Annotated in this window: 43 protein-coding genes, 1 tRNA gene and 1 riboswitch; of the genes, 16 read left to right on the forward strand and 28 right to left on the reverse strand. The window is 68.8% G+C overall.

Features of this window, described 5'->3' with window-relative positions:
• Positions 1-207: 207 nt before the first annotated feature.
• Positions 208-1,782, forward strand: a complete 1,575-nt coding sequence (locus F8178_RS18875) for a hypothetical protein (protein ID WP_317496186.1) — start codon at positions 208-210, stop codon at positions 1,780-1,782.
• Here the strand turns inward: F8178_RS18875 and F8178_RS18880 are convergent.
• The 7 genes from F8178_RS18880 to F8178_RS18910 form a co-directional block, all read right to left on the reverse strand.
• Positions 1,766-4,009 carry a hypothetical protein gene (locus tag F8178_RS18880; protein WP_317496187.1) on the reverse strand — a complete coding sequence of 748 codons (2,244 nt, stop codon included), beginning with the start codon at positions 4,007-4,009 and terminating at the stop codon, positions 1,766-1,768. The genes F8178_RS18875 and F8178_RS18880 overlap by 17 nt on opposite strands.
• 91 nt (positions 4,010-4,100) lie before the next feature.
• Entirely contained in the window at positions 4,101-5,264 is a 1,164-nt protein-coding gene (locus F8178_RS18885; RefSeq protein WP_317496188.1) for an ATP-binding protein, read from the reverse strand.
• 35 nt (positions 5,265-5,299) lie between these two features.
• Positions 5,300-7,327 (reverse strand): NADPH-dependent 2,4-dienoyl-CoA reductase, encoded by a 2,028-nt coding sequence (locus F8178_RS18890; RefSeq protein ID WP_317496189.1) that lies wholly within the window; start codon positions 7,325-7,327, stop codon positions 5,300-5,302.
• Positions 7,324-7,881: a PadR family transcriptional regulator gene (locus tag F8178_RS18895; protein ID WP_317496190.1), complete on the reverse strand. Its 558-nt coding sequence runs from the start codon at positions 7,879-7,881 to the stop codon at positions 7,324-7,326. Before F8178_RS18895 ends, F8178_RS18890 begins: the two co-directional genes overlap by 4 nt.
• Before the next feature lie 36 nt (positions 7,882-7,917).
• Positions 7,918-11,304, reverse strand: coding sequence for a thiol reductant ABC exporter subunit CydD (cydD, locus tag F8178_RS18900; RefSeq protein WP_317496191.1), 3,387 nt, complete (start codon positions 11,302-11,304; stop codon positions 7,918-7,920).
• Positions 11,304-12,311 (reverse strand): cytochrome d ubiquinol oxidase subunit II, encoded by a 1,008-nt coding sequence (cydB, locus tag F8178_RS18905; protein ID WP_317496192.1) that lies wholly within the window; start codon positions 12,309-12,311, stop codon positions 11,304-11,306. Before cydB ends, cydD begins: the two co-directional genes overlap by 1 nt.
• A gap of 94 nt (positions 12,312-12,405) precedes the next feature.
• The gene (locus F8178_RS18910; protein WP_317496193.1) at positions 12,406-13,902 is read right to left on the reverse strand and encodes a cytochrome ubiquinol oxidase subunit I; all 1,497 of its coding nucleotides are present in this window, start codon (positions 13,900-13,902) and stop codon (positions 12,406-12,408) included.
• A gap of 257 nt (positions 13,903-14,159) precedes the next feature.
• Here F8178_RS18910 and F8178_RS18915 point away from each other — a divergent pair, with 257 nt between their 5' ends.
• Positions 14,160-14,762 carry a TMEM165/GDT1 family protein gene (locus F8178_RS18915; RefSeq protein WP_317496194.1) on the forward strand — a complete coding sequence of 201 codons (603 nt, stop codon included), beginning with the start codon at positions 14,160-14,162 and terminating at the stop codon, positions 14,760-14,762.
• 19 nt (positions 14,763-14,781) lie between these two features.
• Here the strand turns inward: F8178_RS18915 and F8178_RS18920 are convergent, their stop codons facing one another.
• The 3 genes from F8178_RS18920 to F8178_RS18930 all read right to left on the reverse strand — a co-directional run bounded on the left by F8178_RS18920 (position 14,782) and on the right by F8178_RS18930 (position 16,681).
• Positions 14,782-15,252, reverse strand: a complete 471-nt coding sequence (locus F8178_RS18920; protein WP_317496195.1) for an NUDIX domain-containing protein — start codon at positions 15,250-15,252, stop codon at positions 14,782-14,784.
• A 9-nt stretch (positions 15,253-15,261) separates the two neighbouring features.
• A complete protein-coding gene (locus F8178_RS18925) occupies positions 15,262-16,005 on the reverse strand; it encodes a DUF5919 domain-containing protein (RefSeq protein WP_317496196.1) in 744 nt (247 codons plus the stop codon).
• Positions 16,006-16,462: 457 nt separating this feature from the next.
• The gene (locus F8178_RS18930; RefSeq protein WP_317496197.1) at positions 16,463-16,681 is read right to left on the reverse strand and encodes a hypothetical protein; all 219 of its coding nucleotides are present in this window, start codon (positions 16,679-16,681) and stop codon (positions 16,463-16,465) included.
• Positions 16,682-16,734: 53 nt separating this feature from the next.
• On the opposite strand from F8178_RS18930, the gene F8178_RS18935 reads away from it, so the two are divergent.
• Positions 16,735-18,117: a cytochrome P450 gene (locus F8178_RS18935; protein ID WP_317496198.1), complete on the forward strand. Its 1,383-nt coding sequence runs from the start codon at positions 16,735-16,737 to the stop codon at positions 18,115-18,117.
• Positions 18,118-18,120: 3 nt separating this feature from the next.
• Here F8178_RS18935 and F8178_RS18940 read toward each other — a convergent pair whose 3' ends face one another.
• Positions 18,121-18,750 carry a helix-turn-helix domain-containing protein gene (locus tag F8178_RS18940; protein ID WP_317496199.1) on the reverse strand — a complete coding sequence of 210 codons (630 nt, stop codon included), beginning with the start codon at positions 18,748-18,750 and terminating at the stop codon, positions 18,121-18,123.
• A 7-nt stretch (positions 18,751-18,757) separates the two neighbouring features.
• Positions 18,758-19,612, reverse strand: coding sequence for a hypothetical protein (locus F8178_RS18945; RefSeq protein WP_317496226.1), 855 nt, complete (start codon positions 19,610-19,612; stop codon positions 18,758-18,760).
• Between the two features lie 113 nt (positions 19,613-19,725).
• On the opposite strand from F8178_RS18945, the gene F8178_RS18950 reads away from it, so the two are divergent.
• The gene (locus F8178_RS18950) at positions 19,726-20,901 is read left to right on the forward strand and encodes a homogentisate 1,2-dioxygenase domain-containing protein (RefSeq protein ID WP_317496200.1); all 1,176 of its coding nucleotides are present in this window, start codon (positions 19,726-19,728) and stop codon (positions 20,899-20,901) included.
• 60 nt (positions 20,902-20,961) lie between these two features.
• Entirely contained in the window at positions 20,962-21,414 is a 453-nt protein-coding gene (locus tag F8178_RS18955) for a hypothetical protein (RefSeq protein WP_317496201.1), read from the forward strand.
• Positions 21,415-21,532: 118 nt separating this feature from the next.
• Here the strand turns inward: F8178_RS18955 and F8178_RS18960 are convergent, their stop codons facing one another.
• The gene (locus tag F8178_RS18960) at positions 21,533-23,290 is read right to left on the reverse strand and encodes a BCCT family transporter (protein WP_317496202.1); all 1,758 of its coding nucleotides are present in this window, start codon (positions 23,288-23,290) and stop codon (positions 21,533-21,535) included.
• Between the two features lie 398 nt (positions 23,291-23,688).
• Here F8178_RS18960 and F8178_RS18965 point away from each other — a divergent pair, with 398 nt between their 5' ends.
• Positions 23,689-24,486: a CPBP family intramembrane glutamic endopeptidase gene (locus F8178_RS18965; protein WP_317496227.1), complete on the forward strand. Its 798-nt coding sequence runs from the start codon at positions 23,689-23,691 to the stop codon at positions 24,484-24,486.
• Positions 24,487-24,633: 147 nt separating this feature from the next.
• Positions 24,634-25,176 carry a ferritin gene (locus F8178_RS18970; RefSeq protein WP_317496203.1) on the forward strand — a complete coding sequence of 181 codons (543 nt, stop codon included), beginning with the start codon at positions 24,634-24,636 and terminating at the stop codon, positions 25,174-25,176.
• A gap of 79 nt (positions 25,177-25,255) precedes the next feature.
• Here F8178_RS18970 and F8178_RS18975 read toward each other — a convergent pair whose 3' ends face one another.
• The 12 genes from F8178_RS18975 to F8178_RS19030 form a co-directional block, all read right to left on the reverse strand.
• Complete coding sequence (locus F8178_RS18975; protein ID WP_317496204.1) at positions 25,256-26,098, reverse strand: hypothetical protein; 843 nt, start codon at positions 26,096-26,098, stop codon at positions 25,256-25,258.
• A 64-nt stretch (positions 26,099-26,162) separates the two neighbouring features.
• Complete coding sequence (locus F8178_RS18980) at positions 26,163-26,657, reverse strand: SigE family RNA polymerase sigma factor (RefSeq protein ID WP_317496205.1); 495 nt, start codon at positions 26,655-26,657, stop codon at positions 26,163-26,165.
• A gap of 35 nt (positions 26,658-26,692) precedes the next feature.
• Positions 26,693-27,604, reverse strand: a complete 912-nt coding sequence (locus tag F8178_RS18985; protein ID WP_317496206.1) for a DUF5926 family protein — start codon at positions 27,602-27,604, stop codon at positions 26,693-26,695.
• Positions 27,605-27,741: 137 nt separating this feature from the next.
• Positions 27,742-28,668 (reverse strand): DUF4328 domain-containing protein, encoded by a 927-nt coding sequence (locus tag F8178_RS18990; protein ID WP_317496207.1) that lies wholly within the window; start codon positions 28,666-28,668, stop codon positions 27,742-27,744.
• 4 nt (positions 28,669-28,672) lie between these two features.
• Positions 28,673-29,020, reverse strand: coding sequence for a rhodanese-like domain-containing protein (locus F8178_RS18995; RefSeq protein WP_317496208.1), 348 nt, complete (start codon positions 29,018-29,020; stop codon positions 28,673-28,675).
• Positions 29,021-29,116: 96 nt separating this feature from the next.
• Entirely contained in the window at positions 29,117-30,913 is a 1,797-nt protein-coding gene (locus tag F8178_RS19000; protein ID WP_317496209.1) for a cation acetate symporter, read from the reverse strand.
• A 70-nt stretch (positions 30,914-30,983) separates the two neighbouring features.
• Positions 30,984-31,451 carry a hypothetical protein gene (locus F8178_RS19005; RefSeq protein WP_317496210.1) on the reverse strand — a complete coding sequence of 156 codons (468 nt, stop codon included), beginning with the start codon at positions 31,449-31,451 and terminating at the stop codon, positions 30,984-30,986.
• A gap of 137 nt (positions 31,452-31,588) precedes the next feature.
• Positions 31,589-32,410: a LytTR family DNA-binding domain-containing protein gene (locus F8178_RS19010; protein ID WP_317496211.1), complete on the reverse strand. Its 822-nt coding sequence runs from the start codon at positions 32,408-32,410 to the stop codon at positions 31,589-31,591.
• Between the two features lie 62 nt (positions 32,411-32,472).
• Positions 32,473-33,324 carry a S49 family peptidase gene (locus F8178_RS19015; RefSeq protein WP_317496212.1) on the reverse strand — a complete coding sequence of 284 codons (852 nt, stop codon included), beginning with the start codon at positions 33,322-33,324 and terminating at the stop codon, positions 32,473-32,475.
• Positions 33,325-33,466: 142 nt separating this feature from the next.
• The gene (locus F8178_RS19020) at positions 33,467-34,879 is read right to left on the reverse strand and encodes a histidine kinase (RefSeq protein ID WP_317496228.1); all 1,413 of its coding nucleotides are present in this window, start codon (positions 34,877-34,879) and stop codon (positions 33,467-33,469) included.
• A gap of 153 nt (positions 34,880-35,032) precedes the next feature.
• Positions 35,033-35,599, reverse strand: a complete 567-nt coding sequence (locus tag F8178_RS19025) for a DUF983 domain-containing protein (RefSeq protein ID WP_317496213.1) — start codon at positions 35,597-35,599, stop codon at positions 35,033-35,035.
• 169 nt (positions 35,600-35,768) lie between these two features.
• A complete protein-coding gene (locus tag F8178_RS19030; protein ID WP_317496214.1) occupies positions 35,769-37,334 on the reverse strand; it encodes a sigma-70 family RNA polymerase sigma factor in 1,566 nt (521 codons plus the stop codon).
• 259 nt (positions 37,335-37,593) lie between these two features.
• On the opposite strand from F8178_RS19030, the gene F8178_RS19035 reads away from it, so the two are divergent.
• The 4 genes from F8178_RS19035 to mgtE all read left to right on the forward strand — a co-directional run bounded on the left by F8178_RS19035 (position 37,594) and on the right by mgtE (position 40,525).
• Positions 37,594-37,669 (forward strand) — tRNA-Gly (locus tag F8178_RS19035).
• Between the two features lie 136 nt (positions 37,670-37,805).
• Positions 37,806-38,177 (forward strand): hypothetical protein, encoded by a 372-nt coding sequence (locus F8178_RS19040; RefSeq protein WP_317496215.1) that lies wholly within the window; start codon positions 37,806-37,808, stop codon positions 38,175-38,177.
• Positions 38,167-38,625: a hypothetical protein gene (locus F8178_RS19045; protein WP_317496216.1), complete on the forward strand. Its 459-nt coding sequence runs from the start codon at positions 38,167-38,169 to the stop codon at positions 38,623-38,625. Before F8178_RS19040 ends, F8178_RS19045 begins: the two co-directional genes overlap by 11 nt.
• A 21-nt stretch (positions 38,626-38,646) precedes the next feature.
• A riboswitch (M-box (ykoK) riboswitch) is annotated at positions 38,647-38,814 on the forward strand.
• A 313-nt stretch (positions 38,815-39,127) separates the two neighbouring features.
• Entirely contained in the window at positions 39,128-40,525 is a 1,398-nt protein-coding gene (gene mgtE / locus F8178_RS19050) for a magnesium transporter (RefSeq protein ID WP_317496217.1), read from the forward strand.
• A gap of 54 nt (positions 40,526-40,579) precedes the next feature.
• Here mgtE and msrA read toward each other — a convergent pair whose 3' ends face one another.
• A complete protein-coding gene (gene msrA / locus F8178_RS19055; RefSeq protein WP_317496218.1) occupies positions 40,580-41,227 on the reverse strand; it encodes a peptide-methionine (S)-S-oxide reductase MsrA in 648 nt (215 codons plus the stop codon).
• Positions 41,228-41,864: 637 nt separating this feature from the next.
• Here msrA and F8178_RS19060 point away from each other — a divergent pair.
• Genes F8178_RS19060 through F8178_RS19080 form a run of 5 tightly spaced genes read left to right on the forward strand, consistent with a single transcriptional unit; the run spans position 41,865 to position 49,794 of the window.
• Entirely contained in the window at positions 41,865-43,043 is a 1,179-nt protein-coding gene (locus F8178_RS19060) for a hypothetical protein (protein WP_317496219.1), read from the forward strand.
• Positions 43,036-46,962, forward strand: coding sequence for an FkbM family methyltransferase (locus F8178_RS19065; RefSeq protein WP_317496220.1), 3,927 nt, complete (start codon positions 43,036-43,038; stop codon positions 46,960-46,962). Before F8178_RS19060 ends, F8178_RS19065 begins: the two co-directional genes overlap by 8 nt.
• A gap of 21 nt (positions 46,963-46,983) precedes the next feature.
• Entirely contained in the window at positions 46,984-47,619 is a 636-nt protein-coding gene (locus F8178_RS19070; protein ID WP_317496221.1) for a hypothetical protein, read from the forward strand.
• Entirely contained in the window at positions 47,612-48,685 is a 1,074-nt protein-coding gene (locus F8178_RS19075) for a hypothetical protein (RefSeq protein WP_317496222.1), read from the forward strand. The genes F8178_RS19070 and F8178_RS19075 overlap by 8 nt, the downstream gene beginning before the upstream one ends.
• Positions 48,682-49,794 (forward strand): acyltransferase, encoded by a 1,113-nt coding sequence (locus F8178_RS19080; RefSeq protein ID WP_317496223.1) that lies wholly within the window; start codon positions 48,682-48,684, stop codon positions 49,792-49,794. Before F8178_RS19075 ends, F8178_RS19080 begins: the two co-directional genes overlap by 4 nt.
• A 41-nt stretch (positions 49,795-49,835) precedes the next feature.
• Here F8178_RS19080 and F8178_RS19085 read toward each other — a convergent pair whose 3' ends face one another.
• Positions 49,836-50,699 carry a hypothetical protein gene (locus F8178_RS19085; protein WP_317496224.1) on the reverse strand — a complete coding sequence of 288 codons (864 nt, stop codon included), beginning with the start codon at positions 50,697-50,699 and terminating at the stop codon, positions 49,836-49,838.
• Between the two features lie 24 nt (positions 50,700-50,723).
• Positions 50,724-50,919, reverse strand: a 196-nt coding sequence (locus F8178_RS19090; protein WP_317496225.1) for a L,D-transpeptidase, incomplete at its 5' end; no start/stop codon positions are given.

Consider the following 50,919-nt stretch of genomic DNA (forward strand, 5'->3'; position numbering starts at 1 on the left):
TCGCCCGGCGCCGCTGCGACGTCCTGTTCGCCATGCTGCGCAACGGCACCTACTACCAACCCGCCCAGCCCGCACCGAAGGAAAAACTCCCGGCAGCCGCTTGACCAACCCCATAGGGACACCCCCCCAGCGTTTTCCCTGGTCACCGGAGATCGGGAGGGCGATGCGGAGTGGGTCACCGTCGCGACCGAGCGCACCGTGCTCGCGGTGGTGCGTACCGCAACGGCGCTGCCCCGGTTGCTCGATGTGCTGAGCCTGCTCGCCGACGATCGCCGAGTCCAGGTGACTTTCACCTATGATTCGGGCAACCCCGCCCGTTTCCACGCCGGGCTCCGGGAGCATCTGGAGGCCATCCAGGCCCGGGTGATCCCGTGGCGCGACGCTACGCAACGGCGTTTCGACCTCGCCATCGCCGCCAGCGAGAACGACCGGCTCGCTGAGCTCGACGCTCACGTGCTCCTACTGCCACACGGCCTCGGCTTCCAGAAGTACTACCCGCGTTCCCACACCATCGCGGGCATGGACGCAGCGCAGCTCCTCGACGGCGACCGGGTCGTACCAGCTGCCATCGGGCTGTCGCATCACGCGCAGCGACACGAACTGGATGCCGCCTGCCCACAGGCCCTGCCACACGCTACGGTCATCGGGGATCCTTGTTACGACCGGATGCTGGTCAGCAGGCACCGTACCCGCCGCTACCGGGCCGCACTCGACGCACAACGGACCACCCTGGTGCTGCTGACCTCCACCTGGGGGCCGGACTCGCTGTACGCCACGTGGCCCGAGTTGCCCGAGCGCCTCGTCGGTGAGCTCCCGCTCGACGCGTACACCGTGGCACTGAGCCTGCATCCCGGTGTGTGGTCCGCGCACGGTCCGTACCAGGTCCGAGCGTGGCTGGACCACGCTCGGCGATGCGGGCTGCGGATCCTGCCAGCCAGCGAAGGGTGGCGTGCCGCGCTGCTGTCCGCCGACGTGGTGATCGGCGATGAGGGCTCGTTGAGTTCCTACGCTGCGGCGCTGGACAAACCGGTGATGCTGGCGACCAGGGACAGCGCCACAACTGTACCCGGGTCGCTGGCGGACGCGCTTCGCTCGCGAGCCCCAGCCCTTGATCGCGCGCTACCGCTGCGGACGCAGCTGGACGACACGATCGCCACTTACGTCCCCGGCAGTTACCGGGATCTCGCCGCTGTGACCATCGAGTACCGGGGTGAGTCCGCCGGTGTCCTGCGCGACCTGTGCTACCGGCTCATGGAGCTCGACGAACCGGACCGCCCATCACGCTACCCACCGGTTCCCGATCCCGAAGCCGAGACTTCGCGGGTGGCATCCATTGTGGCCGGAGGACGGATCACGGGAACCAGGCTGGCGATCGAGCGCTATCCATCCAGGGTCGACCTTCCGGACGCCACGGCGATATCCCTTCCGAATCAGCACGTCACCGCGGATCTGGACGAGGCACACTGGCACGAGCTCGACAGCGCGACCGTCCTGCACACCGACCACCCTGTGGAAGCGCCCGGCACGGTCGCAGCCGAACAGCTGCGTCGTTGGCCAGCGGCACGCGCGGTGGCCTGCGGCGCGGGGGACGGAACGTGCACGGTGGCATTCCGGGACGGCACTTCCGTCCGCGTGCACACCGCAGCCACTCCCCCTCCAGACACCGCGCTACTGGCCACGGCAGCCTACCTGTGCCGCGTGGTGCACGGTGAGCTCCCTGACCGGCAGCGGATCGAGACAGGTCCGGCGGCCGCGGAGATCGAGTTCACGCACCTGCCGTGATGCGAGCGTACAACTCCGCGGCGCGTGGATGCCCGGCGTGATAGTACCGCTGCCAGATCGGCCCCCACAGCCGACGTGCTCCGTCCACATCGCCTTCGGCGACACACACATCTGCGAGAACGAGCGCCTGCTGTTCCTCGTACTGGGTGGTTCCCGCGCGCCACGCGAGCTCCCTGGCGTAGTGGATCGCGCTGCGTGCCGAATCAATCCGCCGCGCATGCAGCTCCGCTTTGGCCCGGACCGTCCAGATCGCTGACTGGTTCCGGAGGTCATGGCCCAGGACGGCTTGAGTCGCTTCCCGGAGATAGCGATCCGCCTCGTCGAGCTCGCCGCTCTGGAGCAGCATGTTGGCTAGCATCCTCGCGTGTATCGATATCGCCCGTGCCCCGTCGTGCCCGCCAACCGTGCGGTCGACCTCGACGCACCTCCGCAGGGCGCCGATAGCGTCGGTGAGGTAACCGCGCTGTTGCAGGTGCCGCCCCCAGTTCTCCATGGTGGATGACCATAGTTCGGGATCGCCGAGGTTCCCGACCAGATCCAGGGCCTGCCGCAGTTCGCCCTCGGCTCGACCGAAGTCACCGAGCAGGGACAAGATCCGCCCTTGCTGACCGCGGGCACGGGCCTGCAGATCGGCACGGCCCAGCCGCTCGGCGCTGGACACGCCGTAGGTGTTCATTCGCACGAATCGCAGGTGGTACTCGGTGTTCAGCACGAGCTGTTCCGCCGCGCCGCACAGCGAGACCACGTGTTCGTCCCACCCGATCCGGTGCGCGTGCGCTGCCAGCGCTTCGAGGGTGAACCGTTCACCGATCAGCCACCGGAGGGCATGCTGCCCGTTCTCGAAACCCGGCTCCGGTTCAGTGCCCGCGGCCGGGGACAGCGCCTCGTACGGGCGCAGGCGTACCGGCGAGATGAGGCGATCGGCGTGGGCGGCACGGTCTCGGTAATGATCGAGTAGCCGTGCGATTCCGGCGTCGACCTCGGGCCGCACCGCACGACCGTGCCGGTTACTCGCGTGGTCGCGTACCAGGTTGAACAGGCGCAACCGGCCGTCCGCCACCCGCGACACCAGCCCGGCGTCAGCGAGCTCGGTGAGGACACCGTCCGGGTCCGTGCCGAGCAGGACACCTGCGGATTCGGTGGTGACTTCCGTACCGGGGTGCTCGGCCAGCAGCGCGCACGCCCGCACCACGTGCTCCGGCAGCTCGCGGAAGGTCTCCTCCAACGAGCGCCCGATCACCTCGACGGCACCGCCCGCGCCCTGATCCCGCAGCCAAGCGAGCACGCGGCCCGCCGCGCGCGGACCGTGCAGCCGTGCCTGCCGATGGAGCTGCACGCCGACCGCGATGATCGCGTACGGCATGTCGTCGCAACGGTCGAGCAGCTCATCCACAGCCTGCGGATCGGCAGCGACCACCCCGTCCCCGGCGTACCGTGCGAGCAACCGCCGACCGCTCGCGCGATCGATCCCGCGGAGCGGCAGCTCGTGGGGATACTCCGCCAGCAACGCCTCGTCGCTGTGCACGGTCAGCACGAACGCGAGGCTTCCCGGCCGCGTCGGGGACAGCTCGCGCACCTCTTCCACCCCACGCGCGTTGTCCAGTGCCAGCAGGAACCGGCGACGGTTGACCACCGAGCGGTACTGCTCCCACAACCTCGGGGAATCGAAAGCGATCGCCTCCCGGTCGATCCCCAGACTTGCCAGGATGTCGGCGGCGACCTCGCTACGGGCGAGGTCGCTACCGTCACGGTAGCGGTCGAGATCGATGTACACCTGGCCATCGGGGAACCGGGACGCCTGGTCGTGCCCGCTCAGCAGGGCCAGCGTCGTCTTACCGGAGCCGCGCAGGCCGGTGATCCGCCACACCGGTTGCGGGATCGCGCGGGTCAGCTCGCCGCGCTCCCACTCCCTATCGGTGGCATGCGGCGGCGGATCGGGAAACTCCGGCACGTCACCGCCTGCTTCCCGCCTGGACTGGCGAAGAACCTCGTCGAACCGGTCGGCCAGCTCGGGATCCTCGGCGATCAACTCACCGAGCACCTCGGCCAACGCATCGGGATCGGACAGCAGCGATTCCAGCGTGCGCTTGTCGCGGCGGCGTCCCAGTGCCTCGGTGACCAGCCCAGGCAACTCGGTCAACTTCCCCCATGCCGCGCCTGCCACACTCGCGGCCACCGCGGAAGCCACGTTCAAGGCGAAGAGTTCGGGTGAGAGTTCACTCGACATACGGCTCCCCTCAGCAACACGCCGCGTGCCGAGCGTAGCAGATCACGGGCTCCCCGGACGGCCCATACGCCGTCCAGGCGACAGCTCGCCCTTACTCCCCCTCCAGCGGCAGATCGAAGGCGACCAGCGTGCCTAGGCTGGGTGAGGAGTTCACGGTGAACTCCCCGCCCGCCGTGCGGGCGCGCTCGCGCAGGTGACGCAGGCCGCGCTGGGCGACGTCCTGCGGTACGCCGCAGCCGTTGTCCCTCACCCGCACGCGCAGCCCTTTCTCATCGCGGTGCAGCTCCACGCGGGTCTGGCTGGCGCCGGAATGCCGAACCACATTGGACAGCGCTTCGCGCAGGGCGGCCCTGATGTGATCGGCCTGCTCGGCGGGGATGTCCGCGAGCTCACCCGAGATCTCCAGGGTGGGCGGGTAGCCGAGCAACTCGGTGGCGATGCGTACCTCGCCGCGTGCCGACTCCGCGAGGTCCACAGAGGGAGCGTCCTCACCAGCGGCGTCCGGCTCGGCCGAGCGGAGCGCCCGCACCGTGCCCCTGATCTCCTCGATGGTCTCGTCGAGCTGGTCGATCGCATCGCCGACCATCGTCGCCTCGGTCCGCATGAACCGCTTGCGCATCCGGCGGCGCGCCCGGTCGAGCGTCATCCCTGAGGCGTAGAGGCGCTGCACGATCACGTCGTGCAGTTCCCTGGCGATGCGTTCCCGCTCCTGGTACACCGCGAGCCGGTTCCGGGTGTTGGCGCGGTCGGCCAGCGCCAACACCACCCCGGCCTGACCGGCGAAGGCGGTGAGCACGTCGATGCAATCGGCGCTGAACGGCTCACGGTCCCGGTGCCGGTACACCGTCAGCACGCCGAGCAGACCGTCATGGCCACCAGAGGGCGCGGAACCGAAGGGCGCCGCGGCGAACGGCCCGTACCCGCGCAGCGCCTCCGGCACGTACGGGGCGGTGCGCGGGTCACTGGTGACGTCGGTGGCGACCACCGTCTCGCCGCCACGCGCCACCCGCGCGGCCGCCGAGTCGGCTGGGAGCACCACGCCGCGCAGCTCCGCCTCGCGCTCGCCGCACGCGGCCTCCACCACAGCGGTGCCGTCCTCGGCCCGCACCATCACCAACGCGAGATCGGCTTCGGCGAGCTCCGCGGCGCGGGAAACGACACTCCGCAACGCGGCATCGTGATCACCACCCGACAGCGCCGTGGAGGTGATCTCGGTGGCGGCGCCGAGCGCCCGCGCGGACAGCGACGGTTCCACGCGCCGTCACCTCCTCACAGCCGCTCACGCGCAGGTCACAGCGTAGCCGCGAGACGCGTTCCCTGATCGATCGCCCGCTTGGCGTCCAGCTCGGCTGCGACGTCGGCGCCGCCGATGACGTGGGTCGTCACGCCGTGAGCGGTCAGCTCGTCGACCAGCTCCCGCTGCGACTCCTGACCCGCGCAGACCACCACGGTGTCGACCTCGAGCACGCGCGGCCTCTCGTGGTTCTTGCCGAACGAGATGTGAAGTCCCTGCTCGTCGATTCTCTCATAGTTGACGCCGGTGAGCTGCTCGACCTGTTTGGACCGCAGCGCGGCGCGGTGCACCCAGCCAGTTGTCTTGCCGAGGTCCTTGCCGACCTTGGTGGTCTTGCGCTGTAGCAGGTACACGGTGCGCGGTGACGGCTCCGGCGCGGGCTCGGTGACGCCGCCCCGCACCACCTCCGGGTCGGTGACTCCCCATTCCGCCTGCCAAGCGTCGAGGTCGAGCGCAGGGGACTCGGCGTGGGTGAGGAACTCGCCGACGTCCACGCCGATCCCGCCCGCGCCGATGATCGCCACCCGGTCGCCAACGGGCTCGTCGTGCCGGATCACATCCTGGTAGGAGAGGACACAGGGATGCTCGATACCGGGAATGTCGGGCATCCGCGGGACCACGCCGGTGGCGACGACGACCTCGTCGTAGTCCCCACCAGCCAGCTCACCCGCGGTGACCTTGTGGTTGAGGTGCAGCTTGACGCCGGTTAGCTCGATCTGCCGGTTGTAGTACCGGATGGTCTCGTCGAACTCCTCCTTGCCGGGGATCCTGCGGGCCATGTCGAACTGGCCCCCGATCTCGCTGCTCGCCTCGAACAGGTCCACCTCGTGGCCACGGGAGGCCAGCGAGGTCGCCGCCGACAACCCGGCCGGTCCGGCACCGACCACCGCCACCCGTTTGACCCGCCGCGTCGGCGCGAGTACCAGCTCGGTCTCGTGCACCGCGCGGGGGTTGACCAGGCACGAGGCTCGCTTGAGGGAGAAAGTGTGGTCCAGGCACGCCTGGTTGCAGGCGATGCAGGTGTTGATCTCGTCCGCCCTGCCCGACTCTGCCTTGAGTACCCACTCGGGGTCGGCCAGAAACGGCCGCGCCATCGAGACCATGTCGGCGTCGCCCCTGGTCAGTACTTCCTCGGCGACCTGGGGCATGTTGATCCGGTTCGAGGTGATCACCGGGACGGTCACGTGCGGTTTGAGCTTGGCGGTGATGCCGGTGAACGCCGCTCGCGGCACCGACGTGACGATGGTCGGCACGCGCGCCTCGTGCCAGCCGATTCCGGTGTTGATGATGGTGGCTCCCGCCGCTTCGATCTCGGCGGCAAGCGCGACCACCTCGTCCCAAGTCTGCCCTTCGTCCACCAGGTCCCACATGGACAGCCGGTAGATGATGATGAAGTCCTCGCCCGCGGCCTGCCGCGCCCTACGGACGATCTCGACGGCGATCCGCCTGCGGTTCTCCGGGCTGCCGCCCCAGTGGTCGGTGCGCTTGTTGGTGCGGGGCGCGAGGAACTGGTTGATGAAGTAACCCTCCGAGCCCATGATCTCGATGCCGTCGTAGCCCGCCTCCCTGGCCAGCGCCGCCGACCTGGCGAAGTCGTCAATCGTGCTCCGGATCCCCCTGTCGGACAGCTTGCGGGGCCGGAACGGGTTGATCGGTGACTTGATCGCCGAAGCGGACACCGACAGCGGGTGGTAGGCGTAGCGGCCTGCGTGCAGCAGCTGCAGCGCGATCTTGCCGCCTGCCTGGTGCACCCGATCGGTGATGACGCGGTGCTCGCGCGCCTCGCGCCTGGTACTCAGCTTGGAGGCCATCGGGAACAGCCAGCCCGTCCGGTTCGGTGAGAAACCACCGGTGACCATCAACCCGACCCCACCTGCGGCGCGCTCGGCGAAGTACGCCGCGAGCTTGTCGAAATGCTTCGCGCGGTCCTCCAGCCCGACGTGCATCGACCCCATCAGCACGCGGTTGCGCAAGGTCGTGAACCCGAGATCGAGCGGGCGCAGCAGGTTCGGGTACTCGGTCATGCTTCTCCTTCGGGGTGGTGGTCGCGGCGGATGGCCTCGGCCATCTCCTCGCACCAGTCGACGAACCCCTGTTCCGCGCGGATGCCGCCGCGCAGCACCAGGTACTGGTGGAGTCCCTGGCCGGACAGCCGGGCCGGGTCGGGAAAGTCGCGCTTCTCGATGGCGCGGTAGACGTCGAGCCGTTCGGCGTGCCGGTCGCGGTGCCGCTCGATCTCGGCGAGCACCGTGTCGATGTCGCCAAGGGAAGCGCCCCGCACCTTCACCGCCAGCTCGTTGCGGATCGTGGCGGGTTCGGCGGACTCCGCGAGCCACCGGCGTAGCTCCTCGCGGCCGCCGTCGCTGGCGCGGTAGACCTTCTTGTCCGGCCGACCGTCCTGCGCGACCTCCTCGAGATGGACCCAGCCACGATCGACCATCCGCTTGAGCGTGCGGTAGATCTGCTGGTGACTGGCACCCCAGAAGTACCCGATGGAGCGGTCGAACCGCCGGGCCAGCTCGTACCCGGAACCGGTCCGCTCCTCGAGCGCGATAAGGATGGCGTGCTCCAACGACATGCCCGCGAACCTACTATGCAATAACGCGCAGTGCAACTAGTTGCATAGCAACGGTGTCCGCCAGGACACCGAACCGCCCGAAACGTCCAGCACGTGCTCGGCCCCGGCCGCGTGCTCGACATCGTGCGTCACGCTGAGCACGGTGTGCCCAGCCAGCGCTGCGCGCAGCCGGGCCAGCATCAGCCTGGCCGTTTCCGCGTCCAGATGCGCGGCGGGTTCGTCGAGCAGCACCAGCCGCTCGGTGCCCGCCGCCCGCGCGGCCAGCACCGCACGGGCCACCGACAGCCTCCCGGCCTGCCCGCCGGACAGGCCTGCCCCGCCGCTGCCGAGCACCCGGTCGAGATCGCCTGCCAGCTCGTCGAGGCACGCGGTGCGCAGGGCCGCGACGAGCTGCTCCTCTGTGGCGTGCGAATCGGCCAGCCGGAGATTCTCCGCCAGTGACGTCGCCACCAGGTGCGGCTCCTGTGGCGCCCACACGACGCCCAGGCTGGTCCGGACAGCGCCCTTCTCGGGTTCGAGGAACCCCAACAGGGTGGCCAGCAGCGTGGACTTGCCCGCACCGGAAGGGCCCACAACCGCGATATGCTCGCCGCGCGGGATCCGCAGGTCCACCCGGTGTAGCGCGGGGATCGCCGCGCCTGGCCAGCGCACCGTGACGCCGGACAGCTCGGCCGCCACGGATCCGGCCGGGCGCGCGCCGTCATCCTCGCCCCCGGGATCCCGGCGCAGCTCAGCACCGTCCTCACCGGACAGTGGGCCGATGCGCCTGCGTACCCGGTCGAGCGTGCCTGCGTGCGCGGCCGCGGGCGGGAGCAGCCCCAGCACCTCCGCCATCGCCAGCGGCACCAGCGCCAGCAGCGGCGCCAGCACCGGATCCAGCTCACCAGTGGCAACCGCTCCAGCTGCCCACCAGGCGCACAACACGGCGGCACTACCGGTGGCCAGCGCGACGATCCCGTCTGCGGCCCCAGCGAGCAGCTCCTGCCTGCGTGCCAGCGCGCTGAGCCGGCCATCCACATCGGCCAGTTCACACCGGGCTCGGCGCGCCCTGCCAAACGCGAGCAGCTCGGCCATACCGTCCAGCAGTGCCAGCACGCGTGCCCCGACCGCACGGCGTCCCTCCGCCAGCGCCTCGGCGGTACGCCGCTCCCGCGCGAACGCGACAGCGAGCGCGGCGGAGGCGCCCGCGGCGAGTGCGGCGGCGAGCGTCAGCCCGGCCACCGGCAGGATCACCGCCGTGACCGCCACCGCGAACAGCGACACCGCCGTCACCACCAGCGGTGTCGCCACCACCCGGGGCAGCAGGTCCCGCAGGGTGTCGACGTCGTCGACGAGCCTGCGTTGGTCTGCACCGGACCGGGGATCGAGCGCGGCAGCGGGCCCGCGCCGCACGACAGACTGCCACAGCCGGGTACGCAACCGGGTGGCGATGCCAAACGCGGCATCGTGGCCGACGAGCCGCTCTAGGTAACGCAGGCAGGCACGCGCGAGCCCGAAAGTGCGGACGCCGACCACCGCGACCATCAACATGAGGATCGGGGGCTGCTGCGAGGCCCTGGCGATCAACCACCCGGAGGTCGCGGTCAGCGCCACTCCGGCGATCAGCGCGCCCGCCCCCAGCGCGGCGGCGACCAGCAGCCGGGAGGTGACCAGCTCGCGCAACGCCAGTGGTGGTCCCTCACCGGCGTGTGATGCGGCGCCTGCGCGGGACTCCCCGCCGGTTCCGGATTCCTGCCGCGCCTGCCCCTGGTGCGCGGTATGGGCGGCGAGGATCACCGTGGCCCCCGCCTGTGCCGCCGCACCAACCGCGGCCATCACGGCAGCGGCGTGGGCCTCGTCGAGGTGCGCCGTGGGCTCGTCGAGCAGCAGCAGCCAGGCGCCGGCGCGCACCCGCAGCAGCGCGCGTGCCACCGCGAGCCGTTGCCGCTGGCCCGTGGACAGCGCGTGCGGTGCCCGGTCGAGTAACCCGGCAAGCCCCAGTTCGGCCGCCACCTCCTCGATCGCTGCCGGGCCGGGATCGTGCGGCAGGTCGGCGGCGGCATCGGCCAGCTCCTCGCGCGCTGTGCTCGCGGGCAGCGTGGGGAACTGCGGCACCCACGCCACCTGCCGACGCCATGTCGACAAATCAACATGACGCAAGTCGGTGTCGCCGATCAGCACCGTTCCCGCGCTCGGCACGACGAACCCGAGCAGCACCGCCAGCGTCGTCGACTTGCCCGCACCGCTTGGTGAACGCAGGTGCGTGATCCGGCCGGGGTGGGCCTCGAAGCTCTCCCCGTCAGGGGCGAACCCGGCACGCCGCGCCACCCGCAAGCCCCGCACCCGCACCGGGCCTCGCGGGCCGCCGCCCGCTGCCTGCCCGACGGGACGCTCGGCGGCCGGCTCACCCCGCTCGCCTCGCGCGTCCTCGGCGCGCCCGCCGGGCTGCTCGTCGAGCACGTCCGCGACCCGGCGGGACGCTTCGAGCCCGTCCTCGGCGGAGTGGAAGGCCGCGCCGAGGGTGCGCAGCGGCTGGTAGCACTCGGGCGCGAGGATCAGCACGCCGAGACCGATCGCCAGGGCCATGTCACCGGACACCAGGCGCACGCCGATCACGACCGCGACCAGCGCCACCGACAGCGTCGCCGCGAGCTCGAGCACGAACGCCGAGGAGAACGCCACCTTGAGCGTCTCTCTCGCCGAGCGGCGGTGCCGGTCGGACAGCCGGTGCACCACCGCACCCTGCGCCCGTGCCCGGCCGAAGGCCGCCAGCACCGGCAACGCCCGCACCAGCTCCAGCAGCTGCCCCGACAGCCGCTGCTCGGCGTCGACCGAGGCCGCCACGCGGTCCCGTGTATAGGCTCCCACCAGCGCACCGAACACCGGGAGCAGCGGCAAGGTGAGCGCGATGATCACGGCAGAAGGCCAGTCCGCGTACAGCACGGCCGCCCCGGCCACCGGTGGCACCACGCAGGCGGTGACCAGCGCGGGCAGGTATTCGGTGAAGTAGCGGTCCAGCGCGTCGAGCCCGCGTGTGGTCAACGACGCGAGCTCGCCCGTACCGCGCGCGGCCGCCCATTCCGGACCGAGGCCCAGCGCCCGGTCGAGCATCGCGCCGCGCAACTCCTCCTTGGCACCTGCCGCCGCGCGTGCCGCCACCGAGCGGGTAGCCCACACCACCCCCGCGCGAGCTACCACCACCCCGACCAGCACCGGCAGCAGGACATCCAGTCCATCAGAGGTCCCAGCGACGACCCCGGCGAGCGCGAACGCCAGCAGGAAGGCCTGCGCGATCAGCAGCAGGGCGTTGGCCAGTGCCAACGCGCCGACGGTGAGCAATGCTCGGCGCGCTACCGCCGACAGGGCAGGTAGCGCGCCGAGCGGGCCCTTCGACGACCCCGCTACGGATAACGTGACGGGGAACCGAGGCCGCCGAAGAAGCATCACGGCACCTTCACCGGTGGGATGTGGTTGGTGCCGATGCGCTTGCGGAACACCCAGTAGGTCCAGCCCTGGTACACCAGCACGGCGGGAGCACCGAACGCGGCCACCCAGGTGATCACGCTCAACGCATACGGCCCGGCAGCGGTGTCCGCGATGGTCAGCGTGTGCTCAGGATCCAGAGTAGACGGTAGAACGTTCGGGTGTAGCGATCCGAACACCGTGACCGCGGCCGCCGCGATCAGGACACCGAGACCGACGAACGAGATCCCCTCGCGGTCGCGCGCGATCGCGAACCAGGCAACGAGGGCGCATACCACCGCCGCGACCAGCGGCATCACCGTCCACGGTGCACCCTCCCGGGTGTGCACCAGCGCGAGGAAGGCGACCATCGGGACCAGCGCCACCGGCAACGTCCGCACCGCGATCGCCTTGGCGCGCGTTCGCATCTCCCCTTCCGTCTTCAGCGTCAGGAACACCGCCCCGTGCACCAGGGCGAAGCCGAGGAACGCCAACCCGCCGAGCACGGTCTCCCAGCGCACCGCGGCCAGTGGTGAGCCGACCCGGTTGCCGTCGGCGTCCAGCGGCAGGCCGAGCACCATGGTGGCCAGCAGCAAGCCGACCCCGAACGCGGGAACCCAAGAGCCGATGCCGATGACGGTGTCCCACACCGAACGCCACCGATCGGAGTCCACCTTGCCGCGGTACTCGAACGCGACCCCCCTGCCGATCAGCGCGAGCAGGATCACCAGCACAGGTAGGTACACACCGGACAGCAGCGAGGCGTACCAGCCGGGGAAAGCGGCGAACATCGCACCGATGGCCACGATGAGCCACACCTCGTTGCCGTCCCACACCGGTCCGATCGTGTTGATCACCACGCGACGCTCGGTGTCGGTCCTGCCCAGGGTGCGCAGCAGCATCCCGACGCCGAAATCGAAACCCTCCAGGAAGAGGTAACCCAGCCAGAACGCCGCGATGATCGCGAACCACAGGGTCGCGAGATCCATACCGGGTCACGCCCCTTCCGTGCCTGCTCGGCTGGCGAGCCGAAGGGCCCCTCGGGTACACGATGTGCACCGGCGGACCCCTTCGGCTCGCTCCCTAGTACGCGAAGGTGAGCCGGTCCCCGTCTTGATCACCAGCGTCCTCCTTGGTGGTTTCGGTGGATGCGGGCATGACCCCCTCGATGCCGCCGCGGACGTACTTGCGCAGCAGGTAGAACTCAACGACACCCAGCACGGCGTACAGCGTGGTCAGTGCGATCAGCGAGGTCAGCACCTCGCCGCGCGAGAGGTCCGACACCGCCTGTGCGGTGAACATCCACACACCGTCGATGCCGGTGGGGTTCGGTGCCACTACGAACGGTTGCCTGCCCATCTCGGTAAAGATCCAGCCCGCGCTGTTGCCGAGGAACGGCGCGGCGATCCCGGCCAGCGCCAGCCGCGGATACCAGCGGGTTTCCGGGATGCGGCCGTTGCGGGTCCACCACAGCGCCAGCGCGCCGATCGCGGCGCCGATCGCGCCGAAACCGATCATCGCCCGGAAACCCCAGTAGATCACCGGCAGGTTGGGCACGTAATCGATCGGCTGTCCCGCGAGCTCGCCCAGCCCAGGCTCGTCCGGATAGTGCGTGCCGTAGCGGTCCTGGTACTCGGTGACCAGGTCCTCGATGCCGGTCACCTCGGCGGAGAGGTCGTTGTAGGCCAACATGGACAGCAACGCGGGCACGGTGAAGGTCTTCACGCTGTCGCAATCGGGATCGCGCACATCGCCCACCGCGAGGATTGAGAAGCCCGCTGGCTCCTCCGTCTGACACAGCGCCTCCGCCGCCGCCATCTTCATCGGCTGCTGCTCGAACATCAGCTTCGCCAGCGCGTCCCCGCTGATCGCCAGCCCGATGAAGGCCACGATGCCGACCCAGCCGCCGAGCCGCACCGAGGCGCGCCACACCTGCCGGTGCTCGTCCCGCTGCGCGCGGGTGCGCCACAACCACCAGCTCGCGATACCGACCAGGAACACCCCGGATACCAGGAAAGCACCGAATATCGCGTGCGGGAACGCTGCCAACTGGGTGCTGTTACCCAACACTTCCCCGATGGAGTTCATTCGTGGCGTGCCATCGACGAACTCCACCCCGACCGGGTGCTGCATCCAGGAATTGGCGGCCAGGATGAAGTACGCGGAGGCCACGGTGGCCAGCGAGAACGCCCAGATACACGCCAGATGAGCTCGCTTGGACAGCCGGTCCCACCCGAAGATCCACAGCCCGAGGAAGGTGGATTCCACGAAGAAGGCGACCAGTCCTTCCATCGCCAGCGGCGCACCGAAAACGTCGCCGACAAATCGCGAATAAGCATTCCAGTTCATCCCGAACTGGAATTCCTGGACGATGCCGGTGACCACCCCCATGGCGAAATTGATGAGAAGCAGCTTCCCCCAGAACTTCGTCATCTTCAGGTACACCGGCTTGCCAGTGCGAACCCATGCCGTCTGCATACATGCCACCAGCACGGACAGGCCGATCGTCAGCGGCACCATAATGAAGTGATAGACGGTCGTGATCCCGAACTGCCACCGCGCGAGCTCCAGTACCTCCACGGAGTCCAGCCTCTCGGGTATCCCGTACACCACGGTAGGTACGGCGGTCCTCGATCCGTCTGGGACCTAGGTCCCGGACCGGGAGTGGTGCAGGACACACATTTTTCGGCACGCCGTAGAGAAAGGTAAATTTCGGCATACCGAACCGCTATTCCTCGGGAACCCGAAATCGCAAATTCGCAATTCCAAGAATATGGACCGATCGTCACTATTCCGGCTAACGTGGTCGTGGTAATCGATCAAGGGGGTCGGAATCCGTGTCCGCCGAGTTGCTGGCCTTCGCGAGCGCGCTCGCGTTCGTACTGGCGGTCGAGCTGCCCGACAAGACGTCCGTCGCGGTGCTCGTGCTCACCACGCGCTACCGCGTCGCCGCCGTGCTCCTCGGCGTCTCGACGGCATTCGCGGTGCACACGGTGCTGGCGGTGGCTTTCGGCAGCGCGCTGACACTGCTGCCCGGCATGCTGGTCTCGCTCGCCGTCGCCGCCGTGTTCGGCGCAGGCGCCTACCTGCTGCTTCGGGAGGGCTTCCGGCGGGCCGAGGTCGCCCCGGAGGACGCCAGCATGCAGGGCTCCCGCCCGGTGACGTTCGCCCGGGCCGCGATGACCTCCTTCGCGGTGCTGTTCCTCGCCGAGCTCGGCGACGCCTCGCAACTGGCCACGGCGGGGCTCACGGCTCGCTCCAGCAGCCCGATCGCCGTCGGCCTCGGCTCCTTCACCGCGCTGGTGCTCGTCGCGCTGCTGGCGATCGTGGCAGGCCGCAAGCTCCGCGCCCGCATCAACCCACGCCTGCTGCACCGCATCGCGGGCTTCACCTTCGCAGCGCTGGCCGGGCTCGCCCTGCTGAGCGCGTTCAACGGGTGACCCCGGTGATTCGGGCGGTTCAGTCGAGATACGGCTCGCCACGGCCCTCCAGTGCGTGACGGAGACGGAGCCGGACGGCCGGGGCGACGGTCAGGGCTTCGAGCTCGTCGGGTGGGACCCAGTGCACCCGGCGTGATTCGATGCTCGGTCGGGGCGCGCCCCCGGTCGGGCGGGCGTGAAAGATGATGGCGAACTCCTGACGAACCTCGCCGTCGTCGTAGGCGATGACGTGTCGCGGGTCGGAGTAAATGCCAACGATGCCGGTCAGCTCGACCTCGATGCCGGTCTCCTCGTGTATCTCACGGAGGACGGCCTGGCGGGTGGTCTCCCCGATCTCCTGGGCACCACCTGGCACTGCCCAGAGGCCATTGTCGGTGCGCTCGATCATCAGCACCCGGCCATGCTCATCACGCACCACCGCACCGACGGCGACCACCAGACTGTTGGCCAGTGGGGCCTCGGGGTCGTCGTAGTAATCCGCCTTCGCCATGGGTTCTGCCTACCACGTATGCGCGCGAGCAGTCTCCCAGACTGCATCGACGCTGTCGGCATAGGTGGTGAAGAGCTCTCCCGCTGCCAGCCTACGCAGATGCATCGCCGGCGCGTGGGCGGCAAGCTTACCGAACACGTGGGGATTAACGATCATCTCGTCGTCGAATCGGTAAATCGAGTTATAGAGCACGGCGTCGTGCGTGCGGATCTCGACGCCACGCGTCCCCTTCAAAGGCGCGAAATGTGCCAATGCGTGGTCGATCTTTGCCGAGATCGTGTTCCGCCCGATGCCCTCATCGAGGCTCCGTCGAATGACAGCGTCACTGTTACGTTCGCCAAACAGCAGCCGGATCCGCGCGCCACTTTCTGCCTTCGCTCGAAGCGTGTCCACCAGGGTCGGCTTCTCCGTGAGAAACATTCCGACATAGACCAGAACATCCACATAGGTCCGCGCCTCGGTGATCAGCCGATCCCACAGGCTGTCGGGGACCGCGTTGCGGTGCGGATACACCTGAACAACTTCCGACTGGCTCGCCCGATCAGCACGCTCGATGGAAACGGCATTGGGCCACAGGTAACGCTCCCCTACTTCGAGCTTCGCTGCCACTGCGCGACGGTGCCGTGAGTACGGAACCCGTTCGGTACCAATCCAGCGCTCGACGGTCTTGGGGTCCACACCAACCGAATGCGCAAGCTCGACTGGGTTGATACCTCGCGACTCCATCGCCGCACGTAGCCGCTCGTTGACCACTGCACGCCCTTCGTGAGACCAGCTGGGACGTCTTGATGGTACTCCAGACGTCCCTATGCGTCCCATCAAGCGGTAGTCCCGTCCCCATGAACACAAACATCGTGGACACAGGCGTGATGCCAGGACAAACAGCAATCGTTCCGGCGACCAGGAGGTTGACTACTGTGTCTCACCAAGACACCCGCGATCGGCGCCGCTACGGATGGATGCCACAAGCTACTGACTTGCGCAGGCCGTTCGAGCAACGGGCACACTACGTATCCGGCGACACCGTGCCGTACGCCTACGGGAAGGCATACGTAGCAATCTGTGGAGCCCTGTGCCTCCCGCTGTACGGCCCCGACGCAGACTCGAGACTGGCCCAGTACAGTTCCTGCCCGAGCTGTAAAAACTCACTGCCGAGCTCCGCCATTCGAACGATGCGAGACTGTCAGCGATGATCGAGCGCGATCGGGCTCTACTGGCACGAGCTGGCAGGATCAATCGTCAACTCGGCACCGCTGTCGTCACCCTGCTCGACGCGCAACACGGTGGCGAGCTCCCCGCAGATGAGCTGCGCACCCTCGGGGATCTTCTTCACCACCTCGGCCAGGACATGCGGGCGCGTGCCGATGAACTGGCGGACCGGCCGATCAGCACCGATCCTGCCGTCGTCGACGGCTCCGCCTTGACACACCCCAGCAGCGATTAGACGCTTGTCTTATCGCATCACTGGGGCTGGAGGTCGCCGTGTCCACAGCAGCAGGGCCCACCGGAAGGCAGGCGCTCGCACTCCTGCGGTCGCTACGCGCCGACCCGCTGACGGGTTTCGTATCGCTGACCAACCACTACGGCGATTTCGTGCGAGTCCCGCTGCCACGGGGCGGCAAGCTGCTGCTGATCTCCCGCCCTGAGCTTGCCGCGCACGTGTTGGTGAGCAACCAGGCCAACTACCGCAAGGCGCGCACCTACAAGCCGATGACCGAGGTGCTCGGCAACGGGTTGCTGACCAACGAGGGCGAGGACTGGGCCCGGCAGCGCAGGATCGTGCAGCCGATGTTCGCCCGCAGGCACATCGACTCCTTCGCTCCGGCGATGGTGGCCGCCGCGCACACCACGCTGGAGTCCTGGGCCGCGCGCCCGGACGGGGCACTGCTCGACGTCGCCGAGGAGATGAGCGCGCTGGCGCTGGACGTGGCAGGCCGTGCACTGTTCTCCGCCGACCTCACCGGAGAGGCCGGTGCCATGGGGCCCGCACTGGCCACCGTGCTGGACGCGTTCACCAAGGTGGTGCGCAGCCCGCTGTTCCTGGTGGCGCCGAACTACCATCGCTGGCCCACCCCCAACCGGCTGCGCGCCCGAGCAGCGGAGGCGCAGCTGCACGGCGTCGTGGACGGCCTGATCAGCAGGCGCCGTGCCGAGCAGCGACTCCCCGGAGACGCAGGCGCGCGCGACCTGCTGGACATGCTGCTCGCCGCGCGGGACGAGACCACCGGCGAACCGATGAGCGAGCAGCAGGTCCGCGACGAGCTGATGACCTTCCTGCTGGCCGGGCACGAGACGACGGCCAACGCGCTGGCATGGACGTTCATGCTGCTGTCGCGGAACCCGGAGGCGCGGGACCGGCTCGAGGCCGAAGTGGACGAGGTGCTGGCCGGGCGGGAGGCCACCGCGGCGGATGCGGACAAGCTGACCTGGACCTCAGCGGTGATCTCCGAGAGCATGCGGCTCTACCCGCCCGCCTGGATCATCGAGCGAGAGGCCATCGCCGCCGACGAGCTGGACGGCGAACCAGTCCCGGCAGATAGCGTCGTGGCGCCCGCGCCGTACCTGCTGCACCGGAACCCGGACCAGTGGCCCAATCCCGAGGGGTTCGACCCCACACGGTTCCTGCCGGGAGAGGGAAGTGCCCGCCACCGGTTCGCGTACCTGCCGTTCGGCGGCGGCCGCAGGCAGTGCATCGGGGGCGGGTTCGCGATGCTGGAGTCCGTGCTGCTGCTGGCGACGATCACCCAGCGGTACCGGCTGGACCTGGTTCCCGGTTTCCGCGAGGAACCGGTACCGACCATAACCCTGCGCCCCCGGCGTGGCATCCCGATGCGGCTGCACCGCAGGGCGGCAGCGCTTGACTAGCGCTCAGCTGAGCACGCGGGCCAGCCGTGCAGCGGCCTCCACCACCTTCGGGCCGACGGCCTCGACATCCAGGGAGCCGAGCGAGACCACGCCGACGCTAGCGCGGAACCCGGGAACGCGGCGCACCGGCGCCGCCACGCCCCGCGCCCCCTCCTGCAACTCCCCCTCGGTGGTGACCCAGTCGCCCTCGTCCTGGCGCAGCGTGATCGCCTTGCCCGCCGCTCCCTTGTCGATGGTGTGCCGCGTCCCCACCCGGTAGGCGACATGGAAGCTCGTCCACGAGGGCTCCACCACCGCGACGGCTTCCACCATGTCCGCATCGGCGATCGACAGGTGCGCTGTCGCTCCCACTTCCTCGGCCAGATCCCGCAGTACCGGCGCGGCCGCATCCCGAAGCTGCGGCAGCACCTTGCCAGCCAGCCGGAGCAGCCCCGTTCCCAGGCGGACCTTCGAGCCGTCGCGCCACACCAACCCACGCTTGGTAAGCGGACCAAGCAAGCGGTACACCGCGGCCCTGCTGACGTCGATCCGGACGGCGAGCTCGGAAACCGTGCAGGCCTCGCCCTCGGCCTCCGCGACGGCCTGCAGCAACGCTAACCCGCGATCCAGGGTCAGCGACCCCTCACCGCTCATGGCCCGATCACAGCAACCCCAGCTCGGACAGGTCCTTGGTGGTGTCGGCGAACGTCGCCGAGCCGAACGAGGCGAACAGCTGCCGAACCGCTTTCGCCGCAGGCCCGGACAGCGCCGAAGCCTCCCGCGCCAGCGCGTCGCCGTCGGTGCTGTCCAGCGCGTCCCGCACATCCTTGCCCGACAGGCAACGCGCGGCGGCGACCAGCAGGTTCAAGAACCCGTGATGGGTGATACCGGATTCCTCATCGACGTGGCGCACCGCCCGATGCAGGCTGTTGGTCGCCTTGAACGACGCGCCGGAGACCGTGCTGACCACCGCGAAGAAATCCGCGACCTCGTCGACGCTCGGGAAGTTCTCGCTGGACTGGCCACCGCAGCGGATCTTCGGCCAGCTACCGTGCTCGACGACCTTCCTGACCCCTTCGAGCCAGCCGGTTCCCCTGCGCGGCTCCACGACGCGCACCACGTCCTCCGGAACGAACTCGGAGACCCGCTCCAGCCACACCTCGTCGACGTCCGACGGGGCGGGCATCTCCACCATGCGCAGGGTAAGCATCTCCGAGCGCGATTCCACGATCGAGATAGCCTTCGGCACCCCACCGAGCCCCGTATCGATGATCAGTGACAGCGGCAGCGGTTCGCTCGGGCGGATCTTGACCAGCTCGGTGATCATCTCGGGCAGCCGGGAAGCCGGGCAGAGGAACGCACCGAGCACGCTTCCGTGCTCTCCTGCGCGCGCCTCCAAGTACGTCTGCAGCGCCTCCGACATCGTCGCCGTGCCGGGTGGGAAGAGCGCCGAGTCGTCGATAAGACGGGTGAACAGGGATGGGATGCCACTGGGGCCGGGCGGCGGAAGTTCCACTGCACTTGACACGACTGACACGCTAGTAGCGTACTATAATCGCGCAAACTGGTTCGACTACCGAACACACTCGGACACACGAATCCCGGACATTCAGGGACAGGTGAGTAGCTATGCCGTATTACCGGCAAGTCGGTCATATCCCGCGCAAGCGTCACACCCAGTTCCGCTCCCCCCAGGGCAGCCTCTACGCCGAGGAGCTCATGGGGGTGGAGGGGTTCTCCTCGGACTCCGCGCTGCTCTACCACCGCAACCTGCCGACCGCGATCGTCGACGCGGTCGCCGTTGACGACGACCGAGGGGCGCTCACCCCCAACCACCCCCTCAAACCGCGCTCCTACCGCACGCAGGACCTCAAGTTCCCCGGTGAGGCCGACGCCGTGACCGCAAGGCGCAGGCTGTTCGGCAACGCCGATGTCACCCTCGGTTTCGTGGTGGCGAGTGCACCGAGCCCGCTCTACCGCAACGCCACCGGCGACGAAGTGCTCTACGTCCACGGCGGCTCGGCGACGGTGGAGACCATCTACGGGGCGCTCGACGTCGGCGACGGCGACTATCTCGTGCTGCCTACCTCGACGACCTACCGCGTGGTGCCGCACGAACAGCTCACCGCGCTGTGTGTGGAGGCGCGGGGGCACATCGCCCCGCCGAAGCGCTACCTCTCGCCCAAGGGGCAGTTCCTGGAACACGCCCCGTACTGCGAGCGCGACATCCGTGGCCCGAGCGAGCCACTGGTGGTCGACGGCGACGAGGCCGAAAACCCCACAGACGTGCTCGTACGACACCGCGCCGGGCTGACCCGCTACACCTACGCCCACCACCCCTTCGACGTGGTCGGCTGGGACGGGTGCCTGTACCCGTGGGTGTTCAACATCGATGACTTCGAGCCCATCACCGGGCGGCTCCACCAGCCGCCACCGGTGCACCAGACCTTCGAGGGCCCGAACTTCGTGGTGTGCTCGTTCTGCCCGCGAAAGGTGGACTACCACCCCGATGCCATCCCGGTGCCGTACAACCACGCCAACGTCGACTCCGACGAGCTCATGTTCTACGTGCGCGGCAACTACGAGGCGCGTGCCGGATCCGGCATCGGGATCGGCTCGATGTCGCTGCACCCGTCCGGATTCACCCACGGGCCACAGCCGGGGGCGGCCGAGGCCTCGATCGGAGCGGAGTTCTTCGACGAGACCGCCGTCATGATCGACACCTTCGCGCCACTCGATCTCGGCGAGGCCGCCCAGGCTTGCGAGGATCCCGACTACGCCTGGACCTGGTCGGGCGGGCGGTAACGCCACACCAGCGGGTGAGAGATCCCGACGCCCACGCCTGTGACGTGTCACACTGCCAGAATGGCTCGTTACGAGGACGAATACCCGGACAACCGGGGGCAGCGCGGCTCCTACGACTACCGGGAAGGCCGGGGGGAACGGGACGCCCACGGCAGCAGGTACGACTACGACTACGACGAGGGCGGCGTTGACAAGGTCAGCGTGGTAAGGCGTGTCAACGGCATCATCAGCCTCATCTGCGGGCTGTTCGCCGCGGTCCTCGCCCTCCACATCATCCTCTTCGTGGCCGACGCCAACTTCGCCAACCCCTTCGCGCGGTTCATCACCGACTGGGCCAACGGGGTCTCCCTCGGGTTGAACAACCTGTTCCTCTGGGGACCCGAGAAGGTGCAGGTCGCCCTGAACCACGGGGTCGCGGCGCTGCTGTGGCTGCTGATCGGCTGGTTGCTGACCACCGTCATCGCGCGGATCGTGCTGCCGTACCCCGACCGGAACTGGTACCGGCGCCGCTGAACCGCCGGTCCACCCGGCACATACAGCCCCGACCGCGACACAACACAGGAAACAGCAGTGGGGCGGGCGCCCGTGGCGCCCGCCCCACTGCTGTCGTGCTGCCCGGCTCGAACCGGCGTTACGGGGTGCTCGAGGTCGGCCCCGATCCCGGTCCCGAACCACCGTTGCCCGAACCCGGCGTGGCCCCGCTCGCGCTGTTGGGCTCGATATAGCCCTCCTCGATGAGGTTCTGCGAGACCTGCTCGGTGAGCGCTTCTTGCTCTTGTCGTCGCTGTATTCGTAGGAAGGCTCGTCGCTCCATGGTGAACGAGCGCCAGCTGGCGATACACATCAGGATCATCACCACGCTGAACGGCAACGCGATGATGATCGCCGCTGCCCGCAAGGCTTCCAGCCCCCCGGCCAGCAGCAGCGCGATCGCCACGAGACCTTCCGCGGTGGCCCAGAAGGTCCGGCTCCACTTCGGCGGCTCGGTGCGACCACCGGAGGCCAGCATGTCCACCACCAGCGAACCGGAGTCCGAGGAGGTGATAAAGAACGTGGCGATCAGCAGCACGGCGAGTCCGATGACGATGGTGCCACCGGGGAAGCCCTCCAACAGGCCGAACAGCGCGCCCTCCTGGGTAACGCCGTCCTCGGGGTCGATGAGTCCACCCTCACCGAAGAGCTCGCGGAACAGGCCGGAGCCGCCGAGGACACTGAACCACAGGAACGTCACGATGGTGGGAACCAGCAGCACGCCACCGACGAACTCGCGGATTGTGCGGCCCCGGGAGATGCGCGCGATGAACACGCCGACGAAGGGGGCCCAGGAGATCCACCAGCCCCAGTAGAACGCCTGCCAGAAGCCCTGCCACTCGATACCCGCCTCACCCTGCATGGCGGTGGTGTCGAAGCTCAACTGCAGCAGGTTCTGCAGGTACAGGCCGATCGACTGGATGAATTCGCGGAGCACGAACATGGTCGGCCCGGCGATGAGCACGAAGAGCATGATCGCCCCGGCCAAGGTGATGTTGAAGTTGGACAGCCACTTGATGCCCTTCTTCACACCCGTGACGACCGAGATCACCGCGATCAGCGTGATGACGCCGATGAGCACCACGTGCACCAGATCGCCCGGATCCTGCACGACCTCGATCCACTCCAACCCGGCGGCGATCTGCAACACGCCGAGACCGAGCGAGGTCGCGACACCGAAGACCGTACCGATCACGGCGGCGATGTCGATGATGTCGCCGAGCACACCCTTGACCCGGTTGCCAAGCAGCGGCTGCAGCGCCCAGCGGATCGAGATCGGCTTGCCCTTGCGGTGCACCATGTACGCGATCGCCAGGCCGACCACCACGTAGATCGCCCACGGGTGCAGGCCCCAGTGGAGGAAGGTCTGGATCAGCGAGGCCTCGGCGAGCTCGCTCTGGGTGCCTTCGACCCCCGGTTTCGGCGAGTCGAAATGCATGAGCGGTTCGGCCACACCGAAGAACACCAGGCCGATCCCCATACCGGCGGCGAACAGCATCGCCAGCCAGGAACCGAGACTGAACTCCGGCTCCTCGTCCTGTGGGGACAGCTTGATATCTCCGAAGTGGCTGACACCGACCCAGATGGCGAAAACCACGAACGCGGTGACGAGGAAGTTGTAGTACCAGCCGAAGTAACGGGTGATCTCACCACTGACCGTCTGCAGCCACTCCTCGGCCGTACCCGGCACGATCACGGCGAAGGCCACGAAAATGCCGATAATGACGATCGACGGCCAGAACACCGCCGGTTGGATCGAGCTGTACCAGGGTCCTCGTTCAGCCGGAGCGCCGCTTTGCGCAGGCTCCGGCGATGTATCTGACGATGTCGCCACCTTGCGGTTCCTTTCTTCCGACATCTCCAACGTTGTGCTCGCGTGCGAGCGTCCCCCGAACGTTCCTGCTTAGCAGGCACCCCCGCAGTGCGTCCCGGGGAACCGTATACGAGACGAGTAACGTTCTGGTTGAGGACCGACGCACCGTATACGCACCGCGTGCGCACGGGTGAACACAACCGGTATTTCCTGTATGCATGCCCTCCGTTTTCGATCATCTGGCAGGCGAAGCGGATACACCGCTGCCGGCTACTCGCGGTGTGATCAGGTTAACGTGAACTCGCGCAGGCAACACGGCGACGCACCTGTGCAACAGTCGAGCCATGCATCCCAACCAGGACCACGGAGCAGACGGTGATCACGCTCCCGGTGACGGCGAGCCACACCGGCTGCCCCCGGGAACCCGGGGTCGTGCGAGGCTGCTGAGCTGGCTCAAACCGCCCCGCCCCCGATCACCGACCGCAGTGACGGCACCGGCCGAGCGGCGGGCGATCGTGATCGAGCTGGTCATCGTGTTCGCGATCACGCTCGGGCTGGCCGGGATGCGCGCGCTGCTGTCGCTGCTCGACTCGCTACTGCGACCCGAGCCGCTTGCCGAGCAAGACGTCGCGCTGCACCGGCCGCAAGCAGCCATCGGGGTCATCGACATGGCGCAGCAGCTCCTCGGCGTGCTGCAACTGCTCGGCTGGGCGGCGCTCGGGCTCTACCTGCTGTGGCGCGCAGGCATCGCGCTGCGCCGCATCGGCCTCGATGCGAGCAGGGTACGCCGGGACGTGCTCACCGGCATCGGTCTGACCGCGCTGATCGGCATTCCCGGCCTGGCCCTGTACTTCGCGGCGTGGTCGGCGGGAGCGAACCTCGCGGTCATCCCATCCGCACTGGACGACACCTGGTGGCAGCCCATCACGCTCACACTGTCGGCCTTCGGTAACGCCGCTGCCGAGGAAATCCTGGTCGTGGGCTACCTCCTCACCCGGCTGCGGCAGCTGGGTTTCGGTGAGAATTCCGCACTGTTGATTTCCGCGATACTGCGTGGCAGCTACCACCTGTACCAGGGAATCGGCGGCTTCGTAGGAAACGTCATAATGGGCCTTTTATTCGGCCGTTACTGGCAACGCACGAACCGCATTCTTCCACTTGTCATCGCGCACACCTTGCTCGATGTCGTCGCATTCGTCGGGTACGCGATGCTGCGCGACCATATCGGCTGGCTGCCGTGATAAGCAGCACATACACGGAGGGTCGCGCGGCGACGTCCTTTTCGGAAAGGCTTACCAAACTAAGTGGAACCTCAATAAGATTGCCCTAGCCTTACCCGTATCTACCCGGGTGGACCGGGACGCGAGACTCGTGTATAAAATGAACCCATGGGGAACAACGAAATGAACTCCAAGTTCTACGAACTCCTGCAAGAACAGGTTCGCAACGAGCTCAACGCGGAGCGCCAGTACGTGGCGCTGGCGGTGTGGTTCGACAGGGAGGACCTCCCCCAGCTCGCCAAGCGCTTCTACCGCCAGGCCGTTGAGGAGCGCAACCACGCGATGGCGATCGTGCAGTACCTGCTCGACACCGGGCACCAGGTGGAGATCCCCGGCACCGCGGAGGTGCGCAACGACTTCACCGAACCCGCCGAGCTGATCGAGCTCGCGCTCGAGCAGGAGAAGCAGGTCGCCGCGGACATCGAGTCCCTGGCCAAGACCGCGAGGGAAGAGGACGACTACACCGGCGAGCAGTTCGTGCAGTGGTTCCTCAAGGAGCAGGTCGAGGAGATCGCGACCATGTCGACGCTGCTGAACGTCGCCAAGCGGGCCGGGAGCAACGTCTTCGAGATCGAGCGCTTCCTCGACCGTGAAGGCGCGGACGCAGGACCCGACCCGACCATGCCCCCGGTGGCGGGCGGCGCCCTGTAGCCGACGGCAGCTGGCATGAACGTGGCGATACGGCCCTAGAAGGCGCTGAACGTCACGTTCGGCCCCACACGGACCGGCGTCAGCACTCGCCAGGGTCGTCGCTACGCAGGGACAGCCGCTCCAGCACACCCTCGTCGAACTCGAAGAGGTAGTGCGCCCCCTCGGCCGCCTTGGCGCGGTAGGTTCCCGCGTCGCCGTCCAACCCGGGGTGGGCCTCACTGACCTCGTCAAGGGTGTCGCCGATCTCGGCACCGGCCGGTGTTTCCGCGCCCGATGCGATGATCACCGCTACCCCGGTGCTCGCCGAGATGCGCACCGTGCGCACCGAATCGGTGCCCTCGGCCAGGGTGTAGGAGTCACACCCTTCCGGGGGCCCGGCACCGGCATTGGCCAGCAGTCCCGCCTCTCGTGCGTCCTCGAAGCCCATGCCGATGCGCAACGCCCCGTAGCCGCCCGGCCCGAGCGTGGGATCGCCGCCGAAGGTCATCCCGTCGTGCTCGCCGTTACCCGGCTCACCCGGCTCCACCTCCGCCGCGGGCGAGCGCGGTGTGGTGCGCTCCCGCTCACGCTGCTCGTGGAGCTCCCGCCCGGGGTCGGCGGCATCCTCCTCGGGGCTTGCCTCCGGCGTCGTCGGTTCGGCAGGTTCCTGCCCCCTGGCATCCCCGTCGTCGCTGTCGGCGGGCGAGGCCACGTGCGGCGGCGAGTCATACACCTGCGGCACAGCCACGGCCACTCCCGCGAGCATGAGCACCCCGGTGGCGACCGCCGAACCGGTAGCCGCGTGCCTGCGGCGACGCCTACGCCGCGCGCCCGCGACGATCGCCTCTCCTGCGCCCTCGGAATGCGGGACGGTGAGCCGCTCGTCCGCGAACAACCTGCGCAGATCCTGCCCGAGCTCGTCGGGCTCGTCGGCGTTGCTCACGTCGGGTGCACCTCCCTTCCCGGGTGCCCGGCCGCTTGCGCTACGTTCGGCTCACTCACGATGCTCACTGCTCCTCCGTGACCACCGTCAGTCTCGAACGCAGCGACGCGATCGCCTTGCTCGCCTGGCTCTTCACGGTTCCCTGGCTGATACCGAGCGACCGTGCGATCTCTTGTTCGGAGAGTCCCTCGTAATAACGCAACACGATGACCGCACGTTGCCTCGGTGGAAGCTCGCGTAACGCCTGCCACAGCGGTTCGTGCTCGAAGGGATCGCTTGCCGGGTTGCCCTGGCGCTCCGGGATGTCAGCGACCAGGTTCTCCCGGCGCGTCCGCCGCCACCTGCTGATGTGCGCGTTAGCCATCGCGCGCCGCACGTAGGCCGTAGGGTCCTGCGTCTTGCGGCGCACCTCCCGCCAGCGGGCCCCCACCTTCTCCAGCGCGGTTTGAACCAGGTCAGCGGCGTCGTGCGGGTTCCCGGTCAGTGCGTGGCCGTAGCGCAACAACCCGGGCAGGGCGGACTCCACGAACTCCGCGAAATCCTCGTCGTCACCCGCCACGTTCAGCCCCCGCCAGCGTCGTCCTCACACCGTCATCATCGGATCGTGAACTGCCGCCCGATCAGCCCGTCCCTGAGACGCCGCTCCTCGCTGTCCAGCGGGTGTTCCGCGATCCCGGCGATCGCCTCCTCCAGGCGCTCGCCCAGCCGGGCAGCGGGCTCGGCCCACTCCCGCGCATGAGCCTCGCGGTCGAGATCCCACACCGGCACGAGCAGGCCGTGCGCCCGGAACGACCCCGCGTACCGCGAACCCTCACCGAGGGTGAGCTGACCACGCGCCGACAGCCGCGCCATCCCGGCGAGCACCCTGGCCTCCGGTTCCGGACGCACCCACCGCAGGTGCGCGCGTTCCCCGGCGTCGACCCAGTAGGGCGCGCCGGGCTGTGCCCCGTCACCGGGCTCGAACAGCCGCTCCGTCGGCATGATCGCCTTGTTCGCCTGTTCCACCGCCGGATCCGTCGCCGCGGAATCGCGCTCCTCGGGCGCCAGCCACCACGAGAAATCCTGATGCAGCTGTGGCACCAGCGGTCGCTCGGCATCGAGCAGGTCCTGGAGGCGCTCGCCGTCGACGGGCTCGCTCGCCGTATCGGCAACCGCGAGCACGTCGCCGGGGTCGGCGTGGAGCAGCCAACGTAGCGCCCGGCCGAGGTCCCTGCTCACATCCGAGGATTTCGCCTGCACCTGCAGGCCGAGGAAGGCGGTCCCGTCGGAACGCACCGTCGCTGCCGCGGCACCGGGAAGCACCGTCGCCAGCTGTACCTCCCGGTCGTGCCCGGCGGCCAGCGGTAGCGGTGCGGTCGCCGAGGGCACGAACTCGCGGAGCGCGATCAGCTCGGTCTCCGCCGCCAGCCCTTCGAAGGGTTGGCCGACGAAGACGTCCCGCTGCTTGCGACGCTTGGTCGCCCCGTCCTGCTTCGCCGACCGTGCCTTCCGTGCCGCCTTGCCCACGTGCCTACCTCCGTGTGGTGCGTCCGTGTCGCCTATTCGGCGGGGCGTCCCCTACGCCCCGACTGCGACGGTACCCGGTGCCACCGTCGGGTCGGAGCTCACGGCCGGAAAGGGCGGGAGAGGTGGCTACCGGCATCTCAGCGCCGCACCCAAGGCATCCGCCGTGGCCGCAGCTCCGGTGCGGGAGCACCCCGGACGTCGGCCACCCATCGCTTCCTGAGACGGTCACCGGTCACCGGGGCGATCAGGTTCGTGATGCGGTGCACCACCACCGCCGTGATCGCCGCCAACGCCACCGCCGCGATGTTCGTGAGGCCGGTGAGCAGTACTCCATCGGCCTGTGCTTGCAGCCCGTCTCGCATCCGCCAGATCACCGTGAGCGCGAGCAGCAGCCCGTTGCCGACCCAGGCCACCCACCAGGCGATCACCAGCCGCGACGGTCGCGGGCGGTCGCCGGGGCGCCGCCCGCTTGCCAGGTGCTCCAGCTCGGCGACGATCGGCCCGGCGAGTACCCAATTCAGCCCCGGCACGAACACGCCTGCCGCGATCCTCGCAGGCGTGCGCGGTGGATCCACCCGATACCGGACGGCGACCGCGGCTCGGGCACGAAGCAGCCAGAGGAACGAGGCGGCGATCGCGGCGACCGCGGCGAGCAGCAGCACCACCGAGGAGGACACCACGAGCGCGTCGGCCGAGAGCACGGTACCGGCGTTCAGCGCGGCTTCCCGGCTGCGGAGCAGCAGGACGTACCGCCACAGCTCGGCTGCCCCGGCGATGACCGCCAGTGCCGCGGTGACGATCAGCAGGGCTACCGCCCTCCCGCCGAGAACCCGCTGCCTGTGCACCGGGTCGTGCGCCGCAGGCTCTGCCCCGGGAAGGCTGGTCGGCCAGCGCCAGGTGACGTTCGGGAACCCCCACCGAGGTGGCGCCGGGTACGAGGGCGGGCCGGTGTACGGCCGCGGCGCGGATGCGGCGCGGCGCCCGTTCGTCGCGGGTGGCCACGGTGCTGGAATGGCGACCCAGCGCCGTGCCTGCCCGCTCGGCTGCCGCTGCCCGGCACGCATAACGCTAGAGCACCTCGGGATCGGTGTCGGAGTCGGCGATCATCGGCTTGCCCTCGGTGTGCCAGGACTTCATGCCGCCAGCTATGTTGACGGCCTCGTAGCCGTGCGCGTTGAGGTACGCGGTGGCCTGCGCCGAGCGCCCGCCGGTACGGCATACCACGTACACCGTCTGATCGATGCCCTCATCGGCGAGTTCGTCGATCCGAATCGGCAGGTCGCGCAGCGGGATGTGGACCGCGTCCGGCGCGTGTCCCGCGCGCCACTCGTCGTTCTCTCGAACGTCCAGTAGGAGGTAGCCGTCCGAGGGCAACTCACGCACGGACGCCGTCGGCACTTCTTCCGGATACACCACACCACCGATGGTGCCACCGAGCGGGTTGGACCCGCGTTAGGGCGGCGCCACCGGCTGGATCCCTGGACACGGGGTGTCTGGGGCCTGGAAACGGCTTCAGGTGTCGCCGTGGCGGCGCTTGCCGAGACGGATCCGCTCCTCGGCGTGGCCGTAGCGGGGGATCTCCCTGTCCTGCACGAAGCCGAGCGGGTCAGGGGCGTGCATACCGAGCATGATCGCCCCGACGTTGTGCGGTACCGAGCTTTGCGTCACCTTGCTGGCCAGGACCGTGACCAGAAACGCCACCGGCACCGACAGCAGCGCGGGCTGCTGCACCAGCGACGGCAACGTAGCCCCGGTGTACCCGGCGGCGAGGTTCGCCACGAGCGCGGTGAGCACGATGCCGCCGCCGGCGATCATGCCGGACACCGCGCCGCGCGCCGTCAGGCCGCGCCACCAGATGCCCAGCACCAGCACCGGGCAGAACGTGGATGCCGCCAGCGCGAACGCCATCCCGATGCTCAACGTCAGATCGGTCGGCCGCAACACGATCGCCAGCGCCAGCGGAAGCAGCGCCATCATGACCGTGGCGATGCGGAAGTCCCGCACGTTGCCCGCGGGCAGCAGGTCGGTGGCCACCACCCCGGCCACGCTGAACACCAGCCCCGACGCGGCCGCCAGGAAGGCGGCGAAAGCTCCCGCAAAGACGATCGCCGTCACCACCTGCCCGGCGATACCCGGCAACATCGCGGAGGGAAGCAGCAGCACCGCGGCGTCCCGCTCACCGGTAACGAGCAGCTCGGGCACGTACAGCCGCGACAGCGCGCCCAGCATGGTCGGGAACAGGTAGAACAACCCGAGCAGCAGCAGCACGTGCACGGTAGTGCGGCGCGCCGCCTTGCCGTCCGGGTTGGTGTAGAAACGCACCAGGATATGCGGCAGGCCCATGGTGCCGAGGAACAGCGCGAGGATCAGCGAGTAGGTACCGAGCAACCCCCCGATCCCGTCACTACCCGGCGTCAGCCAGCTCGAGTTGCGCTCCTGTGCGCCATCGACGACCGGAACCGCCGCCCCCTCGCCGAACCGCAACGTGGTGCCCGCATCGACCTCGTGGCCGACCCCCTCGGCCCAGCGCAGCTGGCTATCGACAGGCGAGCCGTTGACCACCCCGTCGGCGTGCAGCACGGTCGGCTCGTCGACCCGCAGCACCACCGGGGTATCCACCTCGACCGTGGTCTCCTCGGTGAACGCGGGCGGCGCCTCGGCGCCGAGGTTTCCCGAGTGAGCACCCGCGCCGCCACCGAGGAACACCGCACCGAGCACGAACGTCGGCACGGCGATGGCGAACAGCTTCAACCAGTACTGGAACGCCTGCACCACCGTGATGGAGCGCATCCCGCCAGCCACCACGTTGAACATCACCACCACGGTCACCACCACGGCACCGAGCCACATCGGGGTGGGAAGTACCGCGGCGAACGACAGCCCGGCGCCCTGGAGCTGCGGGATGAGGTAGAGGATCCCGATCAGCACCACGACGAAGCTCGCGAACACCCGGATCCGGCGCGACGCCGCCAGCCGCCCCTCCACGAAATCGGGCAACGTGTAAGCCCCGGAACGCCGCAACGGCGCCGCGACGAACAGCATCAACGCGAGGAAACCCGCTGCGAACCCGATCGGGTACCAGAGCGCGTCGGCACCTTCGGCGAGCACCACACCGGCGACGCCGAGGAACGAGGCTGCCGAAAGGTACTCACCCGAGATCGCGGCCGCGTTGCGTTGCGAGCGCACGGTGCGCCTGGCCAGCAGGAAGTCGTGAGTGGAATGCGCCATCCGGGAAGAGCGATGCCCCAGGTAGAACGTGGCGATACCGACGAGCGCCACGCCGGTCAGCACCCACGGGTTCAGCTCCACGAGATCCTCACCTGTCCAGCCGCGGCGGCGTAGCGGTCAATGCCCGTTCATGGCCCGAATCATGACCAGATCACGACTCGATCATGTCAACGAAGGTGCGTTCCTGACGTTCCGCGATGCGGTTGTACAGCATCCCCGCACCGAACAGCAGCGGGAACGGCACCAGCCCGAGCAGCAGCCACGCCAGCGGCACGGTGCCCACGGTGAGCTCGGCGAAGCCAGGGGCGAGCACGAACGCCAACGGCAACCCGCCGAGCAGCACCGCGACGATCAAACCGATCACCACGGCCAACCGGAACTGTACGCTGATCAGATCCTTGATCAGCATCTCTCCCCAGCTGGTCTGCTGCGCAAGCTCCACCTGCGGTCGCAACCCGGTCTTCTGGTGGCCCCGCTCGGCCAACACCACCCGCTGCCGTTTCGGCTTCGTAGGGGCATCCACCTGGTTCTGCTCGGGAAGCTGTCCGGCCCGCGTGCCTTCCACCGGCGACCGGGAGCGGCTACGCCGCGTGCGCAACGTCGGATCCGGCGTGCGCACCCGCGGCTGCCGGTGCTGGCCCCCCTGATGCGAATGCGACGCGCGATGCTGGCTCACAACGACCTCACTCGCGGCATCCCGAGCGTCTCGAACCGTCACCTGAGCGAGCGCAACGAGACACGACCCACTCGGCCATATCAACCTCCTCGCCGCGTGATCCGATCCTTCAGGTTCCTGGCATTGCGCCTGCTGACCGGCAGCAGCTTCTCACCCTCGCCGATCACCACCTGGTAGCTGCCCTGGCTCATCCGGATCTCGGTGATCTCCCGCAGCGCCACCAGGTACGAGCGGTGGATACGCACGAAACCCGCCCCGGCCCAGTGCTCCTCCAGCTGCGTCAACGGAGTTCTGGCCAGATAGGAGCCGCCCTTGGTGTGCAACCGAACGTAGTCACCGTGGGCCTCGACCCAGCGCACTTTGTTCCGCGGGATCAGTTTGGTTGTCCCGGCGAGCTCTACCGGAACTACCTCGCTGTCCTCCTGCGACGGTCCGTTGCGGGCGGGTTCCTCGGGCCTGCCGGGATGGAGCATCGACAACACGCGCTCGATGGACCGGTTCAGCCGGTCCTGGTTATACGGTTTCAGCACGTAGTCAACCGCACCAAGATCGAAAGCCTGCACTGCCTCTTCGCTGTAACCGGTGACGAACACCAGCAACGGCGCCGGGTTCAGGGCGGTGAACACCCGTGCCATCTCCATCCCGGACAGCCCGGGCATCTGCAGGTCGGCGAACACCACGTCGACCGGCGGCAAGCCGTGCTCCCTGCGCCGCTGTACCTCTTCGTCGTCGGCGGAGATCACCCGCAGCGCCTCGGACGCGTCCACCGCGGTCCGCACGCGCTCGATGTGCGGGTTGTTCTCGAGGCAACGCTTGAGCACATCCATTCCCGGCTGCTCGTCGTCGACGGCGAGCGCCAGTAGCTTCCGGGTGTCGTGTTGAGCACTCACAGTGACACGCATCCTGCCTCGTCGGAACGCCCGTGTCCAGTATCGCTGCGTACGAGAACCACCCCGTGATCGGGTTACAAGCCGAAGCGTGCCCACTGGGCACGCTGGGCGGCCACGTCGAACAACGCCGATACCCCGGCGGCGGCAGGCGCGCCGAGCCCGAGCCTGGCCAGCAGCGGCTTCTTCGGTTCCGCCACGGTGACCGCCGCGTCCGGGTACCGCTGTGCCAGAATGCCGCGCAGCGTACCCAGCCCGTCGACCAGCCCCAGCTCGACGGCCTTGTCTCCCAACCACACATCGCCGCTGAACAGCTCGTCGTCCTCGGCCAGCCGGGATCCCCGCCGCTCGCGCACCCAGTCGGCGAACATCGTGTGCAGCTTTTCGTGGAGACCCTGCAGCCACTCGACGTCCTCGGGCTTCTCCGGGCTGAACGGGTCCAATCTGCGCTTATTCTCGCCCGCCGTGTACAGCCTTCGCTCCACGCCGAACCGTTCCAGCAGCTCTGGGAAGCCGAAACCACCGCTGACCACGCCGATCGAACCGATGAGCGAGGTCCGGTGGGCAAAGATCTCATCAGCGGCGCAGGCCAGCCAGTACCCTCCGGACGCGGCCACATCCTCGGCGAACGCCAGCACCGGCACCCTGGCATCGGCGGCGAGCTGACGGATCCGCTCCGCGATCAGGCCCGACTGGGTCGGCGCCCCGCCCGGCGAGTTGATCTGTAATGCGACCGCGCGCAGCCTGTCGTGTGCGAATGCCCGCTCCAGCGCCGACTCCACCGCGCCGATGTTGATGGCTCCCCGGGAGATCGGCGCGGGTGTCGGGGTGATGACGCCATGCAGCTTGACGACCGAGACCACCTCGCCGCGGTCGCCCCTGCCTCCGATCCTGGAAAGTCTCGCTGCCACCTTCTCCGGAACATCCATAGGGGCAGCGTAGTCATAGCCAGCGCGGGCGAGCCCCGCGGTCGGACCGCTTGGCCACCCGACGGACGGCGACCCCCGCAGGGGTGGCGGCGAACAGTCGGCTATCAGCTCGGCAGGCCCGGCATCGATCGGGCGGCCGCGGTCATGCCTGGTCGACGGGCCACATCGAGGGCTTGGTGCTCCCCCGCTTGCCCGCGTAGCCGGTTCGCTGCGGCGGCAGCAACGGCGCGTCAGCCTCCCGTATCGGGTCATCACGGGCCCCGCCGAGTGGTCCGGCGCCCTGCTGCTCCGAGGGCGCGGCATCCCCGGCGCTGTCAGCGTCCTCCGAGCGTGTCGCGGCGTACTCCGGTATGTCCGGCCGCACCCCCGGCGCGAACTTCGGCACCCGCAGCGTCACCTTCATACCGGCGTTCGGTGCGGTCTCCACGATCAGCGCGTACTCGTCGCCGAACAGCTGTCGCATCCGCCTGTTGAGGCTGCCGAGGCCGACTCGCTCACCCGGTGCTCGCGCGTTGGCGTTCTGCAGCTCGGTCAGCTTGTTCGGATCCATCCCGACGCCGTCGTCCTCCACGCTGATCACGGCCTCGCTGCCCGCGTCCTCCGCGGTGACGCTGAGCGTGCCCCCTCCGGGCTTGCCCGCGAGACCGTGTTTGATGGCGTTCTCGACCAACGGCTGAATCAGCAGGAACGGCACGACCACCGACAGGACCTCGGGAGCGATCTTCAACCGCACGTCCAGCCGCTCGCCGTAACGGGCCGACTCGATCGTCAGGTACCGGTCGATATTGCGCAGTTCCTCGGACAGCGTGGTGAACATGCCGGAGCTGCGGAACGAGTACCTGGTGAAGTCCGCGAACTCCTGTAGCAGCTCGTGCGCCTGCTCCGGATCCTTCTCGATCATCGAGGAGATCGTGTTCAACGCGTTGTAGACGAAGTGCGGGGAGATCTGCGCGCGCAGCGCCTTCAGCTCGGCCTCTTGCAGTGCGCGCTTGGATTCCTTCAGGTTGGCCAGCTCGAACTGGATCCGCACGAACTGGGCCACGGCGTCGGCCATCTCCATCAGCCGTTTGCCGCGGCTCTTGCCGATCACGATCAGCACGGCCTGCGTGCTTCCCTCGACGATCAGCGGGATGACCACCGCGGTGCGCATTCGGCACTCGCCACGTGTCGTGCAGGGCAGGTCCTCGTGATAGACGATCTCCCTGCGGTGCCGTACCCGTGCCGCGGTGATCGCCGACTCCAGGTCGACGTAGTGATGGTTGGCCTCGCCGTCCCAGCTCTGCAGGGCGCCGTCTCTGTCGGTGATGCCGACGGCGACGCACTTGAGCAGCAGCAGCAGGTGCATCGTGATGCGGTCGGCGGCCGACGGGCTCAGACCCTCCCGCAATCCGGGCGCGGCGAGCGAGAGCCGGTGCACCGCGTCGAGCACGGCGCTTTCGGTCGCCTTGTTCGGCCGCCTGGCGCGGACCACGACCCAGACCATCGCGATGATGGCGCACAGTGCGATACCCCACGGGAGGAGCTGGGTAATCGGCACGGCTGTCACGAGCTCAATGCTGGGCGGAGTCGGCACGGATGACAAGAGGTTACGCTCACTTTCCGTGCCCCGGCGGATCCATGCCGTATCAGCCGCCGCGCCCGTACTCGGCGGCCGAGACCGGGTAGCTCACTGGTCATTAGCCGAACTTCCAGTGCCGTGACCAGCGCATCAGTCGACAGGACGTAGCGGCCCGGTTGGATCGGGGGTGGAGTGGCGCTCGATCGTTTTGGCGACACGCGCCACCTCGCTGTGGACCTTCAGCATTCCCCGCACCGTGCCGACCCAGCGCTCGGCCGGGTACGGGTCCTCCTCGTCCTCGGCGCTTCCGGATTCCCCGTCCTCGGCGCTGCTTACCTCACCGCTCTCAGCGTTCTCGCCGTCTGCGGTACCGGTGTCCACTGACTCACCCCACCGGCCCGCGACCGCGGGCTCGACCTGCAAGCCTTCGGTCTCGGCAACGACCGTCCACGGCCGCCGCAGTGTCCAGCGCAACGGGAAGAACAGTGCCACGAGGGCCAGCGCGAGTACGAACCACACCGGCACGTACACGCCGTCGGGCATCCAGATCACCAGGACGGCGACCAGCACCCCGAGGATGCCCAACATGACGTAGCCCGGGCGGGCACCACCGGAGACGTCGTGCTCGAAATCCTCAGCCGTGACAGGCGGACGCCACTCCAACTGCTTGCGTACCGTCCACTCCCGGCCATCGGGAGCCGTGACCTGCCGGTCCATCGCTGCGCAGCTCCATTCCCACCCTGTGTTCGCACCGCCTTACGCAACGTACCGTGCTCCTGGGGGCCAGGGCGAGCCCGTGACTCCTTACGGAGCAGCCGAGGGCACCGTCGCGACCGAACGGGGCCCTAACCGGGTCCGTTCGCCACCACTCGCTACGCCGCGAGCCCTACCGGTGGCCGCGTGTCGCACCGTACGAGTACTCGTAGGTCTCGTACTGGTAGCTCTGGCCGTAGGAGTAGTACTCGTACTCGCAGTAGTAATAGTAGTGCTCGACCTGGTGCTCATCGACGTAACGGCCGGACTCGCACCGGGGACCGGCGGTGTCCTGCCCGTCGCGAGCGGATCCGCCGCCCTGGCCGCGCCCGTCACGCGCGCCGTCGCCACCGGCCCCCTCGGTCTCCCGCACGACATCCTCGGTGAGATCCTCGGTGACATCGTCGCTGACGGTCGTGTCCAGCACCTCGTCGACGGCGTCCACGGCACCGCCCTCACCCGACTCACCGTCGCCGCCGGCGCCGTCCTCGCCGTCCGGCTGCGCGATCCCCCAGGAAGCGCGGTCGTTGTTGAGCTCCTCCGGGCTCGGCACCCCGCCCTCACCGGAGCGGTCGAGGTTGTCGGTAGTCCGCGCTGCGGTGAGCTCCGGCGTCCCCTGGTAGCCGGGCAGGCTGATCAGTTCTGAGCCTTCGCCCGCCAATTGTGCCGTGGCGGCGAAGCCGAACACTCCCGCTGCCGCCGTCGACGCCACCGCCGCGGCGACCTTGAGTTTCGCGCCGCTGGCCAGCCCCTTCAGCGTGCCGGCCAGCGAGCCGAAAGCCGAGGCCATCGACGCCTGCAGACCCGAAAGCCCGGCGGAGCCCAGCGTGCCTGCCCCAGCGGAGTTCGCTGTGGAGCTCGCCGTGACCGCGGCCGCCCCGGAGGGCACCTCGCCTGCCGCCGCGGCGCCGCCTGCGGTCAGCCCCGCGGCGGCCAGGGCGCCCGCGTGCTCGCGCAGCGAGAAGCTCACGTCGCGCAGCTCCCGGTGCCGCGCCGCGCAGTCGGCGCACTCGCGCAGGTGTGCCTTGATCTTGCGTGCCTCGGCACCGGTGACGTCACCCGCCGTGTAGCCGCCGAGCTTGGTCAGCACCGGACCGCAACGCCTACGTCCCATGGCGGCGTGCTCGGCTTGGCACTCCGCGGCGAGGTGTGCCTGTAGGTAGGCCGCCCGCAGGCCCCGGCGGGCACGCCGGGCAAGCGCGGCCGTGGCGTTGGCGCTCAATCCGAACAACCTGCCGACCACGGCTGGCCGTTCGCCCTCTACCTCGGTGTGCCAGAGCACGGTTCGCCACCGCGCGGGCAAGCTGGCGAAGGCGCGGCTGATCAGGTTGTGTTCGGCCAGCCGTGCCACGCCGTACTCGTAGCTGCCCGCCCGGTTGGCCAGTTCCTCGTCCGATACCGGGATGTCCCTGGCCGCGCCCTGATACTCATATGCGACCCGCCGCGTGACGGTCAGCAGGTAGCCCCGCACGGTGTCCTTCGGGCCCGAGCCACGCTTGACCGCCTGGAGAACGCGGAAGAACGTCTCGGCCGTGACGTCCTCCGCTTCGCTGGCGTTGATCGCCAGCCCGCGAGCCAACCGTCGGACAGCGGGGGCGTGCGCATCGAACAGCTCGGTGAACGCCGCGTCGTCACCGTGTCGCAACCGGTGCAACAGTGCCGCGTCACCGGAACCGGTAGCCGGGGATCCGGATGTCATGCCGCCCAGCACCTCCCCATAAGAATCCCAACAGGACTGCGGTGATCGCTCGAACCGCGCACCGTAGTCTGGCTGGGTGAACACAATACGGAGTGATCACCAATGCGTCACTAGTCGTAGCCCGAATGGCGGGCACACTACACGATGAGCAGCGAAAATATTGCTCTGCGTAGCAGCCGCGATCCGCGCCGGGGCGGGTGACGCTAGTCGCCCGAGGCGATATACACTGGGAGCCGCGTTCGGTACGGCAGGACGCGATGCGGACGTAGCGCAGCTGGTAGCGCATCACCTTGCCAAGGTGAGGGTCGCGGGTTCGAGTCCCGTCGTCCGCTCCAGAAGCGGCCGGTGTCCGGTCATTTTTTCTCAGCGCCCTTGCTGGCGCGCGTTCGATCTCACACCTGTCCAGCTCGGCGACGCTGGTCGCGAGCTGGGACCATGGGAACGGTTCTCCCATGGAAGGCGGGTTGTCGCATGGAGATCATCAGCTACTCGGTACTCGCGGCGGGCATCGTGGCAGTCGCCGTTCTCGCGCTCGTGGTGTTCAGGCTGCACAACAGGGCCCGGGAGCTGGCAGCCACGGCCGACGAGCTCGCCGAACGCATGCATGCCCTACCTGCCGACCTGGTGGACTACCTCGGCGACGGTGACCGGCTCGTACTGTCGGCCGAACTGCTCAACCCCGTCGAGCTCGCTGCGGAGAAGACCTGGATCGCGCGCCCGATGTCGGCCATCACCCCCAACCTGCTCCGGGAGTTGGTGTACAAGCAAGCAGTGACCCAGGTACGCAAGCAGCTCGACGAGCTGAACATCGACGCGGACGTCCAGGTGCACCGTGCCCGTTGATATGCCGGTCAGCACCCCGGCAGCGGTCGCTCTCTTCGGCGGTATCGCGCTGCTCACCTGCGCTATCGTGCTGCTGCGCCAGGCACTGCTGCTGCGGCGACGCGTGGTGGCCACCGCCCGCGCGCTGCGGCACGCGGGCGCGGCCATCGCCGAGACCGAGCGGGTCCAGCAGGCCAGGGAACAGGTCGTCGGTTCCGCGGGCGACGACGTCCTGTGGCGCTCGTACGAGACCATCGCGGGGGTGCCGTTCGCCTTGCTGGAGGCCAGCCCCATGCCACGCGAGACGGTGCGGCTGCTGCGAGACGCCCACGGGGCGGTCGCGGGCGGCATCTACAGCACCGTCACAGCGTCCCTGGCGAGTGCCGCCCGCATCGGTGTCGGCCTCTTCGACGACCGAGGAGGTAGCGATGCCCACAAGGGTGACACCGAGGGTCGACAACGCTGCTAACCTGGTCGAGGGAAAACTGTATATGAGTCCCGTTAGGTGAGGCTCCTGCACGAAGCTGCGCCTGCTGCCCGGAAAGGTCGAGAGACCCCCACGGGTTGAACAGGCCCTGCCGAATGAAGGCTTGGTCTAATGCAGGCCGGACCCCGCGTCCTGCGCGTGTAGTGCCAAAGCTCGACGTAGGGATACGTGGCAGCCGGTAGGCGACCGGCTGCCGTACCTGAACGTGCCAGGCCTCCCTCAACGGGAGGCCTGTTGTACGTGACTCTCATCACCGGTGGAGGGGGTGCCCATGCTCGTCGGATTTCCCTGTCGCTCCGAGCCCCCGGATAGGGCGTCGCTCATGCCACCCGACTCCGAGCCCGGTCACTGACCACGGCACCGAACTCGCATCACCGCCAGCACCTCCATCCGAGGCGGCCTCCGGCGGAAACTCGCTATGTTGATCGGTGGTGGCCCGGCGCGGGGTCTGTCCGCTCCCTGCACGGCTCGAAGGAGGACCACCATGCCCACAATCGTCGACCTGGCTGATCAGCATGACCTCGATGCCCTCCGCAACCAGCTCTCCGACATCGGGGCGCTGGACATCGCCGAGGAGCTCGCCAGGATGCCGCCCGATCTCATGGCGGTGCCGTTCCGGCTGTTGAGCAAGGAGCGCGCCCTCCAGGTCTTCGAAGCGCTCGAACCCACGCACCAGCAGCAGCTGCTGGAAGGGCTCCGTGAGGAGCGGGTGCGCGAGCTGATGACAGCGATGGATCCCGACGACCGGGCGCGGCTGCTCGACGAGGTCCCCGCGAAGGTGGCTGCCCGGCTGATCGAAGGGCTACCCGCCGAGGAGCGGCAGGCCACCTCGCTGCTACTGGGCTACCCGCCGGAGTCGGCTGGCCGGATCATGTCGCCGGAGTACGTCAGCCTGCGCGCCTCCATGACCGTCGCCGACGCCATGTCCAAGGTCCGCCGCGTCGGGGAGCACGCCGAGACCGTCTACACGCTGCCGGTCACCGACGACCTGCGCACCCTGCAGGGCGTGATCAGCCTGCGCACGCTGGTCACCGCGGCCCCGGACCGGCGCGTGGGCGACCTGATGACCACCGAGGTCCACTACGTCACCGTCGACACCGACCAGGAGGAGGCCGCCAGGCTCATCCAGGACGCGAACATCCTGGCGCTGCCCGTGGTAGACAGCGAGCAGCGGCTGGTCGGGGTCATCACCGTGGACGACGCGATGAGCGTGATGGAGCGCGAGACCACAGAGGACCTCAGCCGGGTCGGTGGTGTCGTGCCGCTCGAGCAGCCATACCGCACGGCGAGCGTTATCACCCTGGCGCGCAAGCGCGCGGGATGGCTGCTGCTGCTCGGCGTCGCCGCGGTACTGACGGTCAACATCCTGGGCGCGTTCGAGGAAGCGCTGGAAGCGGTGGTCGCACTGGCGCTCTTCCTGCCACTGCTCATCGATACCGGCGGCAACTCGGGAGCCCAGGCCTCCACCGTCGTCATCAGGGCGCTCTCCGTCGACGAGGTCCGCTTCCGCGACCTACCCTGGTTGATCCGCCGTGAGATCGGGGTGGGCGCGCTGCTCGGGCTGATACTCGGCGTGCTCGCGTTCCCGCTCGTGACGATCTTCTTCGGCGCCGAGTTCGGGCTGGTGATCGGGCTGTCGCTGTTCGCGATCGTCATCTGGGCAACGCTCGCGGGGGCGGCGTTGCCGCTGCTCGCCCAGCGGCTCGGGTTGGATCCCGCAGTACTGTCCGCGCCTATCATCACCACGCTCGTCGACGCCACCGGCCTGCTGATCTACCTGGGCATCGCGGTGACGATCCTGACCGATCAGATCGACGCGGCCGCCATCATGATCAACATGCTGCCACTGGGCGGCTGCCACGCTGGCACACCGCCGGGCTAACCGGGTAGGCCGACCGGGCGGACGGGTGGATCACCCGCTCGCCCGGCGGCATCCTCAGCCCACCAGGCCGGTGGGGCAGGACACGCCCGTCCCCGCGATGCCGCAGTACCCGTCCGGGACCTTGTGCAGGTATTGCTGGTGGTAGTCCTCGGCGTAGTAGAACGCGCCAAGCGGAGCCACCTCGGTGGTGACCTCCCCGTAGCCCGCCTTACGCAGCTCGGCCGCATAGGCGTCCCTTGAGGCCGCTGCCTCGGTCCGCTGCTCCTCGTCACCGAAGTAGATCGCCGACCGGTACTGGGTGCCCACGTCGTTGCCCTGGCGCATCCCCTGCGTCGGGTCGTGGTTCTCCCAGAACACCGCGAGCAGGTCCTGGTAGCTTACCGTGCCGGGATCGAACACCACGAGGACGACCTCGGCGTGTCCCGTCCTGCCGGTGCAGACCTCCTCGTAGGTGGGGTTCGGCGTGTAGCCGCCCGCGTACCCGACGGCGGTGGAGTAGACACCGGGAACCTGCCAGAACAGCCGCTCGGCGCCCCAGAAGCAGCCGAGCCCGAAAACGGCAGTGCGCATCCCGTCGGGAAACGGCGGGACCGTGCGCGCGCCGTGCACCGCGTGGACCTCGGTGACCGGTAGCGGATCCGACCGGCCGGGAAGGGCCTCGGCGGCGTCGACCATGCGGGAGGGAGTTCCGGACAACCACATACCCCCACTCTAGCCAGCACGGCGGCATCGCACCGTCCCGCTCGACACGCGGCAGGGAAACGTCCGGCACGCCTGCCGGGCGCGACTTCCTCCGATCGAGCGCCGTGGCCGCCCGGGGGTGTCGCATCGTGCCTATTACCGGATAGGCTGACCGGCGTCACACTCGAGCACAGTGGAGACATCATGGGGCACGACGGGGGATGTCGTGACGCGGGCATGGCTGGGCACCGTGACGGCACCGTGCCGAGCGCGCCGGTCGACGCTGTCACCGACGACGCGCGGGATAGTTATACCTACGTTATGCGGATGGGGGAGTCGTGAGGATCGGGAGTCTACACACTTCGAGGAGTGGTGCAGGTCACGTTCACGGCAACGAACTCGGATCCTAGCTGCGAAAACGGACACGCATTCCGGACGCGTCGAATTCGTACTCGGGCACAGCGCTTGAGCAGCGACAGTGCACAATATGACCTGCATGCATCCGTCGTGATCCCGTCCTCCGGTGACGCTGCGCTCACCGAACGAGGCGCCGCGCGCTCCCGCCATCGACCGGTCCGCGACGCAGCCTTGCCGAGCAGGCACGAGCGCGACATGACCGTGCGCTACCGATGACGTATCCCGAAAGGGGGTGCCAGGCGTGACCTGGCAGGAGGAGCTGAAGAAGCTCGACGACGACTTCGCGGCGGGCAAGATCTCCGCCGACGACTACAAGGTTCGCCGCGAGCAAGTGCTGTCCTCCGCTGTCGCCCCCGGCGTGCACCAACACGGCGACGCCCAGCACGGAGCCGAGCAGCAGGAGAACCAGACTCCCGACGACGCCAACCAGCGCGGCGCGGAGGCCACCCAGTTCGTCAACCGCGTGCCGCACGGCAACCAGACGGCACAGCATGGCGCGACCATGCAGCAGCCCGAACAGGGCGACGCCGCCGACGCGACCAGGATCGTGTCGCCCGTGAGCTCCGGTTCCGAGCCCACCCAGGCCGTGCCGAACTGGCAAGCGCCACAGCAGGGCCCCCCGTCACCTCCCGCGGGCTTCGGTCAGCCGACCATCGCGCACCAACCGCAACAGCGGGGGTGGAACACCGCGGACAGCGACAGCAGTCCGCCGTGGGGAGGTTCGGAGCTACCTCCGGTCCCGCCATCCAGCGATGCGGATTGGGTCAAGCAGGGGCCCGAGCCCGGCGGGTCGGCAGGCAACTCGGCAGGCAAGATCGTCGCCGCCGTGGTGATCGTGGTGGTGCTCGCCGGTCTCGGCCTGGGATCCTTCCTGCTGTGGGGCGGCGACGACGGCGACCCCACCGCACCGACCGCGGACGAGAACGCCGAGAACGGCCCCGCCCCCGCCGAGCACGAGCACCTTGCCATGCCCGACCTGCCCGGATCCGCTGAGGACCACCCGGGGATCGAGTCGGTGGCCGACCTCCCCGACCTGAACTACCTCATCTCACGGGAGATCGACGTCTACGAGGAGTTCTCCGGCGGCGAGGCGAGCTTCCTCGTGCAACGACTCCCAAGCGGAAGTCGCGCCATCGTGTTGCTGGTCGAAGCCACGGACGCGGAAGCCGCGGAAACGGCAGCCGAGGAACTACGCGACATCCAGCTCGACAACAACGCCGAAGAGGCCAACGACCCACCCCCTGGCGTGAACATCACCGAGTTCGCCGACAACAACCACGAGCAGATCCGGGCGCACTACGCCAGCGAGGATGTGATCGTGCGGCTGGAAATCCACAACACCAGCGAGCCGTCGGTCGCGGAGTCGGATTTCGAGGTCGCGATCAACGCACAACTCGACGCGATGCCCGCCGATGCCTGACACACCGGCGGTGACCGCGTGCACCGTGGTGGCACGGAACTACCTGCCTGCGGCAACGGTGCTCGCCAGGTCCTATCTGGCCCATCACCCGGGACACGACTTCGTCATCGCGGTGATCGATGGGGGACGGCGACCGGCCGGAACTACACCGCAGTACGACCACAATGGGCACAGTCGCCACAGCACGAACAGTGACCACGGTGGCCATAGCGGCACCAGCGGCCACAATGGCTACCGGATCGTCGGACCCGAGGCATTCGACATCGACGAGCAGGACTACCTGCGCATGGCGACTGCGTACACGGTGATCGAGCTCGCCACCGCAGTCAAACCGTTCCTGCTCCGCGCCTTGCGGAAGGAGCGTGACCAGCACGACGTTGTCCTCTACCTGGATCCCGATATCCAGGTGTTCGCGCCACTCGACGAGATCACCGAGCTGGCAGGCGAGAGCAGCCTCGTCCTCACCCCGCATCACCTGGAGCCACTGCCCAGGGACGGCAAGTCCCCGGACGAGGCGGCCATCATGGGAAGCGGCGTGTTCAACCTGGGATTCGTGGCTACCGGGCCCGGCAGTGAGGGATTCCTCGACTTCTGGGCGGCACGGTTGCGCCATGACGCGATCGTCGCGCCCGAGCAACAGCTGTTCACCGATCAACGGTGGGTGGACCAGGTGCCCGCGCTGTTCCGGCACGCGATCCTGACCGACCCCGGCTACAACGTGGCCTACTGGAACCTGCACGAGCGCCCCCTCGGCTCCGACGGCGGGGAACTCACCGCGCGCGGTCACCCGCTGCGGTTCTTCCACTTCAGCGGCTACCGCCCGGAGCAACCGTGGATGCTGTCGCGTCACTGTCCGCGCGATCCCCGCATCCTGCTGTCCGAGCACCCACTGCTGAAAGGGCTATGCGACGACTACGCGGCCGCACTACGCACCGCCGGCTACCGGGAATCGTCGAACGCCGTGCCGTACACCTTCGACACCTTCGGCGACGGCACTCCCATCAGCGTCACCATGCGCAGGCTGTACCGCAGCGCATGGATCGCCGCGGAACGCACTGGCGATCCGCCACCACCCCACGCCTTCGGCAGCGACGGCGGGCGCGCGTTGCAGGACTGGCTCACCACACCGGCCGATGCCGCGCAACGGGCCGCGGGCCTGCACCGGCTCGCGCTCTCGGTGTGGCATTCCCGTGCCGACCTGCGCGCTGCCTTTCCCGACCCGTACGGGGTCCACGCAGAGGGGTTCCGGTACTGGTGCGCGACCTCGGGAGTTGCCGAGAACGTGCTCGCGGAATGGGCCGCTCCCGCCGCACGCCCGGAAATCTCGGCGCCGGAGGCCGGACTAGGGGTGAACCTCGCCGGGTACCTCACCGCGGCCCTCGGCGTCGGCGAGCTCGGCAGGCTGGTACGGCACGCGCTGGACGAGGCGGGCATCGACGTGACGCCGGTGATCGAGCGGCCGCAAGCTCCACACCAGCCGACCGTGAATCGCTCCCCCGCTACCGCAAGGGCCCGGTTCCCCGTCACCCTGCTGGCAATCAACGCCGACCAGACCAGGCACGTGCTGTACAACAACCCCGAGCTCGCCCACGACCGCTACGTCATCGGTCTCTGGTCGTGGGAGCTCGACGAGTTCCCCCCGGACCAGCACGTCGCCTTCGAGCACGTCGACGAGATCTGGACGATCAGCGAGTTCTGCCGCCGCGCCATCGCCGAGCACGCGCCCGTGGCGGTGCGCACCCTTCCGGTGCCGGTACGCGACCCCGGTCAGGTCTCCTACCGGGAGCGCGACCCGGCAGCACCGACGCGGTTCCTGTTCACCTTCGACTTCAACAGTGTCGCCGAGCGCAAGAATCCCTGGGCCGTGGTCACCGCGTTCCGTGAGGCCTTCGCCCGCACCGCCAACGCCCGCCTGGTGATCAAGGCGAGCAATGCGGCGGCCCACCCGCACAGCGCCGAGCGGCTGCGCCTGCACATAGCGGACGACGAGCGGATCGAGCTGATCGAGTCCCACCTCGACGACGCCGCGCTGGACGCGCTGTACCGCGACAGCGACTGCTACGTCTCGCTACATCGCAGCGAAGGCTTCGGGCTGACCGTGGCCGAAGCGATGATCAGAGGCCTCCCGGTGATCGCCACCGACTACGGCGGCACGGCCGAGTTCATCACCCCGGCCTGCGGCTGGCCGATCGACTACCGTCTCGTCCCCGTCGGCGAGGGCAACCACCCGTACCCGCCGCAGGCGATGTGGGCAGAGCCGGACCTCGACGCGGCAGCGGCAGCGATGCGGCAGGTGGCCGAGGATCCGGTGGGGGCGCGGGAACGCGGCGCCGCCGCGCGGGAGCACATCCGCCGAACCAGCTCCACTGCCGGAACCGCGCGGTGGTTGCGCGCCGAACTCGACCGCGTCTACGCCGCCTGGCGCGAGCGGATGCGCGCCGCGGCGGAGACCGGCCCGCCCGACCCGATGCGCCCGCTGCTGGACAGCAGGGAGGCGCTGCGCTGGCGGCCCGACCCCACGAGTCCGTCACGCTTGCCCATGGCACCGGCGCTGCGCAAGCTCGTGACCCGCGCGGTGGACCACTACGACGTGCATCAACGGTCCGTGATGGGAGAACTGGTCGACGGTGTCGAAGGCACCGTGCGGCGGCTGCTGGAACGCGTGGAGGCGCTGGAAGGACGGCAGCGCGAGACCACCGACGCGCTCGCGAACCTGGTGCGGGACGAAGTGCGGCGCGTCACCGGCACCGAGCAGCGCCGCACCGCCGATCGGATCGAGTCGGTGCGCCGCGAGCTGGCCGATGTGGACTCCTGGTGCGCCCGAACCGGCGAGGCGTTCGAGGCGCTGCGGCATGACCTAGGGCAGCTACGCGACCGCGTCGACGACATCCCGGACCGCGCTGCGCTCGACGAACTCGCGAGCCGCATCGACGGGCAGGCCGCACGGATCGACGAGCACGCGCGGCGCACCCACGCCATGTTCGCCGAGCGCGACACCCGTGCCGACCAGCACGAACAGGCCATCGATCGCACCGAGCACGACCTGAACGCGCTACGGCAGGCAGCGCGGCTGCTGCACAGCCCCGTTCCGGACGGTGCCGATGTGGTGATCTGCGATGCGGGCGCGCTGCTGCTCCCGGTCGACGAGGTGATGTGGGACTGGATCAATCATCACCGCTGCTGGGAACCGGAGGAAGCGGAGCTGATCAGCAGGCTCACCCGGCTCCGCGGCGGCACCTTTCTGGACGTCGGAGCGCACGTCGGCTACCACACCCTCCGGCTGGCCCAAGCCTGCGCCGGGGCCGTGACCACGGTCGCGGTGGAGGTGGACCGGACCAACTTCGCCTTCCTGGAGCGCAACATCGCCGTCAACCTTCCCGCGGCGGCCGCGGAACGGGTCACGGCGCTGCGGCTGGCCGCATGGGACACCGACGGGCAGGTCGAGCTGGTCTCCCGCGGCGACGCCAACAGCGGCGATCACCGCGTCGTCCCCGCTCGCCAGCAGCCGCACACGCCGGTCCCCGCGGCGCGGCTCGACAGCAGGCCGGAGGTCACCGCGGCACCGGTCGGCGTCGTCAAACTGGACCTGCAGGGCAGGGACCACCGCGCGCTGGCAGGGCTGGCGAGCGTCGTGGAACGGGACCGCCCGGACATCATCTGCGAGTTCTGTCCCGAGGCCATCACCGAGCTCGGCGACGACCCGGTCAAGGTGCTGGCGGGCTACCGCGCCCTCGGTTACCTGCCCACAATGGTCGGTGACGCAGCGGATGGCCCGGCACCGGCGGGCAATGGAACAGGCGTGGACAGCACGCTCACGGTGGATGCCCCCTGGCGGGAGGCACCCGACGCGGAGGTGATCCGGAGAGCGCGGGAAGCAGAAACCGGCTACCGTACGCTGTGGCTGCGGCCGCGCGACTGACGAGGCATCTGGGGGATAGCTATGCCGCGATTCGGCACACGTCGCTGGCCGACGGGCGATGTCGCGGTGCACGCCGTCGTGATCCTCACGATCGCCGTGCTCGTCGGCGGATCGTGGTGGTTCGCCGGGCGCCACCTGACTCACTTCGGGGCACCGGATGAGCCTCCGGTGGGAGAGGACGGCCGCTTCCCAGGGGAGCGGCTCGCCATCGCCGAGTTCGGCGGCGCGAAGGACACCGCCGAGGATGTGCGCTACCTCGACGACCTCGCGGCGACCACGATGCTGACCCCCGCGGAACTGCGCCAGTACGACCGCGGCGAGACCGGGAGGGTCCGGCTCCGGATCGCGCGGTTCGACCACACCACCGTCACCGCCTTGCTCGCCGAACTCCCCCAGGCTGACGAGGCCACCGCACGCGCGCACGCGCTGGCCGAACTACAGCTGTCGTACGGTTTCGAGGTTCCGGTCGATGCACCCGCCGGGGTCACAGCCCACCTCGCGCCGGACGTCGGCGGGCAGCACGTCGGCCGCGCGCACTACGCCGGGGACGGGATCCTGGTACGGATCGACGTGCGCGGCGCCGAGCGCGCGCGGGTGCACCAGCGGCTAATGGACACCGTCGACGAGCAGGTGAAGGCGGTGCGGCCGGATGCGTGACCCGATGACCGGTACGGCCGCGACCACCACCGTGCGCGCCGCGGGCGGCGACGGCGAGGGGCTACGGCTGAGCCTGGCGTTCGGCGCGGTGCTGATCGGCTACAGCTACCTCGTCGGGCTCTGGCCATCACGACACGGCACCAGCCCTGCTGTCGTGGTGACGATCAGGGAGTGGGTGAACCTGCCACTCGGGATCGGCGAGGACTTCGGCATGCTAGGCATCGGCCTGCTGCTGATCGCGTTCGGCTATCATGCGCCGCGATCGCTGTGCCGCCTCGGTCCCGCCCGGTGGGGTGCGAGGCTGCTGGTAGGCGGTTACCTGCCGTACTTGCTGGCGGTGACACTGAGCTGGGTGCTGCTGCTGGCTGGTGTACGGCCACTGGCCGACGAGGGCGCCGCGGCGCAGCCGGTGACGGCGTACCTGAGCACTATCCTGCTCGCCGACCGGCTGACCGGTGACGCCGCGCTGCTCCAGGTGGGGTGGGTGGTTGCCGCCTGCGCCCTGTTTGCCGCGCTGCTGCTGGCCACCGCGTTCCTGCTGCGGGTGATGCCGCTGGTGGCGCTGCTCGCCCAGCTCGGCGTGGTCGCCACGATCACCGTCACGGCTGCAGGAACCAGCGGCTGGTACGCCGAGCTGGGACTGCTGCTGGTCTTCCTGGCCTACCCGTTGTCCGGGGAGGTGATCTGGGCCGCGAGGGCGGGCCTGATCCCGGGCTGGGCCGCGGTACCGCTCGGCGCCGGATGCTTCGCACTGCTGGTGGCAGGCGAGCGCGCCTACCCCGAGCTGGCCGGCTGGTTGTATGCGCTGACGCTGGTGTACGCGGTCATCATCACGCTCATCGCGATGATGCGGCTGCCAGCGGCCGGTTCGGCCAGGATCACCCGATGGCTGGCCACGCGCAGCTACGCGCTGCTACTGCTGACCGGTGCCGCGGGTTACCCGTTCCTGTCGGTGCTGGCAGGCAGCGCTGGGCTGCCGCTGGCCGCCGCACTGCCAGCCGCGCTGGCGGTAACCGCGGGCGCGGCGGACTTATTCGTCCGAAGTGTACGGATGGTGTCGCCGTGACTACAGCAGATCGTCGCTACTTCCACGGCCTGGACCTGATCCGCGTGCTCGCCGCGATCACGGTGATATACACGCACTCCTCCGCCTGGTTCACCGTCAACGGACACCATTGGTGGCTGTCCACATGGGTCGACCGGTATGTGGTCGCGCCGCTGGGTCTGACCACGCGGCTGTCCTTCGTGCCGGTCGCGCTGTTCTTCGTGATCAGCGGGTTGGTGATCACGTACGTGGCGCACCGCGAGACCGGCCCGCAGTTTGTGCGCAGGCGCATGGCGCGCATCATACCGCTGCTGGTGCTGGCCTCGCTCGCTGCCTGGCTCCTGACGAACCTCGGGCTCTTCGAGCCGTTCAGCGGCCAGCAACGGCTCGACATGTTCGACCTACTCGCAGGTGTCACGCTCGTCGGGTTCTTCACCACCCCCGAGGTGATCCTGCTAGGCCTGGCATGGACCTTGCTGGTGCAGATCGTGTTCTACGTCTACATCGCGGTGACGATACCGCTGCTCCGGCGACACGCCTGGATGCCGTTCGCGCTCGCCGCGGCGATCGTGTTCGCCGTGCTGGCGCTGACCTCTGGCTCCGACGGGATCGCCGCCTACCGCACCGGCGTGATCGCGGCGTACTCCACCGTGCTGTGTATCGGGGCACTGATCGGGCTCGCGTTCCACCGCAAGATCCACCCTGCCACCGCGACCCTGCTCGGTACGGTGCACTTCCTGTTGTTCGTGTGGGCCGACAGGATCGGCGGGATCCTGCCGCTGGAGGCCGAACACCCGCGCACCGTCGCGCTGGCGGTCGGCCTCGTCGTGCTGGTACTGACCGCCCGCGACCGGCTGAGCCGCTCGCGGCTGGTGACCAGCTGGGCGAGCCGCACCTACACCGTCTACCTGGTACACCCGTTGTGCTTGTATCCCGTGCTGGACGCGCTGGTCCCGGTGGTAGGCAAGCACGCCGCACTGCTGGCCGCACTCGTCGTGTTGCTCGCCGTCACCGAGGCGCTGCATCGCTGGTTCGAGATGCCCATCGCCCGGTGGTTCCGGTCGCGGGATCGCCGCGCACCAGCGGACACCGTGGCGGCCGGGCCGGACGTACGTGGCCCCCGCCGGTGATCCGGCGGGGGCCACGTCGGTGCTCGTGACGGGAACGTCCGTCAGCCGGTGACCGGGAGCTCGGTCTCGGTTGGTGTCGGCTTCGGGGCGGTCGGCCTGTCGTCCTCAGGCTTCTCCGGCTCGTCCTCCGGCTCTTCCGGCTTCTCCGGCTCGTCATCGACGATCGCCTGGCTGCACGTCGCCGAGCCAACCACGATCTCCTGGCGCATCTCTGGCAGCTCGAGCGCCTTGATGACCTCCTTGTCGAGCTTGTCCAGGATCTGCCCCGGGAGCTGGTCCTCCGGCAGCACCTCGATGACGAGGCCCTGGATGGTGAACCGGTCGTCATCGTCGACGAACTGCTTGTTGAACGTGATCGTGGCGACCCCCAGCTCCAGCGTGAAGTTCGGGCCGATCTCCCGCACCGGCAGGCCGAGGTGGTCGTCGATCCGCTCCCCGAACACCTTGATGTTCTCGGCGGCGACGGTGCCAGCCTGGTTCTCGCAGCGCACGTTCATGGCGTCGACGACGAGCAGCGGCTCGCCCTCCGCCTCGGCGGGCAGCAGACCGTCCGGAAGCAGGCCGAGCTCATCGAGCGGGATGAACCGGCCTCCGACCTCGTCGCCAACGGTCGCCCTGGTAATGGCGGTATCCGCGATGTTGTTACGTGCCATGGAGGGGCCGACCTCGGCCGAGATGCCCAGCCCCGGCTCCTCCACGCTGAGGATGTCGGTCTCATGCTTGGTGCCGTCATCCGACACGGCGTGCGGCGTGGGGTCGATGTCGATGAAGCCGGCTGCGCTGATGGCGTAAGCTTCCGAGGTTCCGGCCTGGGCGTGCCCGGTCACGGAGCCGAGCACGAGTGCGGTGGCGGCGGTCAGCGAACCGACCGCGGCACCGGCGCCTGCCATCGCTCGTCTTCTCATCTCTGGTTAAGTCCCTTTCTGTGTTTACTGCTCATCCACCAGGACAAGCGTCCCCAGTGGTACCTCGGTGAGGCGTTCCAGCGCGTCCTGCGACACGCGAATGCAGCCGTGGCTGGTAGCGGTCCCGAGGACGTCTTCGGTCGGCCAGGTGTGGATCGCCACGGTCCCCGGCCCACCGCCGAAATCGTCCAGCGTGTCACTGTGCGATCCCAGCGGGAGA

It is taken from the genome of Haloechinothrix sp. LS1_15, from assembly GCF_033042135.1.
Classification (GTDB): domain Bacteria; phylum Actinomycetota; class Actinomycetes; order Mycobacteriales; family Pseudonocardiaceae; genus Haloechinothrix.

Excerpts from the sequence above, each read along its gene's own strand:
- F8178_RS18880 (WP_317496187.1), bottom strand. The coding sequence starts at position 4,009 with ATGTCGAGTGAACTCTCACCCGAACTCTTCGCCTTGAACGTGGCTTCC.
- F8178_RS18890 (WP_317496189.1), bottom strand. The coding sequence starts at position 7,327 with ATGACCGAGTACCCGAACCTGCTGCGCCCGCTCGATCTCGGGTTCACG.
- F8178_RS18895 (WP_317496190.1), bottom strand. The coding sequence starts at position 7,881 with ATGTCGTTGGAGCACGCCATCCTTATCGCGCTCGAGGAGCGGACCGGT.
- cydD (WP_317496191.1), bottom strand. The coding sequence starts at position 11,304 with ATGCTTCTTCGGCGGCCTCGGTTCCCCGTCACGTTATCCGTAGCGGGG.
- cydB (WP_317496192.1), bottom strand. The coding sequence starts at position 12,311 with ATGGATCTCGCGACCCTGTGGTTCGCGATCATCGCGGCGTTCTGGCTG.
- F8178_RS18920 (WP_317496195.1), bottom strand. The coding sequence starts at position 15,252 with ATGGCGAAGGCGGATTACTACGACGACCCCGAGGCCCCACTGGCCAAC.
- F8178_RS18940 (WP_317496199.1), bottom strand. The coding sequence starts at position 18,750 with ATGAGCGGTGAGGGGTCGCTGACCCTGGATCGCGGGTTAGCGTTGCTG.
- F8178_RS18950 (WP_317496200.1), top strand. The coding sequence starts at position 19,726 with ATGCCGTATTACCGGCAAGTCGGTCATATCCCGCGCAAGCGTCACACC.
- F8178_RS18955 (WP_317496201.1), top strand. The coding sequence starts at position 20,962 with ATGGCTCGTTACGAGGACGAATACCCGGACAACCGGGGGCAGCGCGGC.
- F8178_RS18960 (WP_317496202.1), bottom strand. The coding sequence starts at position 23,290 with ATGTCGGAAGAAAGGAACCGCAAGGTGGCGACATCGTCAGATACATCG.
- F8178_RS18970 (WP_317496203.1), top strand. The coding sequence starts at position 24,634 with ATGGGGAACAACGAAATGAACTCCAAGTTCTACGAACTCCTGCAAGAA.
- F8178_RS18990 (WP_317496207.1), bottom strand. The coding sequence starts at position 28,668 with ATGCGTGCCGGGCAGCGGCAGCCGAGCGGGCAGGCACGGCGCTGGGTC.
- F8178_RS19010 (WP_317496211.1), bottom strand. The coding sequence starts at position 32,410 with ATGCGTGTCACTGTGAGTGCTCAACACGACACCCGGAAGCTACTGGCG.
- F8178_RS19015 (WP_317496212.1), bottom strand. The coding sequence starts at position 33,324 with ATGGATGTTCCGGAGAAGGTGGCAGCGAGACTTTCCAGGATCGGAGGC.
- F8178_RS19025 (WP_317496213.1), bottom strand. The coding sequence starts at position 35,599 with ATGGACCGGCAGGTCACGGCTCCCGATGGCCGGGAGTGGACGGTACGC.
- F8178_RS19030 (WP_317496214.1), bottom strand. The coding sequence starts at position 37,334 with ATGACATCCGGATCCCCGGCTACCGGTTCCGGTGACGCGGCACTGTTG.
- F8178_RS19040 (WP_317496215.1), top strand. The coding sequence starts at position 37,806 with ATGGAGATCATCAGCTACTCGGTACTCGCGGCGGGCATCGTGGCAGTC.
- mgtE (WP_317496217.1), top strand. The coding sequence starts at position 39,128 with ATGCCCACAATCGTCGACCTGGCTGATCAGCATGACCTCGATGCCCTC.
- msrA (WP_317496218.1), bottom strand. The coding sequence starts at position 41,227 with ATGTGGTTGTCCGGAACTCCCTCCCGCATGGTCGACGCCGCCGAGGCC.
- F8178_RS19065 (WP_317496220.1), top strand. The coding sequence starts at position 43,036 with ATGCCTGACACACCGGCGGTGACCGCGTGCACCGTGGTGGCACGGAAC.
- F8178_RS19070 (WP_317496221.1), top strand. The coding sequence starts at position 46,984 with ATGCCGCGATTCGGCACACGTCGCTGGCCGACGGGCGATGTCGCGGTG.
- F8178_RS19075 (WP_317496222.1), top strand. The coding sequence starts at position 47,612 with ATGCGTGACCCGATGACCGGTACGGCCGCGACCACCACCGTGCGCGCC.
- F8178_RS19085 (WP_317496224.1), bottom strand. The coding sequence starts at position 50,699 with ATGAGAAGACGAGCGATGGCAGGCGCCGGTGCCGCGGTCGGTTCGCTG.